Here is a 57671-nt window from a genome sequence, read left to right on the forward strand (position 1 = left end):
GGCTGATAGCTAACTCGGTGGCATCAGTAATCTCATTGCCATCTAGGCCAACCAGTTTCAACGCGCCTGCATCTCCCGTTACCGTAGCTGCACTCACTAGCTGGACTAACGTTTTAGTCTGCTGGTCCAGTAGACCCTGAGTTTGGTCAACTATCGGAGCGACCCCGTTATCAAAGCCGTCGCTATCAATTTGTACTTTACCGGTACCGCTGGCATCCAGCGTATTGGCCTGAATAAAGTTGTTAGACACCACCGAGTTTGGAATTGAAGTACCAAAATTCACGGTTCCGCCACTCAATACCAGACCGCCAATAGCTTGTGAACCCTGCCCTACCGTAGTGATATTGTTTGCCATAACCGACAGGGTGGCATTGGTCAGCGCAGTCGTGTTGAGGTTTTGCAACGTAAAGCGGTCGCTGTTCATCTTAACCAGGCCGGTGAACTGACTACCTGCATCTGAGCCAAAATCAAATGCTGTACCGGACTGAACGTCGATCAGGCCGTTACCGCTCAGGCCGTGGTTAAGGGTATAGGCACCCGCAGGCGTGAAGACCAGAGACGAAGTGCTATCAATAGCGATACGCCCGGATGTCAGCGCCGAATCACCCATCTGAATAAGCCGATCGGTAGTAAATGCCGAGTCATTCGTCAGGTTCAGCAGGTCAAAATGTTGAATATCATTGGTGTTGCTTAAGGTGTAATTGGTATTGTCGAAGGTCAGGCGGTCATTGCTTCCGCCAGTACCTGCATCAAGTGAATCAAAGGTGGCACTATTTTTTACCAGTACGCTGTTCTCACCGTTATTACCGGCAATAAAGTGGCCGATATGGGCGAGGTCTTTTAGCGTCAGGCTATTGTTGCCAGTACCGACAGTAATATCACCCGTAGTGGCATTATCCGTCACATCAACCTGATGATTACCGGTTCCTGACATCACCAGATTGCCAAGAGCCGTATTCTCACCGCTGACATCAACGGTATTGGCCTGATTGCCGGCCAATGTAACAGTGCCGATCTGTTTAGCCCCGCCTGACAGGGTCAGGGTATTAGCCCCCCCATTGGCTAAAATATTCCCATCGACTTTACCACCGGTTAGGGTGATTAAATTATCGCCGCTGGAAAAGTCTAAGAAGCCGGTAATATCACCGCTGTTAGTGAAGGTTTTATCGCCGGTATTAGACATCCCAATGGCCGCCATATTGGCGGATGAAGCCTGAATAGTACCGCTGTTGGTAATGACCTCGGCATCATCCACATTCAGCACGTTACCCGTTGCAGCCGTTGAGGCTGACGTCAGTATGCCGGAGTTAGTTACCGTTTTCGCTCCGCTGACATTAATAGCCGAGCCACCGGTAGCACTAGTAACATCAACGCGAACATTGGTGTTCACTTCGCGGTCATTACCGTCTAATAACGCGGTTATTCCACTCCCGCTACCCGTGACTTTAATGGTCAGTTCTTCTGATTCGGATAAGTCCAAATTAGCCGCAACATCGCTACCGTTTTCATTCTGATACAGAATGCCGGTACCGTTGGTGACAGCTATGGTGCCGGAGTTCTCTTTCGATAGTGCGGCACCGGTCTTAATCCCGATCCCGCTACCGCCCATTTTTATATCGGTGTTATCTAATCTAATACCGCTAACGCCGGCAACGTTATGAATACCAATACCACGGGCTGATGGGTCACTCATATCGATAATGGTGTCAGCCACGTTGAGGTGCGTTGCGCCGGCATCTAATAAAATTCCGTCAGCAGTGCCTTTGGCTACAATGGTACCGACGGTTGAAACTGCGCTTAAATCCAGACCGGCTCCGGCGCCGACCCGAATAGCCGCCAGCCCGTCTACAGCGGTAATGGTGCCTGAGTTTGCCAGAGAGCTATCGGCTCCTCTGATGTAGATAGCCGTGCCGTTAGCCAGAATATTACCCTGATTAATGACGTGGCCGTTATTCAGATCGATAGCGGTATGGTTAGCACCAAGTGAAAGATCTATATTGCCAGAGTTAGTCAGTAAGCCCCCGTTCTCGGCAACAAAAGCCGTTGAACTGTCACTTCCTGCCAGCGAGCTTACCGAGGCACCGTTATTAATAGTGCTACTGTCTCCGGTAACTTGACCGACAATCGACTGATTATCTTTAATCACGAAGGCTGAGCCTTGCTTAACGTCTACACCGCCTGCGTTTTCCGCCAGAATACCTATCGCGTTTTCACCGATGGTTAATAGGCTGCCTGCCGTTAGTGTCGCTAAAGAGCCCGTACCGTTAACACGAATAGCCGACGTCTCTTTACTACTGTTGGTTAGGCCGGAGAGCTCCATAGTCAGGCCGCCTTCCATTGTCGCCCCGTCGGTCACGTAGAATAGGGTAATGCCATCGCCGTTAACCTGATTGGAGGTGCTGGCCTGACTTATAATTTTAGAACCGGTGCCTTCAGCCCAGAATGCAATCTGGTCCGATTTGGCGCTGTTAAAATTGATTGAGGTATTGTCGGTAAAGGTAATCTGGCTACCGGCGCTGGCATGTACGCCAATGCTACCGCTACCGTTAAGATTAATGGCCGACGGCGTTGTGCCATCACCCATGGTAACTAATACCTTGCTACCGCTGGCCCTGACTCCGGTAGAGCGGGTGCTATCGTTAGTATTCACCCAGTCACCGTTAAGGGTGATATTTCCGGTAGAACTTAAGCGGGTTTCGGTGTTATTGGCGGAGGCCTGCAAACCGACGCTGCCCACACCGCCCAGCGTAATATTTCCGCTATTGACGCCGGTCGCACCTTCGCCAACCTGAATACCGGTGCTGCTTTCGCCGCTAAAGGTAATATTACCGGTGTTGGTTAAGATAGCCATATTACGGGCAATGTACCCAACGACGCTGGCCAGGCTGGAGTTGAGGTTAGCTTTGGTGGTTAACGATGTGAGCTTTCTCTCTACATCGGTCATATCACTGTCTGCTCCGGTCAGGTCATGGCCTTGTCCGTCAGCGATACCTGCAGTGGTGCCTTCAGCCAGCAAATGGATATTAGCCGTATCACTGATCGTGCCATTAGCGCCGCCTTCAATTAAGAATCCGGTGGCATCTTTACCCTTCACATTGACGGTCATTCCGCCTGAATTGACGGTAGTACCGAGGCCCGTGGCCGTAATCACGGTAGACTTCTCACCGGATGCTGACATCGTTGAGGTGGCGGCAGAGGAGCCGGTAAAGCTTGCTCCGCCGTCCAGACGCATTAGGGTTGAATTTTTAGTCGTAACATCCTGACTGCCGGAACTGGTATTATTAATCGCCGATCCGGAGCCATAAATAAAGTAACCGATTTGGTTTTCACCGTCGGCAAAGGTGACCTGACCGGTACCGGATAGGTTAATGGTGCCTTTATCTCTGGCATGAACGCCAATCGCGCCCTGTCCCTTGAGGTTTACCGTGTTGGCAATGTCTACCAAAGAATTGACGCCTTCAGACCATGCGCCGTAGTTACGCAGCCCGGTTGACGGGTCAGCACCGCCGGTAATATTAATCGTGCCGCTGGAGATAACCTGACCGCCCGAAAGGGTTTTGATACCAATGGCATTAACACCGGTAATATCAATAGTTCCGGTGTTGTAAACCCCCCGAGAGTTGTCAACCGCCAGTATTCCCGTATTAGTCTGAGGTGTAAAATTACCCTTGTCGCCGTCACCGGCAATAATAATGCTGCCACTGTTAACAACCTGACCGCCGTTGGTAATGTTCGCGGTGTAGATGGCGGATGAACCCTCAACCTTACTGCCCAGAGTAATGGTTCCTTGATTATCAACCTGAGAAGCTCCGTATGCATATATGCCGTAAGAGCCGGGCTTAACATAGGTCAGATCGCCATTCTCAGCAAAACCAATATTAATATGGCCACCGCTAGCATTAGTAAACGTGGAGTTAGCCCCGTTTACCCGCACTGCCTGAACATTACCCACTGCGTTACGGCCTTTATTGCCCTCGGTTATTCCGGCATTAATCACACGGTTGTTGACCCCTTCGGCTCCGTCGGTCAGGGTTAATCCGTAGTTTGTACCGTTTGCTACGCCGGACCAGTAGGCCGGATTAATATTTAATACACCATCATTAATAAACTTGCTGCCAGAACCGTGAACGTCGATACCATTTGCCGGAATTCCGCTTGCCAACACCCCCGCCGTTATACGGTTTTTATTGGTAAATGTTGACCCGGTCTGAATTTTTGCGGCGAAGAAGCCGACCTCGATTTCACCATTATTAATACCAATAGCACGGTCTTCAAGGCGGAATATGCTCGAGTTGCCTGACACACCCCGAGGATCGCCAGTGATTCTCCCCGTTGAAGTCAACTCAACGGTTGCATTTGGACCTTTGCCATACAGTAATGCCACCATGCCCGGTGCGGTATTCAGTATGGCGTCATCCGCATTAGTGGGGATGTTACTAATCACATAATTTGTGGTTTGAGAGGTATAGGCTTTAGCTAACTCAGATTTATAATCGTCATAATCCAGTTTATTATCACCTAACTGAGCGATTAGCCAGTTGTTATAGTTTTGAAACTCAGCCAGCGAATTGACGGTATAGCTACTGCTGTTAAAGGTGGTAAACGTGCCGTTGTAGGTGTCTTTCTGCGCCGCATAATTCTGAGTCGGAGCCGCTAAAAAATCGACTTCTGACTGAAATCTAACCTCATTTTTCGATACCCAATTTGCCTGAGCGGTACCGGCTCCTGTTCCGTCAGCAAATACGAACTGGGTATCCCTGACTCCGCCACCGATAACTTGTGTACCTGCATCAATATTAGCCACACCACTGGTTACCGTAACAAAACGGCTTTTAGCATACACATCCGCAAAGCCGCCGCGCATCACGGCAAAGCCAGCATTGTCATAGCCGGAATTCCACTCACTCATCACCGTTGAGTCATACACGGCGACCGTTTTGCTGCTGCCGGTTATCTTGTCAGTAACCGTAATGATCTTACTTAATGTTCCATGATTTATTTTTTTGTCAGAGTCTGAAATTAATGGAGTATTGCCCGGCAGGTAGCCTGCATTAGCATTGATAAGATCATTAATTGAACTATAGGATGCCTGAGAGCCGCTGGCGATCTTAAAGAGATCCGGGCCTTTAACGTCATAGGTTTTACCATCACTGATGGTGACGCTACCGTTACCAAAATTATTCGCTGTCGAGGTCCATGATGAACCGAGGTCGCAGGTGAATGCAACATCGTCACACGCATTAGCCCCTAATGCTGAGCCAGAAACTATCGCTGCTAATGCTATACCGGACAACGCCTTAGAGGAGGCGCTTTTTACTTTTCCACGACCTAGCTCAGATGTTACAACCCACTGCATTAACGTACTGTTCCAGATGATTCTATATATCTTATTCATGTTTATTTTCCATCTAATAAGTTAGTAGATTAAGCCGAGCGTAAAAGAGGCTGAAGGTCTGATTTTTAACGTGGTCACTTTAAATTAATGAGTGATAGAGTGATGAATCATCGGGAATGTGAAGGCGTGATTTAGTCTTAGCTTGCTATAACTAAATATGGAAATAGATATTGATTTCATGGTGTGAAGTTCCTTTTCATTGGGGTGTATAATGAATATTCATCCATCTATATTATTGTGATGAATGAGTTACCCCTATTGCGTACAATTCCAGAAAATTATTTTTTCTTTATATTTCAAGCAAATACAGTCAAATATTGTTGAGTCTCTCTATATAAAACAGAAACAACTCATTAAGTGTATAATTTAACCAAGCCAATATCAACGCATTTGATATGTACAAAATTTGGTTTAAATCAATATTATTTTTTTAGAATAAAACGCCTATACGATTAAATAAAAATTGAAACAATCTTTATTTGAAAAATTTACAACAATATTTAATTGTAAATTAAAAACAGAAAATTGTTAATGAAATGTTTTATTGATTACGCTTTTAAATAACAAGTAACGTTAAAAATCCTGATTATATTAACGATATAAATATATTAAAATCAGCATTTCACTCAAGAGCAGGGAAGTGTATTTTTCAGAACACAGCATGAAAAACTATTTTTACCTTAATAATAGCGACCATTAATAATAAGCAAGGTAATCTTTTGTATTGTAAGGTATAGAGGAGGGAGCTAATTTCTTCATTGTAAAAGTTTTATTATCATAAGGGGGTAATAGATTCCGGAGTCATATTTAACGGGTAACCGGTTTCAGTACTAAAATCAAAATCGACAGCATAGGTGCTCACCAAACGGCGTCACCGTATAGGTAAACCCAGTCACGTAACAGATATACCAACGGCTATCTTATATACTCGCCCGACGTGAGTTGATAACGATACACTTGCGCCGTGACCCGCTGTTGAAGTAGCGGTTCTAACAGGCTCAGCTCCCGAGTGATGTCATGATACCGAACCGGATATACCATCGGGCTCTCTGTCAGGCGGTTTATCTCGGTACTCACTCAGCCGATAACTCAAACAGCTGTTATCGGGTTTCACACTGTCGCAGGATGCCTTCTATCATCGCTGACAGCTTTAATATCCTTATTCATCCGTAAACCTTACCTACAAACTTTCTTTCAACTGGCCGAGAAAAACCTCGATCTGGTGGTCAATACCATCATCTTTTATATGAATCATATCGCCGACAAGCAGATTATTATCCATTATCACCTGATATTGGCCATCGCCTGGCTGTACGGTTATTTGATATTGGCTGCTGCCTTGTTGATAGGTCATTGAAACCTTCGGCCAACTGGCGGGAAGGCGCGTATGAATAGTGATAAATTCACCATGACGCTGCAACCCTAACAATGATTCAGTAATTAATCGATAGGTCCAGCCAGCCGAGCCGGTATACCAACTCCAGCCACCGCGCCCGGAGTGAGGATCTACTGCGTAGATATCAGCAGACATGACGTAAGGCTCGACTTTATAACGTTCAACCCCAGCACCATCGAGGCTGTGATTGATCGGGTTAATCATCGACATCAGTTGCCATGCGCGTTCGACTTCCCCCATTTCAGCAAATGCCATAACGGCCCAAATCGCGCCGTGGGTATATTGACCGCCATTTTCCCGCACGCCGGGTAAGTACCCGCCGATATAACCGGGATTAGGGCCGTTGCCGTTAAACGGAGGCATAAGCAATTTGATTAGGCCTGCATCGCTATCAACCAACCGTTGATCCAACTGCTGCATTCCCTGCTGGCTGCGCTCAGGGTCTCCTGCACCGGATAATACCGACCAGCTTTGGGCGATAGCATCTATTTGGCACTCCTTGGCAGTATGAGAACCGAGTGGTTCTCCGTTATCGAAATAGCCGCGGAGATACCATTGGCCATCCCAGCCGTGGTCATGCAAATTTTGTTTAAGCGTGGCGGCCTGTTTCAAACATAAGGTTTCGGTCTCAATATCATTGAGCTGCTGTGCTAATGTGCCGTAGCGTTGCAACACGGTATAGAGGAAAAAGCCTAGCCAAATACTTTCTCCGCGCCCTTCTAAACCAACCATGTTCATGCCGTCATTCCAGTCACCACCGCCAATTAACGGTAACCCATGCTTGCCAAAGGTTAAGCCGTATGTAATTGCCTTAACCCCATGCTGCCAAAGCGTTTCTTCAATCGAACTTATCGTCGGGTGTTCATAGCTGGACTCTTCGCCAGGATTGAGCCTGCGGGCTTCAAGGTAACCGACCTTCTGTTGGAGAATAGTGGTATCACCGGTCACTTTAACGTAGTGGCAGATAGCCAAAGGCAACCACAGGTAGTCATCAGAGCAGCGAGTGCGGACACCATTACCCAACGGCGGATGCCACCAGTGCTGGACATCTCCCTCAATAAATTGGCGTGAGGCGCATAATAAAATTTGCTCGCGCATCTTTTCTGGTGCGGTATGGGTGAGAGCCAGACTGTCTTGCAACTGATCGCGAAATCCATAGGCTCCGCCGGACTGGTAATATCCGCTGCGCGCTAACATACGGCAGGCTAGCGTCTGATACATAAGCCAGCCATTGGTTAGCAGATTAAGTGCCGGGTCGGGGGTGGATATTTGAATTTTATCTAATATTTGGTGCCAGTGATGGTGAATATGGCTTAATTCTGCGTTAGCAGCCTTCTCACCCAGAAACTGATGAATTAGCGCCTGCGCATCTTGAACATTCTGGCCTAACCCTAAGGTAAAGATAAAGGTACGCTGATCGCCGTTAATCAAGGTCGTTGCCGACTGGACGGCAGCGCACGGATCTAATCCGGCGCCCGTTTTATTAGATAATCGCCGTAGTTTCAGCGCTGCCGGATCGGCCGGTGAGCCATTACGCCCTAAAAACTCACGTCGGTCGCCGCTGACTGAACAATGGGCTCCGGTAACGGCAAAGAATGCCGTTCTGTCTGCACTATCACTACTGTAATAGTTGGTTGCCAGTACGCCACAGCCGTTAGGGACTTGGGCGCTAGATGTCACCACATGCATTGATGATTTTGAGCGTAAGCTCCCGAGCACCCACTCAACGTAGCCGGTTACTGACAATGACCGGCTGCGGCCAGAGTTGTTGGTCAGGGTAAGAATAAATAATTTAACCGGGGCATGTTCAGCGACCATCACCGTAAACTCACTGTTAATACCCGTTTCTTGGTGCTCAAATACGCTATAGCCAAAGCCATGACGGGTCAGGTAGCTACCCTGGCCGCGTATAGGCAGAGGCATTGGAGACCACAGGTCTCCGCTCTCTTCATCTCTCAGGTAGAAAGCTTCGCCGGAACTGTCACACACCGGATCATTTTCCCATGGCGTTAGTCGATATTCATGTGCATTTTCATACCAAGTATAGGCTTGGCCACTTTCAGACAGAACGGTACCAAATTCCGCATTGGCGATAACGTTAGACCAAGGTGCCGGCGTATTTTTACCGTCCTCCAGTATGATGTGGTATTCACGCCCGTCGGTTGAAAATCCGCCGAATCCATTAAAGTAGGTTAGGTTTTTAGCATCAAACTGGCGGATAGGCTGCTGATTATGAAGTATGTTAACCTTAGGGATCAGCGGCTGCTGAATGGATAAGGTTGCCTGCATACGCAGGTTGATTTGTTCAAGAATCCCTCCGCTTTGGTCATCAAATACAATGCAGGCGACGCTCATCAGTAAGATTCGGTCTTCCTGAGAAATCTGTTCTCCGTTACGCACCAGTATCCTGCCGAATTTATTGTTCCGATCGCTTTGGGCATCTGCGGCAATCAGATCAACAATTTGATTTTGCAGGTCCTGACGGTAGCCGCCCATATTTTCGTTAATAATCACCAGATCGGCGCATAATCCCTTCTGGCGCCAGTAGTTATGCGCGCGAATTAGCGTAGTGACTATATTCATATTTTGGCTATCCGTGATGGTGAGCAGAACAATAGGTAAGTCACCAGAAATGGAGTGCCCCCAGAGGGACGATTGCCCGCGTCGGTTTTGCGCAATCACGCGTGGATCGGCCCGCAGTTCACGTGATGGAAATAGCACGGCGCTCGCAAGGCGATTAAACAGATTGACATCGTCTTCGTTAGCATTGATCTGACGCAGTACCACCTGACTGTGGGATTTCACCATTTCAAAAGCGCGGTCAGCCAGATGGCTATCACGGTATTTTTCCATCAAAGCTAAAATTGTATGGCGATCTTGGGTTACGCCATAAATTGCATCAATAATAATCGCGACCCCGGGTTCAAGCCTGATACGCTGACGTATTGCCACAATAGGATCGAGCACAGGTCCTGAACTATTACTGAGTGCCCCTGCATTTTTCAACGCCTGTGGGCTGGCGGGCGTATGCCCGCGCCCGATAAACTTCGCCCGATCGGTTTCAAATGAGGTTTCCCGATTGATATCACCATGTATCACCATCATATGAAGCAGCCACGGGCACTGTTCATCAGGTTCCCTTTGGCGTCGATGGCATAAAATAGCTTCGTGCTCGGGTATCAATTCGGTTTGAATAAACAGATTATTAAATGCCGGATGAGCTAATTCATTGGCGGCGGGAGCCAGTACCACTTCGGCATAGGTGGTAATTTCAATTACGCGGGCATTGCGCCCTCGGTGGATTAACGTCATACGGCGTAGTTCAACGTCGTCTTCCGGTGATACCACAATTTTAGTTTTTACGCTGAGGCTGCCCTCAGTACGTTTAAACTCCGCGCCGGCATCAGTAAGCTCAACGTGATAGTGCGTTGATTTTTTACCGACCGGCTGCCAAGTACTGCTCCACATCTCACCGGTTTTAGGGTCGCTGAGATAACAGAATGTTCCCCTGCTATCTTTGGTAGAGTCTTCACGCCATCGGGTCAATGCGATGTCTTTCCAGCGGCTATATCCTCCTCCGGCCTGTGTGACCATCAGGTGATAGTTGGCATTAGAAAGTAGCTGAACTTCCGGGATCGCGCTGTCAACGTTATTAAATTCACGAATATCATAAGTTGCCGATTTAAGCCGACCTTCATAAGATTCAAACTGGCGTCGCGGGCTATAAAGCTCAACGGCATCGGGCACCCTCTCCTGTAAGAGGAGCCGAGCTGATTGAAATGATGGATTGGCCGCAAAGCGATCGACCATCGGTGCATCGAGCAGCAAATGGGACAGTGCGAGAAACCCCATTCCCTGATGGTGAGCCATATATGACTGGACTATCGCATAGACCTGACCACGAGCCATGCGAGAGGCGGTGTAATCCAGCGCTTCATAAAATCCAAACTGGCCTCTGGCGCCATTTTTTTCCAGTACCAGCAAGTTATCGTAGGCCTGCTGAGGCGCAATAATCAGCGCCATAAGAGTGGCATAAGGCGCGATAACAACGTCATCCCCCAGCCCGCGCCTCAACCCTAGCCCCGGAACGCCAAACGCGTGATACTGATAATTCTGCAGTGGATCAAAAGAGTCATAGCCGGACTCTGAAATACCCCAAGGTACCCCGCACTCTTTGCCCCAATCAATCTGGCGATCGACCGCTGACTGGCACATACGGGTTAGTAAGGTGTCAGGATAGGCGGGCATAATCAGCTGTGGCATCAAATATTCAAACATTGAACCACTCCACGACATAAGAGCGGGTTGATTATTAATCAGGGTAAACAGCCGGCCTAAAGCAAACCAGCTTTTCATCGGTAATTGGTTTACGGCAATAGCATAGAAGTTGGTGAGGCGAATTTCAGAAGGCAGGAGATCGTACTTACCGCTATCCATTTTGGTGATGTCACAGTTATAGCCCACGCTAAGCTGTTTGCTGGCTTTGTGGTACAAAAATTGGAAATCCATAATCGCGTGGTTATTCAGCCGTTCTTCCAACTCGGCCAAAATGGCTAGCCGCTGGTGGGCAAGCCTGATGGCTTGTTGCATATTGGTCAGTTGCTGTGAGGTGATAGTCGCTGTTTGCTTATCTGCCACGGCGAGCCAACAAATAGACGGCAGGACTTTTAAGTCAGTGCTGAGGTCAATCCAACTTAATAATAGAGACCATTCTTGGCAGATCAGGCTGAGCTGTTTATGGAGTTTTTCCAACCAGTCATTTAAAACGCTGTCTTTATTGATGTCTAAGCGTTGCAGGCTGGACACTAACGTAATCAGGCTACTTAGCCGTTCAAATATGGCATGGGTTGGAAGAGACGCGATTTCAGACAGGCCTTTACGCATCTGTTTTAGTTCACCGGGTGCAGCCTTGCCCCAACGATTTTCAATAATCGATAATGTGTCATTCAGTCCGGCCACTATGCGCGGAATATCGAGTATCGGCTGATTTTTTAGCTCGCGTAAGCCAGAGCTGAGCGTTAACAAATGCCCGGCAAGATTGCCGCTGTCGACGCTGGAAATATAACGAGGGCTTAGCGGTGCCAATGTCCGAGTGTCGTACCAGTTATACAAATGGCCGCGGTAATGCTCCATTTTGTCCATGGTATCCAGCGTTAGCGTGATGCGCTGTAATACCTCACCTTGGGGAATATAGCCAAAGTCCCATGCTGTCAGGTTAGCCAATAACGACAGGCCGATATTGGTAGGTGAAGTACGGTGAGCAATAGTCGGTATCGGTACTTCCTGATAATTATCCGGCGGTAACCAGTTTTCTTGCTGATTGGCAAAGGTTTCAAAGAATGACCAGGTTTCTCGGCTAATCTGGCGCAGAAAATGGCGCTGCCGATCGTTGATCTCAATCGATGAACGGATAGGTTTCCTGCTTAGCCAACTGAGCAGGAGGGGCGCAGTAAGCCATAAGAGTGCAAAGGGTAAGGCACCAATGAGCATGATTGGATTATATTGCGCGGTCAGTAATACCAGTAAGATAGCAGCGACCGGACTTATCCACATGGTGCGATAAAAATCTATCGGCCGCGGTGAAAAACCCGTTTTGCCCTGCTCAAAGCTGGTCCATTCCTGAAGGTCACGTTTGCTGATCGTTAGCCGCCATAGCGTCACTAAAATAGCCTGTACCGAGTATGCACTTTCATGCGCCAGGGTTACCAGATGCAAACTAATGTGAGACAGGCGTTTTAGCGTGCCGTTGAGCACAATATTAACGTGCTGTACCAGCGGGCGACGGCGTGGCTTGCTGATTAATCCTTGTAATAACACCAATAAGGTTGGAAACAGTAACATAACGGCTAAGGTCAATAGCCAGAACAGCGAATTAGCGCCCATGCTAAAGCTACTGAACAGTAGTACCAACAAAGCCGGAGCGACCAGACTACGGCGCAAGTTATCGGCAATTTTCCATCTTGAAAGGAGGCTGAGAGGGTTAGCGATACGGCTACCGTCGGCCGTTCGGACCCGTAAGCGTAGCCAGTTAATTAACTGCCAGTCTCCGCGGATCCACCGGGTACGTCGGGTAACGTCAACCAGATAGTTAGCCGGATACTGCTCATAAAGTAATACGTTACTCAAGAGTCCGGAGCGCCCGTAGCATCCCTCTAACAGATCGTGGCTGAGTACCAGATTGTCCGGGCACACGCAGTCGGTCGCACGGATAAACATATCGACATCATAGATACCTTTACCAACAAACGAACCTTCCTGAAACAGATCCTGATAAATGTCGGAAGACATTAACGAGTATGGATCATTACCGGGAATACTACTGGACATTGCCGCATAACGGCTCTGCCCATAGCGTGGAATTTCTTCCGCTAAACGAGGTTGTAAAATGGTATAGCCACTCACAATGCGCTTATTTTTGGGGTTATATACAGGATAGTTGAGTGGGTGCGCCATGGTCGCCACTAGCTGGTGGGCAGTTTCGCGCGGCAGTATTGTATCGGTATCGAGAGTAATCACATACTTTACGTTACTGAGTATTTCGTGATGGTTACCGGCAATAGTCGAAAATTGATCTTTCGAATGGCGCAACCACAGGTTTAACGCTAATAGCTTACCGCGCTTACGCTCATAGCCCATCCATACATTTTGCTGTTCGTTCCATTCACGTTCCCGATGCAACAAAAAAAATGAGGTTCCATAATTATTAGGATAGCGCTGGTTAAGCTGTTCTATCCGTTGTATTGCATAGTTTAGTAATTCTGCATCACCGGGCAGGCTCTGTGCCGGTGCATCAGTAAAGTCGGTGAGTAACGCAAAATGTAGATTTTGCATCGCGTTACCCAGATAGCAGACTTCCAGACTGTTGATCAACTTATCAGTACCTTCCCTGTCGATCAGCAGGCAGGGCATAACGATTAGCGATCGAAACTGGGATGGAATTTCACAGGAGAAATCCATTCGAGGTAAAAGTTTCGGCTTTTTGAGCCGATTGGCGATTTCACTCTGTAAGTTAATGGCGAACTGACTAACGACAATCACAGTTGGGATGATAAGTAACCAGAATAGCCAATTAGAGCGACTGAAATCAGTATTGGATAACAGATAGCTGCTACCGATAATCGTCACTAAGCTCAGGCTACCCAGCCATATTAATAGGGATGATTTGCTGAGGCTTGCACGCAGCCTGGCCAGCGGTGAAAAACGAACGTTAAGACGTTTCTCCAGTTCTGTACGGCCTTTATCAATTAAGTAGTAGCCAACGTGACGCCTGCATCCTTGGTCTGTGGTAGCCAACGCCATTGATAATACATGTTGGGCGACTTCCGTTTCACTGTACTGGCAGTGGCGAGACAGTATTTCAATAATATGCCGGTAGCGATCGCGGGTATCGAAATGCATCTTGGAATAAATTTCAGCGGGATCTTGGCTTAGGGTTTGCTCAACCAAGCTGATCGTTTCGGCAAACTCAGCCCAGTTCATATCACTTAGCTGACGAAGGCTGGTAATGCTGTTACTGACTGAAAGCTGGCTGTTAGCCAACTGTTGGTTAAAGGTAAGAATGATCTGATCGCTGGTTAATCCCACTTCAGACAGTCGTTGTTCGACCCACGTCAGTGGGAGGGCCAGCATTTTACCATGGCCTTTTAAACAACGAACCAGTTCGGCGACGAAGGCGCTAGCTCTGGGAGGATTTGAGCTTGCCATGTTGGCGATAACAATGATCAAATTGGCCGGGTCGTTTTCGGCACTATCGAGCATTTTAGTTACCCAGCTATCGGCTAAATTTCGCTCTTGCTGAGTGACCGCAATTTCGATACTGACCCGCCTTAGGTTTTCAATCAGTGCCAGACGGAGCATAGCAGGAAAGGCCCATAGTTCACCCAAGGTCAAAATTGATACTTTTTGGTATGCTGCAATATAGCGGGTCAGGCTGGCGGTGTCCCAGCGCCCGTCGCTGTGAGCAATGGCCTCAGTGGCAATATCATAAATACGCGGACAGTTATGGGGGGAAGACAGTTGAGGCAGCCCTTTACCGAAGTTCTTCGGCAAGTGATGGCGTACCAGACGGATCTGTTCTTCAACCAAATAGTAGTTATCCAGCAGCCACTCCGCAGCAGGGGCAATACTGGCGTTTCCCGCAGTACTAAGAATATGGCAACTGCGAGTCAATACCGCTTCATTGTCATCAAGGCGTTTTAATAGGTAGTAGGGAACTTTTTTGCTGGTCAACTGATGTGAATGGGCCAACTTTTGCCCGTAGTGTTCCATCTGGTCGATAGAAAATAACTCAGATTCTATTATTGTCTCGACCCTGTGCGTCTCCATTGAACTCTGACGTCCTTTTGCGGCACGATCCAGAGTGGACTTCGGCTTAAACCAATTAATAAAATTCATTTTCACTCAAACACTCCGTAGCGTAACAGACACCAATAGGCAGTCGCTGAAACGGAAAAAATAGTGCGAAAATCGTGAAGCAGGATGGGTAGAAAACTTCACAGCAGGATGGGAATTTGGGAAGGGTATATTCTGACTATAGCAAAAATTAGCGAAAGAAGCTTATTTATTAGTCAATAAAATGCCAGATACCCATACGAATGGAATTTTATATTGGATTAAGCGGAGGCTATCGTCTGAGGCGCTGGCTAAAGAGCGCAGTAAAATCAGTGATGAGGGGGAAAGGCAACGTTGAATGTAGTCAGGGCTGAGTATTTTCTTACTGCGCAAGCTTATCTTATGAAGGAATAACATATTTAATTGTCCGGTCAGTAACGTATTAATTCCTCTCGTCCTATCACCGCACGCTTTCAAATTACTTTACCTGGAAGCAGGTACCAAAAAACTCACATTCGACAGCCCTAACCTGACTCAATAAAAATCTTGCGAGCCCTGCTTCAAGCTATATTCTCCGGACTTGTCGTAGGGGCTGCGTTTCTCAATGAATATCCTCGAACGTTATCCGGTATTTTTGTAACACACCCTCTTAGTTCGATAAAGATCGTGTTTTACACCAACGATATTTGGCCCCATTTAGCGTGGAATTGAAAGTCAAGATAGAACATACGTGGGTAGAGTCCTAACCGGTTTAATATCTCTTTTAGGCCCAATTAATTCCGTTCCATCGATGGCGGTTAGCCAAGGATGTTCGTTGACCGCCCCATTTATAAGTGACAAACCTTCAATTTTAAAGTATATAAAACTAAATAATATACCTACACAGTACTTTAGTGTGATTAATCAATATTTTTTAATCAATTACACTAAAACTGACTGATGATATTTTAAATGCCACTTATTTTTATGTTTATTATCTATTCGTTCTATACAACTATCTCATATAGATATATATATCGACAATTCATATTTACATGAAATTTAATTTCAATTATTTTTAATATTTCGATCTATATTGTCGATAACTGTTGATTTATGTATCATAAACACAACAAAATATAGGCGAGAGGACATTATTCCTTTTATTTTTAAAATAATTTTATTTGTTATTTATTCGGTAATACCAAATAAATAAATTAAGAGCAATCTTGCGTTTTTAGAAATCGAGCGCCAAGCATTGAACATTATTAACTACTCATTAAAGTGATTGGTAGGGCATTTTCTTGCTCTCGATATAGGAATGTTTTATTTATGGATAATGATTACTTCTCTATATTTTTAATAGATTGCCACCACTTTATTGGATTAAAGTATAAGGCATAATATTTGTGAATAAAATATATAGAGTTATCTGGAATAACGCTTTAGGATTATGGGTGGTAGCTTCTGAACTTACTTGTGGCAAAAAAAAATCCAGTAAACTGACCTCTGATGCCCCAGAAAGAATATCAGTCAAAACACGTTCATTAACTACAGTAACTCTGGCTATCCTACTAAGTATATACGGTACGGCATCGGCTGTAAGCTTAGCCCCAGACTGGATACCAACCACGAATAATAGTGGTAATGGTACCTATACCGTTGGTGGAGGTTCCGTTGTTAATATTGATGGACCAACGTTTATTCAGGGTAATTCATCTGGTTACGTTCAACTAATGATCGAAGATGCAATTGCTCAAGGGTATGCATCGGGTGATTCCTTAGTTGGTAAAGTATTTATTAATACTGGTACTCAAACTAAAGCGGTCAAGGTTTTTGACAGTATCACCAACTCCTACAAAGATGTTTTTGTTTTTGATTCTAATACATTCTCTCAACGGGCTGCAGGCTCGTCTGCGAATGAAATCATTCTCGGTTTAAACCGAACCTCCGACTTTTTTTATCAAACTCGATTAGTCCATGTGGATAGTACCGGTGGCATGGTTGAACTTGACGTTGCCGCTAAGAACATTGGTTCTTACTTTAAAGACTCTCAATTAGCCTATGCCGACGGGACAGGAAGCGCCACCAGCGTGATTAATTGGAACTCCCAGAACAATTTTTATATGTCCCGCGGCGCGGTTGTCACACCCGCTGATTTAACCGCTTCCCAAGATATTAAAAGTATGGAATATGCAGGTTTAGTCACCGCATTTGATGGCTCTATTCATCATGTCAACAATGTTGACGAGCTTCGAGACTATAACAACTGGTTGATTATGCAAATGCAGCAGACCAATACGACTTTGACTGCTGCACAATATGCTGATGAGTTCAATAAAGCCTTTGATATAACCGTTCATACTTATGATGTAGACCGTACCTCGGGCGGAACGATAGATACAGCACCCTATATTGCACCAAATGGTACGACCACTATTATGACTGCAAATGGTCCTAATGCGACAGTCAGAGTGTCAAATACTGGCCAGTTAAGTGGTGTTGCGCCAAGTAACGGTGCCATATTGGCAATTGGCGGCGGAAAAGGTATCAATGATGGTGTTATTGATATGAGTAATGTATCAATGACGGCTAGAAATAATTCAAGTGTAGTGAACAACGGCAATATTTATGTATGGTTCACTACAACAGCAGCACAACGCGCTACGGGCTTGGGCATGTATGCTACCGGTAGTGGTGCAACGGCAATCAATAATGGCTCTCTTTCTGTACGTCCTTATAACAACGCTTCAGTCAATCCACTAGATAGAAATATTGGCATGAGAAGTGCCGATGGCGGTTATGCAGAAAATAATAATCTGATTGACCTCAGTCCATCTGCGATATTGAACGATACTGTTTCAGCAGTAACCGGAGTACTCGTGAGTTCCGGTGGCTCTTTCACCAATACTGAAACGGCAGAGATTAGGTTGGGCAATGGCTTCACTACCGCTAATAATACCATTGCGGTTGATGTGGTAAGCGGTGCCGGTACGGTGATTAACAACGGCACTATTTCATTTGGGGATATGGCAAAAGGTGCTGTTGGCCTTAATGCCGAGAATGCCGGTACAGTCAATGTACAGAATAACGGTGAAATCATTATTGGTGGTACCTCAGGTGACTCTCAGAATGTAGGTATATATGCAAAAGCGTCTAAAGGTCTTCTCAACAAAGGTCTAATCGATATCACGGGCATTAATGCTATCGGTATTAAAGCTGTCAATGGTGGTTCTATTGACTCCGTTGGTAGTAGCCTTATTAGAGTTGGCGGGACAACCGAGGGATTACGTAACTACGGAGGGTGGATTGAAGGTGTTGGGAGTACCGTTAATTTATCCGGCACCATCAATCTATTGGGCGAAAACGCGATCGGACTTCATGCTCGTGATGGCGGTCAGGTCAATTTGTCAGGCGATGGAGCTGTTAACTTCGGTGCTGCAAATCAGATCGGATTCTACGTTTACGGTACGGACAGTAATATCAAGAACACCAGTACCCATGGCATGAATGTATCAACAATGGGGTCAACATTATTCCGTATTGCAAGCGGTGCAAAGTTTGTTGGTGGCGTAGATATCGCTAAGGTCACTGCTTCAGGTGAAAACGCTTATGCGTTATTTGTCACCGGCAAAGACGGTGGGAACACCAGTAAATTCACCTCTGGGTCAATGACTATTGAGCTAACAGGAAGCGGTTCAACGGGTGTATTAATTGAAGGTGGAGCCGAGGGATTAATTGAAAATTCTGCAATTATTCATCTGAATCAGACCAACGCTATTGCTGGTATTGCCGATGGTAATGGTCACGATTTGGCCGGTAATATAATAAACAGTAGCGACCCTAGCACGCTCCTTACTGCGGCCCAACGCTTATCTTCATCTCAGGATAAAGTAACGGGCTATATTGCACGTAACAAGGCTAAGCTAATCAATACGGGGAATATTGAATTTACCGGAGCAAATACTATCGGTATTCAGGTTCTGGATGGTTCTATTGGTGAGAATGGCGGAAGTATCACTGTTCAGGATGGTGGCATAGGCTTAATCGCAAACTCCAGTAACTTAACCACTGAGATCAATAACTCAGGAAATCTGATTCTAAGAGGGGGCTCTAACAGCAATAGAACTAAAGGAATCTTGGGATCCGGTAATTCAGTAACGGTTAACATGACCGACGGTGTGATTGACCTACAGGGACAAGGTGCGATTGGTGTTGAGGTCTCTAATGGCGGTACCGTTAATTTAAGCGGAACAGCCGTTCCAAAATTTGCAGACAATGATTCCGGTATTACTGACCAAATTGCTTTTCGTATTATTGGTGATGATGCATCAATTACCACTAATGTTGGTACAGGTACTTTATTGGATGCCTCCGGTACAAACTCTACGCTATTTCGTATTGAGCAGTCAGCCCAACAAACCGGCATATTACAGATGAAAACATCAGGTACCGGTAGTCGAGGAATTTGGGCAACCGATGCAGGAACCAGCGTTGTTGCAGATGCAGGCAGTGACTTTCAGGTTTTAGGCGCTAGAGCACAGGGTGTTTACATTACTGGCGGGGCAACCGGGCTAATGAATTCAGGCGTTAGCGTCAACTTAGTCGGTTTTGGTGCAGTTGTCGGGGAAGTAGACGGTAATGAGTATGCTTTGGATGGTTCAGTTACAAACGTCGATACAGGATCTAAACTGACTAATAAAGCTGATATTACTACTCCGCTGAGGGATGCGATTGGATTTATTACCCGTAACAAAGGCTTAATGGTCAATACGGGTAATATTAACTTTACTGCAGGCAACAATAACATTGGGGTGTGGGTTGATAACGGTAAGTTTGATAACCAAGGTAACGAAATCAAAGTTAACGGCGTTGTACTGTACGTTGAAGGTACTGATTCCGTAATTACCAGCAGCGGAGGTAAATTGTTAGCCACTGATGGTGAAGCTGCGATTAAGTTAGGTAACGGAGCATCATTAGATTTAGCCGGTAGTGGTTTTGGTATCATCGAAGGACAGGGGTTAGCTCACGGTGTTTTACTTGATGTTGGTGCAGTAGGCCTGATCGTTGACGGTGCTCGTATTGATGTTAATGCAGCTGGTGCGACAGGATATGGCATTGAGAACCGGGCTGAAATTTCAGGTATTCAATTGATGGGTACGACGGTTATTAATGTTGCCAACGGGATTGGCGTCAGAACTTCAGCAAGCTTAGCGCAAGAGAATAGTGGCACCGTAAATGTTGATGGTAGTGGTATTGGTCTGGCGTTCCAGACTACTACCGGTGACCAAATAGAAAACGATTTGGATATGTCACAGTCATCAGGATTGGTCGTTAATCTGAATGGAACCGGTGGGACGGGGATTTTAGCCAATACGCGTGATGGTGCGACGGTAAAATCCGGTGCTAGCGTTAATATTAACAAAGCTGACGGCGGTTCTGCGTTAGTGGTAAATAACTTCGCTAAAGAGGTGATCCAGAGCGGAAATCTGATTTCATCATCAATGACTGCTGCAGTGGTACTGGCGGAGAAGGCAAATAGTTTTACCAATACAGGTAAAATTATTGCTAATTCGATCACTGCTGGAGCCATGTCCTTTGACGGAACAATCAATACCGTAGTGCTCAATGATACGGGTGCTGAAATTCAGGGCGTTGTGGCGCTAAACGGCGGAAAAAATAATTTCACAAACAAAGGGCTAATTACCGGCACCATCAGCGCTGCTGACAATGATAATACGATGCTATTTGATACCGGCAGTACGCTAACCGGTAAAGTGACACTGGGCCAGGGTAATAATCAGGTTACGCTGAACGGCACCGCTCATACGGATGAAGTCACCGCTGGCAGCGGCGTGAATACCTTTATCATTAAAGGCACTGGCGCTACTTATAATCTTCTGGATGGTGGATTAGGAGTGGAAGACTCACTGGTTTTTGATGCGGCGACTCACACTATTGCTCAGGCTGTAAAATTGCAGAACTTTGAACATTTGAAGCTGAAGAACCAGTCAACAGTGATACTTAACGAAGCATTAATATTGACTGATGGCGGTACGGGTACTGGTGCAGTCGATATTGAATCTGGCAGTGAAATGGCAATTAAGCCAACGCTGGCCGGTGACTTCGTATTTAACCCATTACTGACCGGCGCTGGTATTTTATCGGCTGAACTTGATGCTGATACCTCTGCGTTTAATCTGAGCACTCATGTTGGTTCAGGCTTTAAAGGTACCTTGCGTCTGTCAACAAGCAGCTTCAATTTAGCAAACGTTAATGCTTCTGTTTTAAGTCAGGCAACCTTGCAGTCTGATTCCGGCAACACCACCACTGTCGGCACCGGAGTGCAGAATATTGGCGGTCTGACTATCAATGGCGGCAAGTTGCTTTTTGGCTCTGTTATGCCTGGCGACAAAGTGTCTGAAAACAGTATTGTCACCTCTGCGACAGGAACGCTGGACATTCGGGGTACCGGAATCGTTCAGGTCACGATGCCGATAGAAGTGATTAACGATGTGCCTGCACTTGATACCCGTAAGAGCCTGTTTGAGCAGGATGATGAAACCACGCTGGTTAAACTAGTTACAGCGGAAGGTAATGTTCTAGGTAACGGTAGCGCCATTTTGTTGAACGATGAAAATGGTAACGTTATCAGTAATGCTCAAACCTTCGATATTAATCAAAATGGTACCCTTGTCGCTGAGGGGACTTACGATTACAAACTAATGAATGGCGATGGTAACACCGTAGATGGTTTGTATATTGGTTATGGCCTGACTCAGCTTGACCTACAAGGTACGGCGGATGACGCATTAATCCTGACATCGAACGCAGGCGCTACTGGTAAGGCGTCCGATTTAAGTGCCAAAGTCACCGGCACCGGTGACCTAGCTATTGAGTCGGGTACACAAACCGTCTCCCTGTCTAACAAGTTAAATGACTACACCGGTGACACCACCGTGCGTAACGGTACGCTGGTGATGGCTAACGATAATGTATTGGGTAAAACGGCCAACTTAACGGTAGAAAATGGTGCGACCTTTAAAACCAACGATCGTGTAGGCAGTTACAGCCAGACCGTAGGTGCGTTAAATACAGTTAATGGTGCATCCGTAGTGATTGCCGAAGGCAGTGCGCTGACCATTAGTGATGTACAACGGGCTGCTGGCATTGTTGAAGGCGGCACTATTGCCAACGGTACGCTATCAGGCGCAGGTGAACTGAATATAGCTAGCAGCGAACTGGTGGTTAACGGCGCAAACGCGGGTTATATCGGTGACGTTAACCTGTCCGGTACATCGTTGGCCACCTTAAACGGTGCCCAAGGTTTAGGTACTCAGGGTACCATTCACTTTGCCGCGGCTGGCGACCGTTTAGATATTAATATCAATCCCTTGTCTGGTAATAGCACCAACCTGAGCAAGTCGCTGTCTGGTGAAGGTTTAGTTACCACTCAAAATGTGACAGACCTGACCGTGACCGGCGATAACACTGATTTCACTGGCATATTCAGCGTTGAAACCGATGCCGTATTACGCGCAGCTGAGCAGAAACATTTAGGAAGCTCAGTGATTGAAAATCAAGGTATTACTTATTTAATCGCTGATGCTAAGTGGGATTTGGAAAATACCATTACCGGTAGCGGTGCGCTGGTTAAGCAAGGTGCAGATATTCTGGTCATCAACCACGAACTGGCCTATACCGGTGAAACTACGGTTGAGTCTGGTGGGTTAATTATTGGTGATTCTGCGTCGGATGTTGGTGCATTTGCTCTCGGTAATGATGGTATGTTGTCAGGTAGTTCGAAAGTCAACGTGCTGTCAGGTGCGGTATTAAGCGGACTGGGTAACATTACCGGCGAAGTTGACAACCAGGGCACGATTGCTGCGCTGAATGCCTTAGCCGGTTATGAGAGTGCAACGGCTAGTAACCTGAATGTCGGTTCACTGACTAACGGCGGCGTGATTCAGTTGGCGGGTAAAAATATCGGTAATACCTTAACGGTCAACGGTGACTATACTGGCGGCGGAACCTTAGTGATTAATGCCGTATTAAATGACGACAGCTCTGCCACCGATAAACTGATTGTGACCGGCAATACTTCCGGTGAAACTGGAGTTATCGTCAATAATATCCGAGGAAAAGGTCAGCAAACCGTTAACGGTATTGAGGTGGTTAATGTCGGCGGTCTGTCTGACGGAACGTTTAAGCTCAATAACCGTGCGGTGGCTGGTGCTTACGAGTACTTCCTACATAAAGATGGTGTAGAAACTGCAGATGGTAACTGGTACCTGCGCTCTCAATTGCCGAGCACAGTTGATCCAGTTGATCCGGTTAACCCAACGCCAACGGACAATATTATCCGCCCTGAAGCGGGCAGCTACATGGCCAATATGGCCGCTGCTAGCAAGATGTTTAATTTACGTCTGGAAGACCGTGAAGGCCGGGCTGAAAACTCCAGCATGTGGCTACGTCAGGTGGGGTCAAGAACCAAGTTTCGTGATACCACCGGTCAGTCACGCACGGTCACCAATACCTATGTGGTTCAAGGGGGCGCTGAAGTATGGGGTAGCCACTTTAATGACAATGACCGTTTAGGCATTGGCCTGATGGCGGCCTATGGCAATGCCAGCAGTAAAACGGGCTCTAACCGCACCGGGTATAGCGCAAAAGGTACCGTTGATGGCTACAGTACCGGCGTTTATGCTACCTGGTATCAGGACGCAGCCAGTCTAAATGGTGTCTATGTGGACAGCTGGATGCAATACAGCTGGCTGAACGGGGAGGTAAAAGGCGATCAACTGTCTAGTGAAAGCTACAACATTGATGGCCTAAGTGCCTCGGTTGAGACTGGCTACCGTATGCCTGTGTATCAGGGTAAGAATAGCGATGTCTATGTTACACCTCAGGCTCAGGTCACCTGGAGCGGTATTAAGGCCGACGATCACCGTGAAATTAACGGTACCCGAGTCACGTCATCCGGAGACAATAACATTCAGACCCGTCTGGGCGTGAAAGTCTCCCGTGATGGCGTGAGTGATGGTGATATGGGTAAAGATAAACTCTTTACCGTATATGCTGAAGCAAACTGGCTGAATAACAGTCAGCAAGCCGGTGCTGTCCTAAACGGTGTTGAAGTTAAGCAATCAGGTGGGCGTAATCTGGCTGAGCTGAAACTGGGTACTGAAGGCCAACTGAATAAGAATGTCAATCTATGGACCAACGTGGCTCAGCAGTTGGGTGATGATGGCTACAGCGATACGACGTTAACCGTCGGGTTTAAATATAAGTTCTGATAATTCGTCAATCAAAAGCCCGCACTTATTATTGCGGGCTTTTTTATCACCCTAATCAATTGAATTAAATTCAAAAATATAGATAAAAGGCCTTTCTATCATTATTGTGAAAACACAAAAAATGTACGAAAGCACGGACAATCTCGGGCACAAATTCAACTTTCGAGTTCTAGCGCTTTAATCTGGTCACGATCTTGGGTAGATACGACAGAACGTTGGCCAAAAGCCTGTCGTGCTGTATTAGCCAGCGCATAAGGCTCTCAGGCGCACATGGCAATAGCCACAATAGCAGCCCATAAGGATGGGTGATCCTGTTGATGTCCCAGAACCAGACGAACTGAGCGTTCACGAACTTCGGGTGAAAACTGTCTTGATGTCATATTCAATACCTTTCAGAGAGTTTAGTCTCCGATAAACCCGGTTCGGTTCAGTTATATGACAGTAGCGAGGAGCTGTAGTGATGGGTTGCCAGAAGAGGGTACAGATCGGTGTTGTTGACCACCGACCTGCACCATAAGTATACCTATAGCCTAAATAATTGGCGTTGCATCGAGGCGGTAAGCGCTGGCCCGCAGGATAAACCTCAAGGATGAGATTCATAGTCCCGACGAGCTTACTCAGGTGAGTGGGCTTAGCAAACAAAGATGCGGCTTCAAGTATACGGGGATATTACCAAGTATATTTGATCCCTACACGATAGCGCGTCTGGCGCTCGTCGGTATAGCGGGACTCTTTGATATTGCCGACCTCAACAAATGGTCGCCAGTTTTTATTAAGAGAATAGGTGACTACCACGTTATGTTGGTAATCCCATTTTTTATCATCATATAGTGGCAAACCATTACTTTCCATTTCACGGAAAATATCGAACTGATATTGGAAATTCCAATCGTGATAGCGATAACCGACAAAGGTGTCAAACTGCTGGATCTTAGAGCGATAGGGCGTACCATCAACGCCATTCACATCGTAGTCCCACACTTTCCACTTATAGCGCCCTTGTAGCCGAATACCATTATCGAATTGATAGTTGAGACGAACGAACGGGATATAAACCAGGCCCTCTTTGGTAAAGTCTAATGAGGTTCCTGCCAGCCAATTGGTGTTGGCGTTAATTTTATCGTAATAAAAAGCAGTAAATTCCGAGCCGTTCATGGTCATGTGATTATACATGCCATCATCTTCGTTATTATAGCGGGCATCGAGTTCGAAGCCGATATTCTGCCCGGTATCCAGAAATACTTTTACTCTATCACCATGTTTTTTAACACCATCACGATAGTCGTGACGATATTCTATCGTGGTTTTATGATCATTAGCCATTGCTGATGTCGCAGAAAAAAGGCATGCGGAAGCAATAATATATTTTATTGAGGTATTCATCATAATCCTTGGAGTCATTTAATTATTATTAAAATAGGGCCCAGAGGGATAGACCCTAGACAATATATTTATGTATAGGCTTTTGCCGAATTAGCGGGGACTTCCGTTGCCCGCCAAGGGTCACCGGTATGCTCCAGCCAAGGTATCAGCTCTTCTTCGATCAGTTGGTTTACCAGTGCCATATTGCCTTCGGCAATATTCACCATCTGATAAGGGTCCTGCTTATTGTCATGCAGAACATAGTTCAGCGGCTTACCGATCTTGCGATCGATAGACAGCGTATAGCGCTCAGTTCTCACTCCGCGCTTACCGTAGGACTGGCCGCCATAAGGCATAAAGGTGTAAAACTGCGAGGTAGGCCGCGTGTCACCCTTCCCTGTCGCCACTGTCTTGGCGAAATTACTGCCCTCAACGGTATCGGGGATCAGGCTTTCCAGCCCCATCAAGCCCAGTAACGTGGGGTAAATATCCGGGGCAGAGAACAGAATATCGTCATGGCGTGGCGCTAGCTTACCCGGCCAGCGGAAGATCATCGGTACCCGCATCGACTCTTCATAGTGCACGTTCTTGGTCGGATGACCATTGGAGCCCATGCAACATCCATGGTCGGAGAAAAACACCACCAGCGTGTCTTCCGCCAGATTCAACCGATCCAGTTCATCGACGATCCGGCCAAACTGCTCGTCGACACCATTTACCATTGCCATATACTCTTTGAAGTATTTTGGCCCGTATCCCTCCTGATACTCCTTATCCCAATGCACGTTAGGCCGAGTATTCAACGACTCTGACGTCTCGCCCTTATAGCGATCGAGGTATTTCTGCGGCACCTGGTCATAAGGAGAATGCGGAGGGTTCATCGACACCACCAGCGTAAAGGGCTTGCTGTTATCACGATATTTGCCGTTTTCGTTGCGCAGATATTTAATCGCGATATCCGCCTCGTGCTCGGGGCTCCACTGATTGATCTTCAGTGGTTTGTCACGCGGGGTGTCGTTGGTCCAGTACATCGGCGTCATATGCAGGTCGTAGGTACCGTAGCTGTACCAGAAATCGAAACCGTGGCGGCGGTCGGGTGCCGTCCAGTCATTCCAGTGGCGCCCTTCCATCGGGTTGTTATAGCTGGTGATAAATGGCTCTTCCGGTACATCGAGGTGCCACTTGCCGATATAGCCCATGCTGTATCCCTGCTTCTTCAGGATATCAGACCAGGTCACCGCGCTCTTTTTCAATTCAATACCAAAGTCCCGGCCACCAAAATTACCGGCGGTTCCGGTATGGCTATTGCCCTGCAGGCCGTTGCGATAGGGATACTGCCCGGTCATCAACATGCCGCGAAACGGGGTACAGAGTGGGTAGTTGGACACCGCCTGGCGCAATACCACCCCCTGGCTGGCGAACTTATTGAGATGAGGCGTCATTGAGGGGTCTTGCCCCATGAATCCCTGCGCTTGCGCGCGCATCTCATCAGGGAAAATAATCAGTAGGTTAGGCTTTTTTCCATTCAGCCCTGCAGCAGCGGCAACCTGATCTGCCGCCAAGCTGGTTGAGAGACCCCCGGTGGCAGCGACTGTTGCCGCAGCGGCACTGGAAGCTGCGATCCCTTTCAGCAGATTTCGACGAGTTAACGACATTGCTATACTCCTAGAAAAAGTGATTGAATTTGAAACAATTAATCAATACGACATCAAAAAATTGTTTCTCTTTTTACTTCTTTTGTTTTCGAAACACTATTTTTTAGCCTAAATCGTAAGCCATCGAAACCGTCGCAGCTGTGTTAAAGATCACAAAAAAGCAAACGAAAGTTTAAAAATGAAGCGATTCGCAAATTAACAAACCACATAACCGAAACATACCACCCAAAAAAGCACCGGTAAGTGGTTATTATTTGGCAAAATCTCTTTCAAGCTATATGATAAACAACATATGCGTAAGTGTGCGTAAGATAAAAGTCCTAATTTGAAAATTTATGAAAGAGATCAAAACTTTTGAAGTTTCATATTGAGGCCTTTTTTTTTTGATGTAACCTAAAATCGAAATCAAATGAAAGAAAATCATTGATTTCACATAAGGAGACTAGACAAGTGAAAAGCGCTGTCGAAAGGCGTATGGAAATCGTCAACGTGGTTAACCAAGAAGGGAAAGCCCGTGTCGAAGACCTTGCCGCCAGGTTTGGTGTCTCTAGTGTCACTATTCGAAGCGACCTCAGCTTCCTGGAAAAAAATGGCTACGTCGTGCGTTCTCACGGCGCTGCGATTCCAAATGTTGGGATGATTGCCGAGTTGACCGTCCACGAAAAACGGCGTCAGAACGCCGGGATAAAATCGTTGATCGGCAACGAGGCCGCCAAGCTGATAGAGAGTGGTGACACCGTTATTCTAGATTCAGGTACGACTACCTTCGAAATCGCCAGCAGTCTGAAATCTCGTACGCTGGAGAATGTAGTCGTGATGTCCAACGGTCTGGATGTAGCGATGGAGTTAGCCTCAGTCCCCGGCGTAGAAGTGTTGATGTCGGGTGGTGTGCTTCGTAAGAATGCACTCTCTTTTTCTGGCTCTCAGGCCGAGAACAGTTTAAAAAACTACCGTTTCGATAAGGTGTTCTTGGGCGTTGATGGCATCGATTTACGCGTTGGTATCACCACACACAGCGAGCAGGAAGCCAGCCTTAACCGCTTGATGTGTGAAATTTCCGGGCAGGTTATCGCCGTTGCTGACTCCAGTAAGTTTGGTCTTCGCAGCTGCCATATGATCCGCGAATTTGGCGATATCGATATTCTGGTCACCGATTCCAACATTCCTGAAGACTACCTACAGGGTTTCAAGGATATGAAGGTCGAAGTGATCATCGTAGACGTAGATAAAGAGAAATAACCCACTGACTCCATAGCAACAGACAAGACAGATGTTGTTTATGGAGTTGAGTCATGGGTACCCTTTTAAATCTCGTCAAACGCCACAAAGCGGGTGAAAACAACGGTATCTACGCCGTCTGTTCCGCACACCCACTGGTTATCGAAGCCGCGCTTGCTCAGGCATCCAATGATCATTCGATCCTGTTGATCGAAGCAACCTCTAACCAGGTCGATCAATTTGGCGGCTACACCGGTATGACCCCCGCAGACTTCCGTCATTTCGTTCTCGAGATGGCGGCGTCGCTGCACTTCCCTGCAGAGCAACTGATTCTGGGTGGCGATCATCTCGGACCTAATCGCTGGCAGAATCTCCCCGCCAGCGAGGCGATGCAACATGCTGACGATCTGATCGCGGCCTATGTGACTGCCGGCTTCAAAAAAATCCATCTGGACTGCAGCATGTCATGTGCCGATGACCCGGTACCGCTGACCGATGAGGTGGTAGCTGAACGCGCCGCTCGCCTGACGGCAATCGCCGAAAAAACCGCCATCACCCACTGGGGCAGCAGCGATATCGTCTATATCGTCGGCACCGAGGTACCGGTACCCGGGGGGGCTGCCGAGGCACTAGAAGGGCTGGTGGTGACCGCCCCGGATGCCGCACGCAAGACGCTGGAATGTCATCGCCAGGCCTTTGATCGGGCAGGCGTCGCCACCTGCTGGCCGCGCGTGATTGGCCTGGTGGTTCAGCCCGGCGTGGAGTTCGACCATACCCACGTCATCGACTATCACCCCAAGCAGGCGCAAGCACTCAGCAAAGTGGTCGAGGCTTACCCTAACCTGGTGTTTGAGGCTCACTCCACCGATTACCAAACCCCCTCTGCCTATCAGGCTTTAGTCACCGATCACTTCGCTATTTTGAAAGTCGGCCCGGCACTCACCTTTGCCCTGCGCGAAGCGCTGTTTAGCCTCTGTGCCATCGAGCAGGCAATCATGCCAGCAGACCAGCGTTCAAACCTGGTGCAAGAGATAGAACAACAGATGTGCGATGCCCCCGAATATTGGCAGAAATATTATCACGGCGATGCACAGCAGCAGCGCTTCGCCCGTCTCTACAGCTTCAGCGACCGTATCCGCTATTACTGGCCCAACCCGGCAATCCACCGTGCGCAGGAAACTCTGTTCAGCAACCTGTCACGCGTAGAGATCCCACTGCCACTGCTGAGCCAGTATCTGCCGGAACAGTTTAGTGCCGTGCGTGATGGTCAGCTAGAGCCCACACCCAATGCTCTGGTTTTACACAAGATCCGCCAGGTACTTCGCCATTACGCCAGCGCCTGCCAACTCAATTAATTTTTAAGGGAAACATGATATGCACCACTATCTCGGTCACGCAACCGATGAACTGACTCGCCTGAAAGCACTGATGACGGCAAAAGAAATTTGCCAGCAGCCCAACGCCTGGCGGAAAACCAGTGCCAGCATCGTGGCATGCCAGACAGCACTGCAGGCCTTTATGGCCCCGCTGCTCGCCAAGCGCGATCTGCGCATTATCATGACCGGTGCAGGCACCTCCGCCTTTATCGGCGACGCACTCGCCCCAACGCTGAACCAGATCAGCGGTAAACGCATCGATAGTGTCGCCACCACCGACCTAGTGTCCAACCCCTACCAGTATCTCAGCGAAAATGTGCCGACGCTGCTCGTCTCGTTTGGCCGCTCCGGTAACAGCCCGGAAAGCCTGGCCGCCGTTGCACTGGCCAACCAATGCCTCAGCGAGTGCTATCACCTGGTACTCACCTGCAACGCGGCGGGACAGCTGTATCAGCAGAGTATCGACAATCCGCGCGCTTTCGCTTTGCTCATGCCGGAAGAGACCCACGATAAAAGCTTCGCCATGACCTCCAGCTTCTCCTCCATGATGCTGTCCGCGCTATTGATACTTTCAGCAGATTACAACTCAACACAACGTGCTGAAAGAATTTGTAGGAGTTCTGAGGATCTAATCCCAGAATTTAATTCCAAAATTAGTAAAATAGCGGTTCAAAAATTTGATAGGGTTATCTACTTGGGCAGTGGTGGCTTGCAAGGTCTGGCCCAGGAATCTGCATTAAAATTGCTCGAGCTCACCGCTGGGCAGGTTGTCGCCAGTTACGACTCACCTCTGGGTTTCCGCCACGGGCCGAAATCCATAGTGAATAGTAGCACTTTGATTATTGTGTATATTTCCAACCATCCCTACACCCGTAAATTTGATCTGGACCTCCTGCAGGAACTCCGCCGCGATAATGTAGCAGCTAAGATTATCGCTATCACGGCACAGCAGGATGAGATCGTCGCGGAAGGTGATTTCTGGCTGGTCGATGATATGGCTACAGCAACGGATGCAGAGCTGTTATTCCCTTACGCCTTATTCGCCCAGATGTACGCCTTCCACCGCTCGCTAGCCCTGAGCAAAACTCCCGATAACCCTTGTCCGACCGGTGAGGTTAACCGCGTCGTTCAGGGTGTCACTCTCCATGAATTCAATAAATAATAGGTAGAGAACATGAGCGCACCAAATATTGTCTGGACCCGCATTGATGAACGTTTACTTCACGGTCAGATCCGCATCACTTGGGGAAAACACACTGAAGCCAACCTGATTCTGGTTGCCAATGATGAAGCAGCGGAGGGCCCGAATGCGGCCTTTATGCAGGCAGGGATGAAGGCCTCCGCGGGCGGCGAGTATGCCGTGCGCTTTTTCTCCATCCAGAAAACCATCGAGGTGATCCACAAAGCTTCGCCAAAACAGCGGGTGTTTATCCTGTGCAACACACCGACCGACGTTGCCCGCCTGGTCGAAGGGGGCGTGCCTATTACCCATTGTAATGTCGGCAATATGCACTTCCACGAAGGCCGACGCCAAATCGCAAAGACCGTCTCTGTCAACCAACAGGACATCGACGCCTTTGAACGGATGGTAAAGCTCGGCGTGAGCTGCACCGTGCAGAACACACCGGAGCAGACACCGGTTAATGTACTCGAACTCGCCCAGGTGGGCGCATAAGGAGTCGCTATGATTTTCGAAGCTTCGATCGTCGCTATCTGGGCCTTTTTCTGCGGTATAGATAAGTATGATGTCGCACTTAATATTCACCGGCCGTTGATCACCGGGCCGGTGGTCGGCCTGATCATGGGCGATATGAAAGTCGGGCTGATTGCGGGCGCCACGCTGGAGCTGGCCTGGCTTGGGCTGGTACCTAACGCGGGCGCCCAGCCGCCGGATGTTACACTCGGCACTATCGCCGCAGTGGCCTTTGCCATCATGACCGGACAGCCCGCAGCCGTTGCCATGGGTATCGGTATGCCTATCGCGGTGCTGATGCAGATGCTGGTGATCGGCTTCTTCGCCGTCACCTCTTTCACCATGGGGAAAGCCGATCAATATGCCGAACGGGCAGAGCCCAATGGCATCGACCGACTCCTGCTCGGCACGCTCGGGCTACGCGCGTTACTGTACGCCGTCGTGGCCTTTGTGACGGTCTACTTCGGTGAACATGCCGCTTCCTGGATCGATGAGAATGCCCCGAAAGCCCTGCTGGTCGGCCTGGGGATCGGCGCGAAGATGGTGCCAGCCATCGGTTTCGCCATGTTGCTGAAGATCATGTGGTCGAAAGAGGTAGCCGGCGTGTTCTTTATCGGCTTCGTCACCACCACCTATCTGAAACTGCCGATCATGGCGGTCGCCATCATCGGTGCCTCCGCTGCAGCTCTGTACTTCTTCTTCAGCGGTAACGGTAATAACGGCAATAACCACAACCAACCCGAGGACTTCGAAGATGGCATCTGATATGGCTAAGAACACCGGCGTCACCACGTCTCAGGCTTCCACCAGCCTGATCGACAACATTGATGCCTATGAGGACAGTACGCCCCGCAAGGTAATTACCAAGGGCGATCTCTGGAAGTGCGCCTTCCGTGGGCTGTTTATGGAGGGCAACTTTAACTTCGAACGTATGCAGGGCGGCGGGTTTGCCTACTCCATCATCCCCGCGCTGAAGAAAATTCACGGTAACAACCCGCGCGATCTGGCCAAGTCACTGAAAAATCATCTTCAGTTCTTTAACGCCAGCCCTAAGCTGTTCACCTTTTTGCTCGGCACCGCCGTGGCAATGGAGGAGAACAAGGAAAAGCCGTCCACCGTTAACGTGATGAAGGTGGCAGGTATGGGGCCGACCGGTGGTATCGGCGATGCTATCGACCATATGACGCTGATGCCACTGACGCTGGCGCTCGGCGCCTCCATCGCCATGGAGGGCTCGATCGCCGGTCCGTTCGTGTTCTTTATCCTGTACCAGCTGGTCCATTTCTTTGTCTATTTCGGCCTGATGTTTATGGGCTACCGCGCAGGTACCGCTGCCGTGGTCAATATGGGCGATGCGACCGAGAAGCTGGCCAAGGCCGCCAATATCATGGGGATCTTTGTTATCGGTGCGCTGTCTGCCACCTTTATCAAGGTACAAACCACGGCATCGTTGGAGCTGGGGGGCAAAGTTGTCGAACTGCAAAGCGCGCTGTTCGACAAGATCATGCCAAATCTGCTGCCATTGGCGCTGGTGTTTTTCATGTTCAAGATGGTGAAAGGTACCGGCTTCTGGGCAAAACCACCGGTGTTAATCTTCTCCACGCTGGCTGGTGGCGTGATCTTTCATCTGCTGGGGATCCTCTGATCCCTAACACAGGGGGGAGCCACGCTCCCCCAGGTACAGGAGCAATAGTTATGATTGGAATTGTGGTATCTGGACATATTCATTTCGCCTCAGGCATGCAGTCTGCGGTAGTGGCGATCACCGGCCAACAGACACAGATGGCCTTTGTCGACTTTACCGAGTCGATGTCTACCGATGCGCTTGAGCTCGCGCTGCGTCAGGCTGCCAGCGCAGTTGATAGCGGTGAGGGCGTACTGTTTCTTACCGATATCCCCGGTGGTTCCCCCGCCAACCGCGCGCTGAATATCCTGCAGGATACACCCGCCATCGAGGCGATCAGCGGCGCGAATCTGCCGATGATCGCCAACGCCGCCTTCGAGCGGGAGGGGACAACGCTGCAGGCACTGGTTACCACGCTATTGGAGATAGGTACCTCCAGCATGCAGGATATGCGTGCACAGCTCGAAATGGCGATGCAGTCTGCACCGGAAATACCTAGCGAAGACGGACTCTAGATGATGCGCTACGCCCTGTTACCCGACCGCGTCTTTACCCCCGAGGGTATTGTCGAAAATGGTGTTGTGACCATCGCTGCGGGCAAGATTGCCGCTATCGGTCAGGAGCCACCCGCCGACTGCGAACTGGTGCGGCTTGCTGGCTGCTCGCTGATGCCGGGGTTTATCGATATCCATATGCACGGCAGAGCCGGTGCGGATGTCATGGATGGCGAGGCCCGGGCGCTGCAGACTATCGCTAACTCACTGCCTCAGACTGGTGTTGTCGCCTGGGTCGGCACCACGGTAACCGCGCCCTGGGACAGTATTTTCACCGCGCTGGAGGCTATCCGTCAATTTACCGAGCAACCGCAGTACCAAGGTGCCGAATTGCTCGGCAGCTTTCTCGAAGGCCCCTACTTTACCGCACTGCACCGTGGCTCACACCCCACGGAATACCTGACGGCTCCCACCCTCGACCAGTTGGCAAAGCTGCACGACTGTGCAGGAGACAGCCTGCTGCGTGTCGCTGTAGCACCGGAGATAACCGGTGCCATGGACAGCATTGACTGGTTGGTTCGCCAGGGTATCAAGGTCGCCGTAGCCCACACCGATGCTTCGTTCCAACAGGTTACCGAAGCCTACCAACGCGGCGCAGATTGCGGTGTGCATCTGTTTAATGGCATGCGGGGTCTGCACCACCGTGAGCCGGGCTGCTGCGGTGCGGTGCTGTATCACGACATGCTGGCCGAGCTGATCGCCGACGGTATTCACGTCCATCCCGCCGTGATGCAGCTCGCCTATCGTATCAAGGGCTACCGTAAGATAGCGCTGATCACCGATTGCATGCGTGCCGGTGGCTTAGGCGATGGCGAGTATCAGTTCGGCGTACAGACGATCCGGGTCACCCACGGTGAGGCGCGTACCGCCAGCGGTTCTCTGGCAGGCAGCACCTGTAGCCTGGATCTGGCGCTACGTACTCTGGTACAGCAGTCTGCGGTGCCGTTGTGGGAAGCTGTACAGATGGTGACCTCGGTACCGGCGCACTATCTTGGCCTTGAGCACCGCCTCGGCCATATCGCGCTGGGTAGAGATGCCAATCTGACACTGATGAACGACGATCTCCAGGTGCAAGGCACGCTGCTCAAGGGCGAGTGGGCCTATCGCCATCCCGCCCTCACGGCAGTCCTTAATGACTCAGCCAGCTAAGGCTGCGCCCATAATCATACCCGCCGCCATTTGGCGGCTAACGATGAGAATCAATCAATGACAACCCATTCGCTTTTAGGGACGCAACAGCAGGCGCTGGACCTGATGAAACGGGTCTACCGCTGGCAAGCAGCTAATCAGACCCGCTCCGTGCTCCGTCGCACAGGCAAAACCCGTTTTATCAAAGATACCGACTGGGAGCGCGGTGTCTTCTGGTCCTGCGTCGCTGCCGCCTGGCAGTCCACGCAAGATGACGACTATCTACAGGGCGTAATGAACTACACCCTGCATACCGGATTCAGAACTGGCCCCAACCCGCGTTTTGCCGACGATATGGTCTGTTGTCAGGCCTATCTCGACGTGTATCCGCTGTTCGGCAAAACCGAGGCGCTGGAGCCAACTCTGGCCGCGCTGGATCTGATGGTTAATGCCCCCGAGCCGGGCAGAAAAGATTGGTGGTGGTGCGATGCGCTGTTTATGGCTCCCCCTGCGTTTGCCGCGCTGACGCAGCAGACCGGCGATCAGCGCTATCTCGACTATATGAACACCGCCTGGTGGGATGCTATCGACTACCTGCAAGATAGCGAAACCGGGCTGTTCTACCGCGATCACCGCTATATTCCCGATGGTCAGGGCACTGAACTGCGCGAAGCCAATGGCCACAAGGTGTTCTGGAGTCGGGGTAACGGCTGGGTGCTCGCCGCCCTTCCACGCCTGCTGGCCCGGATGCCGGAGCAGTTTGCCGATCGAGTACGCTACCTGGCACTGTTTCAGCAGCTCGCGGCCTCCATTACGCCTTATCAGCAACCCGATGGCTTCTGGCGTACCAGCCTGCTCGATCCCGATCGCTTCCCCGCACCGGAGAGCAGTGCCACCGCGCTGTTCTGCTACGGTCTGGCTTGGGGGATCAATCAGGGGGTGCTGGATGCCGATATTTATCTGCCGGTGGTTGAGCGGGCCTGGCGGGCGCTACAGACCGCCGTCCACGACAACGGTATGATCGGCTGGGTACAGCTTCCCGCCTTCAATCCACGCGACGTAAGCCGCGACCACAATATGGACTATGGCGCCGGCGCTTTTCTGTTGGCGGCAATGGAAGTGGCGACACTGACCGCCCGTTAATCTTATACCCGTCATACTTGAAGCTGCCTCTTTGTTGGCTACGCTCACTTGCCGCCGCGATGCAACGCCAATTATTTTGGGTATATACTGCGATATCAGAGAGCAGATAATCCTATCTGCTCTCTGTTGCTTACTAGCACAGCTAGATTTTCACCAATCGCTAAATTTTCAACAATCGAATGTATTCGGGCCGTGCATCCCGCGTCTCTATCGTCAGCAGCGAGTTATTCTGCTGCCTTACCAAGGTAACGGCGCTGTATGGCTCAGCCAGTGACCAGCTCCCTGCGATAAGGATCTGCGTTACCTGAATCTTGGAGAGATTGCTACCCCAGGGGCGGCTGTAGATACTAACCTCAACCTGATCGCCGTTGGCATCGATTTGATCGGGATCCTGGCCGCGATACAGCGCCAGATCGGGATTGACGATACTCAGATGCATTTCCTGTGCGTTGAGCTGATTTGCCAGCACCATCGCCGGGCTGTCGCTCCCGATGATCAGGGTTTCCGTCAGCCCCGCCACCGGTGAAAAGAACGCATAACCCTCGGTTCCTGTCACGCCATCACGCACAATATGTGCGGAAACATCTTGCCTGAGCACCTGATAGTCCGGCTTGCTTGAGCCGCTCGCCTCGATAACCACCGCATACTCATAGCTCTGTTGCTGCGGAGCCTTACCGTGATCGATCACCGCGGTCGCGAAGAGCCCCTGAGTTGGCGTCCCATCGTCTTCATGGTTGGATGCCTGATTATCGTAAGAGAAGCGGACCTGCTGGCCTGCGGGAATAAAATAACGGTTGCCTGCCGGATCTTTAAATCGGGTCTCCCCCTGCAGCGACAGATGGGTTCCTATGCTATTGATCGCCTCACCGTTCACCTCAACCACCTCTCCCGCGGGTACCTTATGCTGGAACAGGGTTGTCTCGGTGTGGTGTTCAGTATCTCGATTGTCGATCGCCGAACCCAGCGCAATGATGCGATTGGCGAAAATAAAACAGGATTTGCGCGCCCGGAAGCTCTGCTGCTGATACTTGGCGTGGCCGTGCAACTTAACGGCAAACAGGCTGCTTTCATCCCCCAGCGTAGTCGCTCCTGAATAGGTCTCTGTGGAGAGCAACATCTCCTCGATACCCGCGCCCGGTAACTGATGTAGTGTGGCGATAAGTTGATCATTCGGTAGCTGGATCGCCGTCGTCCCCGGATAGCGGCTCCAGTTCCAGCCATCATGGCTGAAGGCACGCAGGCTATAGTCGGCAGGCTCGATGGCCACATGCCCATATTGCAGATAACGACCATACAGATTGTTGGCCTCGTAGGTTTCATTGCCGACGAGATAGCGGCTGAAACCTCTGGCGATCACCAGCCATGACTTGTCGGCCAGCACCGCACTGCGGCCCCGCTGTACGGCCATTGACGCATAGTTCATCGCCCAGGCACCGACCGGTTCACTCTCTGCAGGAATACCTTCGAAATCGGGCTTATTGGCCAGATAGGCATAGGCAGCGGCCAGTTCCCTATCGACAGTCTGCGTCCCATCGGGAGAGCCCGCCCGCGCCATCCATTGATAGGGCGCTGCGGAGATCACTTGTTTATCATCGGGATGACGTCCGCTTAGCGGCAGCGGGATATGCGTCTCTTTGGTGTAGATGCGCATTTTCAGCAACACCTCTTTGGCGCGCTGATGCGCCGCTTGGCTGAGTCTGAACGGACTGCCGCTGAGGCCGTAGATCGCAACGCCCAAGCCATTAAAGGCATCTTTACCGTAGGCGGGGTAGTGCTGACAGTGGTGGAATACCGACCCCTCCGGCTTGAATCCCCCACCAACACCGTCCGATGCCAGCAGCGTTTTACTCAGCCAGGACTGAAGCTGTGTCAGCAACGCTTCACGTACCGTGATTTCGGGTAGCAACAGGAAGCTCTTGATCATCCACTGCAATTGGGTATTCAAGATGTCGACATTGGAATCGATAATCGTCTCATCGGCTTCGTAAATACGCCCGGTGGCACTGAACCACATCATGGCCTGCTGTGCCGACGCCAACCATCCCCGTTGAGCCAGTACCCGTCGGCCGATAAACCAGGCATCGAACAGTTCACGCGTCTGGTAGCCCACATGGCTGACGATCTGATAGCCAGACCCTCCTTGCCAACCTTGCTCAAAGGCATAGCGGCTGCCATCGATAAAGCGGGCTTCCAACTGACGGCGATTCTCTGCGGAGAGCGAATCAGTACGCAAGAATTTGGCGGTCTCCAGCAGCGCTTTCCCCAGCACGCTGATATTGATGGTATCGGTCAATAACGCCAGGCTCTCCGGCGACAGGATCCCATCAACCCGCATAAAATTCTGACGCTTGGGATGATCCAGTGGCTTGCCGGTAATCGAGCCATCCGGGTTATCACGGAGCATAAACTGAGTATATTTCGCCAGGTTGGCGTCGATCTTTTCCTGTGAAATGGTACTGCTGCTGTTGACCGCCAGATGGCGATCGAAATTTTTATACAAGATCGCCGTATCGCCACTGGTATCGTCAAACGGCAGCGTGAAGTTAAAATCATCGTAATGCTCACGCAGCATCTGATCGTACATTAATACCGCCATCCAGTTTTTGTTGGGGCCGGTATTGACCGCTGGATTGATAAAGGGCACCACATAGTCTGGCGTCGGCCAGCGATGATCGACGGGAATAGACAGAATTATCTGATCAAACAAGAGTTGCCCCGCGCTCTCCGGAGCAATAATGGTCAGACGATCCATCCCCTCGATGGCCTCCCCTTGCATATCGCGAAAGGGAACGGCGATCCCACGCCAGCCCGAAAACGCCAGGCTGATACTGAAACTGGCGTTAACCGCCTCTCCTTGGCCAAAATGGAATGTCAGTTGCTCATCGAGCGGCTCTGCATGGTATAGCCAGGTGAGAAAAGTATGTGGTGTTGCCTCATCGGCTTGTGGCTGGAAGCCCACTTCCTGGTTCAAGATCAGCCGTGAACCCTGGGTAAATAACCATTGCAGCGATTGTTGGCCGTCGCGGGCATGCTGCGAGCTGATAGTCAGAGTAGAACCGCCATCGGTCGTTATGGTTGCCGGTACCTGATTCTCAAAAAAGTACATGTAACCGCCCGGTTCCAGATTCTCCACATATTGCGTTTTGCTACTGTTATTCATATTCATTACCTTTCAATTTAGAGGATCGATTTTTCACTTATTCATAATTAATGTTAATATAACAATCATCAATAAACCGAATTACACAGGAAATATAGCCTTTTACGTAACAACATCCATTAATTTACCGAATATTTTAGAGAATAACCACCACTTACAAAACCTTTCGATAGTTGTGATAAAAATCACTAAAACCTTCGTTTACTTACGTATAATCGATGGATATATCAAGATCTGCCGAGGAAAGCGATCAACAAAATGGCGAAGTCACATTCTCAATCCACCCGATTTCACATGATGGCGAAGCCCGTCAGTTACCGCTGTAACCTGAAGTGTGACTACTGTTTTTACCTCGAAAAAGAAGACATGATGGCGACACATCCGTCGGAGCGCATGAACGACGGCCTGCTGAAACGCTATGTGCGCGACTATATTCGCGCACAAGACGACGAAGAGATCGATTTCGCCTGGCAGGGAGGGGAGCCGACACTCGCCGGGTTGGATTTCTACCGCCAGGTAGTGAAATATCAGCAGCGTTATGCCGATGGCAAGCGTATTACCAACAGCTTTCAGACCAACGCAGTGGCGATCAACCATCAGTGGGCCGAGTTTTTCGCCGAACATGGCTTCCTGATCGGTGTCTCCATCGATGGTATGCCGGAGATCCACGATCGCTACCGGATTTCGGTTAACGGGCGCCCCACATTCGAGCGGGTCAAACGCGCCATCGAGCTACTGAAAACACATCAGGTCGATTTCAATACCCTGACGGTGATCAACGATCAAAACTGGCAGCGGGGCAAGGAAACTTATCAGGCACTGAAAGCGCTGGGGTCGCAGTTTATGCAGTTTATCCCTATCGTGGAGATCGACGGGCGCCAACAGGAGGAGCGCTATTCGCCCGGCAAAACCGCCAAGCTCGCGCCCTTCTCCGTCCCTCCCCATGGCTACGGCCAGTTTATGACCGATGTCTTCGACCAATGGGTGCAACAGGATGTAGGCCAGATCTTCATACGCGAGTTTGATAGCCTGCTGGCAAGTTGGCTCGGCTATCCCGCCTCGGTTTGTGTGCTCGCCCGCGAGTGTGGTCAGGCGCTGGTGATCGAGACCAATGGCGATGTCTACTCCTGCGATCACTATGTCTATCCCGCGAATAAGCTGGGTAATATGCAGGTGACTCCCCTCGGCACACTGGCGGGCAGCAAGCAGCAGCGGCGCTTCGGCAGTGCCAAACACGATAAACTGACCGGACAGTGCCTGCGCTGCGAGTTTCGGCCACTCTGCCACGGCGGCTGCCCTAAACACCGGATCACCCCCCTCGAAGGTGAGAAGCACCCGCATAACTATCTGTGTACTTCCTACCAGCAGATCTTCAACCACCTGGCGCCTGCGCTCAATATGATGGCGCAAGAGATCCAACGCGGCGGTGTTGCCGCCAACGTGATGCCCCGACTCGCACGATAAGGCTCCTGCTCTGGATAACCCTGATGACCGTAAAACAAATCAATGCCGAACCACGCCCGAAGATCCCCTACGAACATCCCGATGCACGCCGCTATCTGGCGTTATTCAAGGAGAACCTGATCCGCACCGTGGTGAAAAAAGCGCGTTACCCGCGCCATGACGCCGATATTCAGGCACAGTTCAATCAGCACAATGGCGATCTCCGCCAACAGTGCGAACAGCTGGTACGCTATGTTGCGGAAGCCTTTAATCATTATGCAGTATGGGATTACAGCCACGCCTATTACCCTGGCCGACCCAGCCAGCAGAATGCCCGTATGGATGCGATGGAAGGGGTTAGCAGAGTGCTGCCCACACTGGCTGCCTGGCTGAATGCCAACGGCGATAGCCCATTACTGGGGTTGAACGGCACAAGTCTCGATGTAGCCGAGATCCTGCGCAAAAGCTTTCTGGCGGGTACCCAACCACAGCACAAAGGTTACTGGGGTGAGATACAGGATTACGATCAGCGCATCTGCGAGAGCGCCGATCTGGCGCTGGCATTATGGCTCAGTAGAGCCTGGGTCTGGGATCGCTTTACCGCTGAGCAGCAACAGCAAGTTCAGCGCTGGTTTCAGCAGGTCAATCACTGCAAAACCGTCGATAACAACTGGCACCTGTTCCCATTGACCGTACAGATCGTGTTCAAGGCGCTGACCGGCGAAGACCAGGTCGAGCACGCCCGTTACCAGCGTATCAAGGCCTTCTATGTCGGAGACGGGTGGTTTCGCGACGGAGCGAAGGGAAACTATGACTACTACAATGCCTGGGGTTTCTTCTACTCTCTCTACTGGTTGGATCGCATCGACCCCACCTTCGACCCAGAGTTTATCTCACCGTCACTGGCCGCTTTTGTCGCCAACTACCGCTATCTCTTTACCCCTCAGGGGCTGCCTTTCTTTGGTCGCAGCCTGTGTTACCGGCTTGCCGCCGCAGCCCCTTTGCTCGCCGCTATCGATCAAGAGGATCCACTCCTGGCCCCCGGCGAAGCCAAACGAGCCTTCAGCACCAGCCTGCGTTACTTTATCGGCCAGGGCGCCCTGCGCAACGGCGCACCGACACCGGGGCTGTTTGCCGATGATTTCCGCCTGGTGGATAACTACAGTGGGCCTGCCAGCAGCTTCTGGTCGTTACGGGCGCTGAATATTGCGCTGTTCAGCGGCGAACGTTCGGGGTTATGGCAGGCCGAAGAGCTGCCACTGGCTGTCGAACAAGGCGATTTCGACCTGATGATCCCCGCCATCGACGCACGGTTTATTGGCGTTTTCGCAACGAAAGAGGTGATCGTCACCTTTCGATCGGAATACACCACCGAACAGACGCCACTAACCCGCCGCTTATTGACCCAATCCACCACTGATCGCCTGCTGGAAAGGGTCTCTGGGCGAGCAAGAAGGCCGAAAAACAACCTGTTAAGGAAAGGTATTACCTGTTACACATCGAAAATGTCTCATTTTTTTTAATTTCATAACCTTTCGATTAAACGATTTTATGTGATCAAAGTCTTTCCATTTTCTTTTTATTTCGCATAATATGAAATTCGAAAGCAAATGAAAATCAAAGAGGCCCTATCATGTTTCTTGTATCAACCAGGGAAATGCTGTTGCAAGCACAGGCGGGGGGTTACGCCGTTCCCGCCTTTAATATCCATAACCTAGAGACTCTGCAGGTGGTGGTCGAAACCGCTGCCGAAATGGCTTCACCGGTGATCCTGGCGGGTACGCCAGGTACCTTCAGCTATGCTGGCACGGCGTATCTGGTCAGCATGTGCCAAGAGGCCGCTCGGCGCTACAGTATCCCGATCGCGCTGCATCTGGATCATCATGAGTCCTTCAACGATATCCGCCAGAAAGTTGAGGCCGGTGTAAAATCTGCCATGATCGATGCCTCGCATTTCAGTTTCGAAAAAAATATCAGTCTGGTGCGGGAAGTGGTGCAACTCTGTCACCGCTGGGACTGCTCTGTCGAAGCAGAGCTCGGCCGCCTCGGCGGGCAAGAAGACGATCTGGTGGTTGAAGCACAAGATGCACGCTATACCGATCCCGACGCGGCGGTCGCTTTTATTGAGGCTACCGGCATCGATTCTCTGGCGATCGCCATAGGCACCGCACACGGCATGTATAAAGAGCAACCCAACCTCGACTTTGAACGCCTGGCACTGATCCGTAGCAAAACCGATACACCGCTGGTACTGCACGGTGCATCCGGTATTCCCGCCGCCGATGTACAACGTTGCATCGCACTGGGGATAACCAAGGTCAACGTCGCAACCGAGCTCAAGATCGCCTTCTCCGCCGCCATCAAACAGTATTTCGAGCAGCACCCTACCGCCAACGATCCCCGTCACTACCTTATCCCCGCCAAAGAGGCGATGAAGCAGGTCGTTCAAGCGAAAATTGCCGTATGTGGCAGCGAAGGCAAGCTATAAAGGAATATGAAAATGGCAAAACGGGTAGCCGTGCTATTGGCCGATGGCTTTGAGGAAGGTGAAGCCGTTATCTTTATCGATATTATGCGCAGGCTGGATATTCAGGTCGATGTCCTCGCCTGTCAGGATCGCCTCGAACTGAGCAGCGCCTACGCCACCCGCATATCTGCGGAGGATCGGCTGAGTAACCGAATCGATGCTATCTACGATGCCGTCATGCTGCCTGGCGGCCCCAAAGGGACGGATAATCTATCGGCCAACCCGCAGGCGATCGCTTTTATTCGCCAGCATATCGCCGCCGATAAATATATCTGTGCCCTCTGCTCCTCTGCGGCCAAGGTATTGGCCGCACACGGGCTATTGGCCGGCCGTCGCTATACCACCGGTGGCGGGCTGGAGAAAAAATTTCAGGATGGCCAGTTTGTCGATCGCAAAGTGGTGGTTGATGGTCGCTTTATCAGCGGCAAGGGATTTGGCGTCAGCTTTGAGTTCGCCTTTACCGTTGGCAAAATGCTACTGACCGAGCAGGTCGAGAAGGTCGATCGTCAGGCAGCACATATCTATTTCGATCACTGGCCGCTGCAGGAGGGATGAAATGCACATCGCCCGCAAAGAGAACTTAGCGGGCGATGTGTGTTTACGTCGTTGAGATTATTCTACCGTCACTGACTTCGCCAGGTTAGTAGACAAGAAAGGTTTTATAACTATTTGATATAGTTTTAATTTATTGAGTTCTATTGAGATGGTGTAGCCAAAGTGGCGGAAAGTCACAGGAGTCGAACCTGCCAGGGACCGCTGGCGGCCCCATCTGGATTTGAAGTCCAGCCGCCCCACCGGGAGCGATGACCTTCCATTTAGTCGGATAGGTACTATAAGCTAGGCCGATGATTATACATCTAAACCCCTAAGATTCGTATCCCTTATTTTGTGCTCAAGCGCTAATAACACCCCATTAAATGACCAAAACTGTTGTATTGTCATTGCTTACTAGCCGATCCTCTTCTGATTCTATCTTTCTGTTTTTAAAAAATAATTTCACCGTACTTCTCACGATACTCTTTAGGCGTGATGCCATGCTCTTTCTTAAAAACTGAATAGAAGTACTGCAACGACGGGTAGCCGCACATCTGCGAAATCTCATTGATTGCCAGCGTACTGGCAGCCAAAAACTCGCTGGCCCGATTGAGTTTTTCCTGATGAATCAGCCCATGAATCGTATTGCCGGTTTCATCTTTAAAGCGCTTTTCCAGATTGGAACGGGAAATTCCCACCGCATCCAGTACCTGTTCCACCTTAATCCCTTTACAGGCGTGATAACGAATAAAGTGCATGGCCTGAATAACCGCGGGATCGTGCAATGAACGGTAATCGGTTGAGCGCCGCTCGACCACTTTAATCGGCGGGACCAGAATCTTCTGAACCGGCATATCGGCCTGCCGCAGCATTTTATGCAGTAACTTAGCGGCCTGATACCCCATCTGGCGAGACCCCTGAGCCACGGATGAAAGGGCAACCCGCGACAGGTAACGGGTGAGCTCTTCATTATCAATACCTATAACGCATAGCTTTTCCGGCACTGCAATATCCAGGTGTTCACACACCTGCAGCAAATGGCGGGCACGGGCATCGGTTACGGCAATAATACCGGTATGGGCCGGCAGGTTTTGTAGCCAGTCGGCCAGCCGATTTTGAGCATGCTTCCAGTTCTCCGGAGCGGTCTCCATCCCCTGATACACCGAACTGCGGTAGCTTCCTTCGCTAACTAGCTGCCGGAAGGCATGTTCCCGTTCAGAGGCCCAGCGGCGGTTCGGATCGGGGGGAATGCTATAAAAAGCAAAGTGGTTCAGCCCTTTCTCTTTCAGGTGCATAAACGCAGCGCTAACCAGTGCATAGTTGTCAGTCGCAATATAGTTAACCGGCGGATAATCTTGCGCCCGATGATAAGAACCACCGACGCCAACCACCGGCACCGTAACGTGGCTCAGCGCCAGCTCAATTTGAGGATCGTCAAAGTCAGCAATAACCCCGTCACCCAGCCAGTCTTTAACATTGTCGATCCGGCAGCGGAAGTCTTCATCAATGAAAATATCCCAGTCACACTGAGATGCCTGTAAGTACTCACCAACACCTTCAACAACCTGTCGGTCATACACTTTGTTGGCGTTAAATAACAAGGTAATACGAAAGCGTTTTTCAAACATGGCGCGGGAATTCCTGATGAATAACCTAAGGTCAATGACGGGTTCTCATTGTCCAACGGGATAGCGATATAAGCACCATAGCCGGGAACAATACGGTTAAATAGCTAACCGCAACTTCTGTACCACAGCCTCTGATAAAATGTTAGATAACCATCCCAAAACTACAACGCTCCGCACATTCTTAACAAAGATTTATACAACCTTTCCTAAAAATATACGGAGCTGTAGAAAAACCTAATCTATAGCCTAAATAATTCAAGTTGCAGCCAATGCACCTGTAACTTGAAGTATGACGGATATATCAGGCTCTCTTTTTAGTTGCAGAATCCATCCATACTGCCAGTAATAAAATCGCGCCTTTGACGATATACTGCCAGAAGGTCGGCACGTCCAGCATGCTCATGCCGTTATCCAGTGATGCCATAATAAAGGCCCCCATCACTGCCCCGCCGACGCTACCAATACCACCGGCCAGGCTGGTACCGCCAATCACACAGGCGGCGATGGCATCAAGTTCAGCGATATTACCGGCAGAAGGCGAACCGGCCCCCAAGCGGGAGCTTAAAATCAAACCGGCAATGGCAACCATCAGGCCGTTGATGGCAAATACCGCCAGCTTGGTACGCTCAACGTTAATCCCCGATAGCCGCGCGGCATCAATATTGCCGCCAATAGCATAAATCCGGCGGCCAAACGCGGTTCGGGTCGCCATAAAAATACCGACTAACATCAGGGCTGCCAGCAGCAGAACCGGCGTTGGTACGCCCCGGTAATCATTGAGTAGATAAATCGCCCCCAGTAGAACGATGGCCATCATAGTTTGGCGCCCGACGTCGCTGCTCTTTGAGGTGACCGGTAGCCCCAGCGACTGGCGATGGGTTCTCTGCCGCCACTGCCAGATAACAAACAGCACCATAACGGCAAAGCCAATGCCAAAGCCCAGACCGTCTGAAAGATAGCTCTGCCCAATCTGAGACATCGCGTTGCTGGTCGGAGACACCGTGGTTCCGTTAGTGATCCCGACTAAAATACCGCGGAAGGCCAGCATACCGGCCAGAGTTACAATAAAAGAAGGTACCTTACGGTAGGCAACCCACCAGCCATTCCAAGCCCCGAGTAGTAGCCCCATCACCAGAGTGACCACAATCGTTAACGGTAATGGCCAGCCAAACCAGACGTCAAAAATAGCCGCTGCACCGCCTAAAAGCCCCATCATTGAACCAACAGACAGATCGATCTCGGCAGAAATAATCACAAAGACCATACCGACGGCCAGAATCCCGGTGATTGCCGTTTGTCTGAGCAGGTTGGAGATATTTCTCGGGCTGATATAGGCTCCGTCAGTCGCTACGCTAAAAAAGATGATAATCGCCACAATAGCGGCCAGCATGACAAAAACCTGAAGGTTGATCTTCTTAGCACCGTCTGCGGGTGATAACGCTTTTTTAAACATGATGTTCACTCCTGAGTGCTGCTTCCATAATTTTTTCCTGAGTCAGAGACTGATTGACTAAATCGGCTTTGATACAACCTTCATGCATCACCAATACCCGATCGCTTAAACCCAGTACCTCCGGTAATTCAGATGAGATCACGATTAACGCAATCCCCTGTTCTACCAGTTGATTAATCAGCTTATAAATTTCATATTTGGCGCCAATATCAATACCGCGCGTTGGCTCATCAAGAATCAAAATTTTAGGATTAAGCAGCAGGCATTTAGCCAAAATTGCTTTTTGTTGATTACCGCCACTCAGGCGGGCAATGGCCAGCTCCGGTGAAGATGTTTTAACTTTTAAGCGCTGAATGGATTGCTGAATGGTTGACTGCTCTTTGGCATCATCCAATATGCTTAACCAGCCGCTGAAGTCATCCAAGGCGGCCAAGGTCATATTGGCACCGACGCCCATCACCGGAATAATGCCGTCTTTCTTACGATCCTCCGGCACCATCGCTATGCCATGTTTAATTGCGTCCTGACAGCTGCGAATTTTTACCGGCTGACCGTCAATTTTAATCTCCCCCTGCCAGCGCCCCCGATAGGCCCCGAACAGACACTGGACGGTTTCAGTACGACCGGCGCCCACCAAACCGGCAATGCCCAGAATCTCGCCGCGATGCAGAGAAAAGGAGACATCATTCACCCGTTTGATATGGCGGTTAATCGGGTGCCAGGCCGTCAGGTTATCAACCCGCAGAATCTCTTCGCCGATAGTGTGTTCAGACTGAGGATAAAGCTCTTTCAGCTCTCGTCCGACCATCATGGCAATAATGGCATCTTCATCCATTTCGCTGGCCTGACGGGTACCGATATGCTTGCCATCGCGAATAACACAGATCAGATCTGAAATGGCTTTTACTTCATTAAGCTTGTGGGAAATATAGATACAGGCGATATCGTGGCTTTGCAGGTCGCGGATAATATTCAACAGGATTTCAGTTTCGCTTTCCGTCAGGGAAGCCGTCGGCTCATCCAGCACCAATAAACGAACCTGTTTATTCAGCGCTTTGGCAATCTCTACCAGCTGTTGCTGCCCTAAACCTAACTCACCCACCTTAGTATTCGGGCTGACCGCTAACTTGACCTGCTGTAACAGACGCTGGCAGCGCAGATACATTGAGTCATAGTCCATAATGCCGAAGCGCCCGCGTTCCGAGCCGAGAAAAATATTCTCAAGCACCGTCATCTCTTTTACCAATGCCAGTTCCTGATGAATGATCGCAATGCCTTTTTGTTCGGTATCGCGAATATTTTTGGCCTGAATCAGGTCACCGGAGAACAAAATATCTCCTTGATACTGACCATGAGGGTAGATCCCGCACAGTACTTTCATTAACGTTGACTTGCCTGAACCGTTCTCTCCACAGAGAGAAAGCACCTGACCGGCATTCAGCGTTAAAGAAATATCATCAACCGCTTTAACATCACCAAAGGCCTTGGTGATGTTTTTCATTTCTAACAGGTGTGGCATTACGATGTACTCCACCAAGACATAACACAGGCTAACGTCATCCGGAATGCCGCCGTTAGCGCGGCACCCGTGATGTCGCCTTTAATCAGTTATAAATACTTTCTTTTGAGTGGAAGCCATCGGCCACAACGGTCGCGTCGATATTGGATTTATCAACTTGAACCGGCGTCAGCAGGAATGACGGAACCTCTTTCTTACCGTTATTCAGGGTTGCATTGGACGCCGGAGTTTCACCTTTACCCAGCGTAACGGCTATTTCAGCGGCATCATTCGCTAACTTGCTGATAGGCTTATATACCGTCATGGTTTGGGTGCCGGCAACGATACGTTTAATACCGGCAAGGTCTGCATCCTGACCGGAAATCGCCACTTTGCCTGCTAATCCCTGAGCCACTAATGCCTGAACGGCACCGCCGGCAGTCGCATCGTTTGAAGCCACCACGGCATCAATTTTATTGTTGTTAGCCGTCAGCGCATTTTCCATAATCTTCAGCGCATTCTCCGGTAACCAGGCATCAACCCATTGGTCACCGACAATCTTAATTTTTCCTTCTTTGATCAGCGGATTAAGTACGTTCATTTGCCCCTGACGGAACAATTTAGCGTTGTTATCTACCGGCGATCCGCCCATCAGAAAATAATTACCTTCCGGTACCCTTTCGATCAGGCTTTGAGCCTGTAACTCACCCACTTTTTCATTGTTGAAGGAGATATAAAAATCAATGTCTGCATCGTTAATCATGCGGTCATAGGCCAGCACCTTGATGCCCTCGCGTTTGGCTTCGGCGATCACGTTACTCAGAACCTGCCCGTTATAGGGAATGATAACCAACACATCAACACCGCGGTTGATCATATTCTCAATTTGAGACATTTGGGTCTCTTCGTTGCCGTTAGCCGACTGGACAAATACTTTGGCCCCGAGTGATTCAGCCTTGCTCACAAAGATATCGCGGTCTTTCTGCCAGCGCTCTAGCCGCAGGTCGTCAATCGCCATGCCTATCTTTATTTCTTTGGCATTGACCATATGTCCTGATAGCGCCAGTGATGCACAAACGGCAAGTAAGATATGCTTTAAATTCATTTGATAACATCCTATTTTGGTTTAGCTATTTCAGTTAAGAGGGTGTTTTTATTTCCGTTCTACTCATTACAGATAAATATTAACCGTCTACAGTGTTATCAGATATAACTCAAGGATCAATTACAGATTCTTACCCTGTTATTACGTTTTTTAGTTTCTTTTCATTTTTTTGAGAGAGGTCATACTTTACGAAAATAAAATCAAGATAAACACATTCATTCAATAACGCTTACAACACTAGGGTGAATAAATATTGGCGCTAATTTACCTCCCTATATTAATGTGACTCTAATCACACTAGTTAAATTTCATAATTCATATCTCAAATCTAGGAATAACCATTATAGATTTAAGGTTCTATTATCATCCTACCCTGTCCATAAATATAAATAGAAACGCGGAATATAAAATGGATAATCAGCATGATGACTTTGATAAAACCAGCGTTCGTGCCGGTACTCATAGCGCTAAGTGGAATAGCCGAATAACTGAATCTGGCATCATTCCGCTATCCGTTGCTGATATGGATATCCCTGCTCCGCCCCAAGTTATCAAGAAACTGGCCGAACTAAATCAAAAAGATATTTACGGTTATACCAGCCCGAGTACAAATTGGAATAAAATCGTAACTAATTGGATAAAAAGGCAGTATCAGTGGAAAATCAAATCTGATTGGGTTATCTTTTTCTCGCGGGTTATTCAGGCTGTTTCCCTGCCTATTCAAAAAGCCACTCAATATCAGGACAAAACTGTCGTTTCCCCGCTCTTTTACCGCCCTGTTAGCAATATCGTTTCAGCTAACGACAGGCAGGGTTCTGAGAGCCAATTACGCTGTCAAAATAGCCGCCATTCTATTGGTTTTGACGATCCTGATAGTCAATCAAAAAATGCCAGTGAATTTATTTCACTCCCCTCTGGTAATTTAATCGGAATAACATCGACCAATAGTGGATTAACTGAATTATTTAATCAAAAAATTGGTCACAACGCATTTATCATTGCAGATGGCGTACATACCGGCTTTATCATCAATAAAAACAAAAATACGTCAATAAATATAATTGATAATGATGTGAAGAATAAATTGCCTATCCGTAAATTGCCCACTAAACCGTTTAATTTAGCTGGACTAGAAATGGCTAATACCATTATTGGCCATGCCAACAGCGGCAATAAATTTAAAAAGCCTATTAATTTCTCCGGTATTCATCATCCGGACCATTTTTCTATGTCCACCTTAAATGTTGCTTATAACGGAATTCAACTCCCTGAAAACCTTTACCCAAAATATTTCGAATTGCATTACGGCGGCAAGAGAACGAGTCCCGATGAGCTTACTCAAGTAAGTGATTCGGGCAAGTGAGCACAGCCAACAAAAATGCAGCTTGAAGGATGACGGGTATAAATCAAATAGCGTAAAGGAAATCATCATGACTCAGTATTTCGATAAACTCGACCGCGTGCGCTACGAAGGCACAGACAGCAATAATCCTCTGGCTTTTCGTCATTACAACCCGGACGAGCTTATTTTAGGGAAGCGGATGGAGGATCATTTACGCTTTGCCGCCTGTTACTGGCATACCTTCTGCTGGAACGGTGCCGATATGTTTGGCATAGGTTCATTCCAGCGCCCGTGGCAGGAAGCCGGTGATGCACTGACCCGCGCCAAAGCCAAAGCGGACGTGGCATTTGAGTTTTATCATAAGCTCAACGTTCCTTTTTACTGCTTCCACGACATCGACGTTTCACCTGAAGGCGCATCAATTAAAGAGTATCTGAACAACTTAGCGGTAATGACCGATGTGCTGGCTGAAAAGCAAAAATCGTCTGGCGTTAAGCTACTGTGGGGCACGGCTAACTGCTTTACTCACCCGCGCTATGGCGCAGGTGCGGCAACGAACCCGGATCCGGAAATTTTTGCCTATGCGGCAACACAGGTCTTCAGTGCTATGAAAGCGACACAAACCCTGGGCGGTGAGAACTACGTTTTATGGGGCGGGCGCGAAGGCTATGAAACCCTGCTCAATACCGATCTGCGTCAGGAACGCGAGCAACTAGGCCGCTTTATGCAGATGGTAGTAGAACATAAACACAAAATTGGCTTTAAAGGCACGCTGCTGATTGAGCCAAAACCGCAGGAGCCCACCAAGCATCAATATGATTATGATGTAGCAACCGTTTATGGCTTCCTTAAGCAGTTCGGTCTGGAAAAAGAGGTGAAGGTTAATATCGAAGCCAACCACGCCACTCTGGCCGGTCATAGCTTCCATCACGAAATTGCATCGGCCATTGCGCTGGGTATTTTAGGCTCTGTGGATGCCAACCGGGGTGACCCGCAACTGGGTTGGGATACCGACCAGTTCCCGATTAGCGTAGAAGAAAACGCACTGGTGATGTACGAAATTCTCAAAGCCGGGGGATTCACCACCGGAGGACTGAACTTTGATGCTAAGGTTCGTCGCCAAAGCACCGATAAATACGATCTGTTCTACGGCCATATCGGCGCAATGGATACTATGGCGCTGTCGTTGAAAGTGGCGGCCAAAATGATTGAAGACGGCCAGCTAAACCAAAAAGTTGCAGAGCGCTACGCGGGCTGGAACGGTAAACTGGGCCAGCAAATTTTGCAGGGCGAAAGCTCACTGGAATCACTGGCTAAATATGTTGAAAGTCATGACATTAAGCCACAGCATCAGAGCGGACGTCAGGAGCTGTTAGAGAATCTGGTTAATCGCTATTTATTTGGTTAATGGCAATTTGGTAAAAGCCAATTCGATATATCCAAAATAATTCGAGTTGCACTGCGGCGGCAAGAGAGTCGGCCCCGGTGAGCTTACTCAAGTCAGTGGTTCGGGTAAACGAACGTCGCTAACCAAGATGCAACTTGAAGTATAACGGATATAAAAACCCAGCGGGCGAACTCGGTATCATATTGATCGGCAGCCGCCCGCTGTTTTATCCACAAAAGTCTCGCCATATCAACGATCGGCACTGGCCTGACAAGGAGGATTTCGTCCATGTATATCGGTATCGACCTCGGTACTTCCGGTGTAAAAGCCATCCTGCTCAGTGAACAGCAGCAGGTCATTGCTACCCATACTCAGCCGCTATCTATTTCTCGCCCTCATCCTCTCTGGTCAGAACAAAACCCACAGGAATGGTGGCAGGCAACGGATTCCGCCATGCAGTCGCTGGCAGCACAGCATAATTTGTCTCAGGTTAAAGCCATGGGGCTGACCGGGCAAATGCACGGTGCTACGCTGTTGGATAAACACCATCAGGTTTTACGCCCGGCTATTTTATGGAACGACGGACGAAGCGGCGCCCAGTGCTCAGAGCTGGAAAAACAGGTTCCTCAGTCGAGAAATATCACCGGTAACCTGATGATGCCGGGCTTTACCGCACCGAAACTGAAGTGGCTGGCTGAATATGAACCAGACACCTTCCGTGCTATCGACAAAGTATTACTCCCTAAAGACTACCTGCGCCTGCTGATTACCGGCGAACTTGCCAGCGATATGTCTGATGCTGCCGGAACAATGTGGATGGACGTGGCCCGCCGCGACTGGAGCGATGAAATGCTCGCCGCCTGTCAGCTAAGCCGGGACAATATGCCGGCCCTATTCGAAGGCTCGCAAATTACCGGCAACGTACGGGCAGACATCGCCCAGCGCTGGGGCATTGGCCAAATTCCGGTTGCTGCCGGCGGCGGTGATAATGCTGCCGGTGCAGTGGGGATTGGCTTATATCGCGCCGGCCAGGCAATGCTGTCACTGGGAACCTCCGGTGTCTATTTTGCCGTTAGCGACGGTTTTCTCAGTAATCCGGAGAGCGCGGTTCACAGCTTCTGCCATGCTTTACCCAACACTTGGCATTTGATGTCGGTGATGTTGAGCGCCGCATCCTGCCTCGACTGGGCCTGCAAGCTGACCAACGTCGCCAGCGTTCCGGCACTGCTAGCCGATATTGAACGCACACCGCCGTCAGACAGCCCGGTCTGGTTCCTGCCTTACCTTTCCGGAGAGCGGACGCCTCATAATAATCCTGACGCGAAAGGCGCATTCTGGGGATTCACTCATCAACATAATGCAACCGATCTGGCCAGAGCAGTACTGGAAGGCGTCAGCTTTGCGTTGGCTGACGGCATGGACGTTCTTCATGCTACGGGTTTACAGCCGGAACAAATTGCCCTGATCGGTGGCGGAGCCCGCAGCCCGTACTGGCGCCAAATGCTGGCTGATATTAGCGGACAAACTTTGGAATACCGCACCGGCGGCGACGTTGGCCCTGCATTAGGTGCTGCAAGGCTGGCTCAGATTGCCACTAATCCGACCGTCGATCTTGCCGATCTCTGTCCTGAGCTGTTGCTTGAGCAATTACACACTCCTGTTGCCGAGCGTCATCAGTATTACCAGCAGAGGCGAGAGATTTTTAAGCAGCTTTATCAACAATTACTCCCGCTGTGTTAAATCAGTATTCACCTACCGGCCATGCTCAAATGGCCGGTACTTCTGCAATCGGCTGATAAATAGATTTTTTCTCCTCTGATAATTTGAACTGATAACAATATTCCCCTTTTCATTGCATGTTTCTTTAAACCGATCGGGTCTATGCTTATAGCGTTATCCATCCATTTAAAGGAATTAGCTATGCGTATAATGACCGCTTTACCAATACTATTCAGTTTGTGTTTTGCCAGTGGTGTCATCGCCGCTGAAACCACCAAAGCCCCGTCAGAAGCTCAGACAGCGCAGCGAGATAAAATGGCCAGCTGTAATAAGCAGGCAACAGATAAATCATTGAAAGGTGATGAGCGTAAAACCTTTATGGCCGACTGCCTGAAAGCTAAACCGGCGGCAGAAGAAGCGAAGAAAATGACTCCGCAGCAGCAAAAAATGGGCACCTGTAATACCGAAGCCGCCGGCAAAGGTCTGAAAGGGGATGAGCGCAAAACCTTTATGAGCAACTGCCTGAAGGCTGAACCTGCTGCCACAGATAAGAAAGATCTGACCCCACAGCAAAAGAAAATGGCCGACTGCAGTACTGAAGCCGCCGGTAAAGAGCTAAAAGGCGAAGACCGCAAAACCTTTATGGCAACTTGTCTGAAAAAAGCCGCCTAATTCATAGTGCTTGTCAGTTAAGTATTTCTACATCATATAAACCGACTACAACATATAAGCTGACTGCATCATATAAACCGACTACATCATATAGACCTACGATATCGTCGTCCCCACACCCCGTCATCCCCACACTCCCGTCATCCCCGTGAAAACGGGGATCCGGCCCTTAGGCTAAATGTGGTTGATTCGCTAAAATCCAGACGATTAACAAAGCCCTTTCACACCGCTCCGTTAGTTTATTGTCTTTATTCTTCAATTAATTAATTCCTTTCTGGCTTCAGCCATAAAATTCCCGGTTGAAACCTGGCGTAGATAGGCGCATATTATTGTTATATTATAACATATCAATTAAGAAGGTATTTATGCAGGTTTTAAGCTCTTTACGCTCCGCTAAGCAGCGCCACCCCGACTGTAAAATTGTTCGCCGTAACGGCAAGATATATGTGATATGTAAGTCAAACCCGCGGTTTAAAGCGGTGCAGGGCGGTAAGAAGAAGAAGGGTTGATGGTATTAGTTTTTGGTACTTGGTACTTGCAGTAGGATCGTCATCCCGTTGAAAAACGGGATCCAGCAGTTGACCTGCTCTTAAAGGGCAAATCAACGACCAGTTCACGGTCAAATTCAAGGACTGTAGCCCGTTTTTCAACGGGATGACGACATTAGGGAACAAGGTCAGGGACAAGGGCTGAAATAAAGGTCAAGAACAACGGCAACGGCAAAATACCCCTCTCCCTGTAAGCACTCACTAACATGATTAACCTGCCACGATCTCCTCGGCAAAAAATTCGCTAACATGCCACTACGCATCAATATAGATAAAATCATTATTTATTAAATAGATAGGCACTTCATTCATTTTTATGTTAGTAACCACTAACATCAATATCCCTTTCTTGTGTTTTATTTCTTATCGTAAAAGCTAATTAAACACGATTCGTACTCAATCCGTTCACATAACGTCCTATTGTGTCAGAAAATAACCGCTCTACACTGTCAGAGAACATCGGTTCGCAAGAGGAAGCTGCAATGTTAGCTGGATTAAAACAACAAAAACGTAAAGTTAATCAGATTGATATTAGTTTTCGTACTACCGGTCAGGGACCTGCCCTGTTGATGCTGCACGGCCATCCGCAAAATCATATGATGTGGCATAAGGTGGTTCCCGCCCTGTCTCAACATTTCACCTTGGTCACGGCCGATCTGCGCGGCTATGGTGACAGCGACAAGCCCGTTTCTCCGCCATCTCAGAGCCTCTACTCTAAACGTATTATGGCGCAGGATATGCGTGAGCTGATGGCTTCGCTCGGGTTCAATAAGTTCGCGGTATTAGCCCATGACCGCGGTGCTCGGGTCGCCCATCGTTTGGGTTTAGATCACCCCGATGCGGTTCTCGGTATGATGCTATTAGATATCGCCCCGACGCTGGCAATGTACCGGCAGACCAACGAAGCCTTTGCCCGGGCATATTGGCACTGGTTTACCCTTATCCGCCCGACGCCTTTCCCTGAAACCCTAATCGAGAGCGATCCTGAACTCTATTTACGTAGCGTAATGGGTGCGCGCAGCGCAGGCATGAAACCCTTCACCCCTGAAGTACTGGCCGAATATCAGCGTTGCCTGAGCCTGCCGGGCACCGCCTATGGCATTTGTGAAGACTATCGGGCCAGCGCGGGTATCGACCTTGAACATGATGAAGAAGATATCAGACAGGGCAATCACCTGACCTGTCCGTTAATGGCCCTTTGGGGTAAAAACGGTGCCATTGAACAATGTTTTGAACCATTAAACGAGTGGAAAAAAGTCGCGGCTCAGGTCGAGGGTAAAGCCATGCCGTCGGGCCACTATATTGCTGAAGAAGTCCCTGAGCTGCTGATTGCCGAAGCGCTGAGCTTTTTCTCATCCATCAATGACCTATAAGAGACAACACCATGGCCTCAGCAAAAACGCTGTATCAGAAGTTTATCGATTCCCATACGGTACGCGAACTGGATAATCAGGGTAACGTGCTGCTCTATATTGACCGCTCAATTCTGAATGAATACACCAGCCCGCAGGCCTTTAGCGGCCTTAGAGACAATAAACGTAAAGCATGGCGCCCTGAAAGCACGCTGCTGAACGTTGATCACGTTAATCCGACCCGCCCGCTGCGCGATGCCAATATGACCGACCCCGGCGGGCAGCTACAGGTCGATTACTTCCGTGAAAACAGTCGTGACTTCGGTATCGAACTGTTTGACGTATTGGACGTGCGCCAGGGCATTGAGCACGTCGTTGCGCCGGAGCAGGGATTTGTTCTGCCCGGCATGGTGATTGCCGCCGGTGACAGCCATACCACCACTTACGGCGCGCTGGGTGCATTCGGGTTCGGAATCGGTACGTCAGAAATTGAACATTATCTGGCAACCCAAACGTTGGTTTATAAACGACTTAAAACTATGCGGGTCACGGTCACCGGCCGCTTAGGCATCGCAGTGACGGCCAAAGACATTATTATGGCGCTGATTCAAAAAATTGGCGCATCGGGCGCGACCGGATTTGCCATTGAATTCGCCGGGCCGGCTATCGATGAGCTGAGCGTTGAAGGACGAATGACCATCTGCAATATGGCGGTTGAAGCCGGAGCTCGCGGCGCCTTTATGGCCCCGGATGAAAAAGTTTATCAATATCTGCAGAACAAACCGCGCGCGCCAAAAGGCGAGCTATGGCAGCAGGCGGTGCAGTCATGGCGCCAGCTACGTTCCGACCCCGGTGCCGTATTCGATCTTGAAGTCGCCCTGGACTGCAATATGCTGGAACCTATGGTGACATGGGGGATCAGTCCCGATCAGGCCGATAATATCAATGGAAGCCTGCCCGATCCGTCTGATGAAAAAGATCCACACAAGCGTTTGGCACAGGAAAAAGCCCTTGCCTATATGGAACTTGCGCCCAAAACCCGCCTGACGGATATCCGCATTTCCCATGCCTTTATTGGCTCATGCACCAACGGTCGGATTGAAGATCTGCGCTTAGCGGCAGAGGTACTCAAAGGCCGTAAAGTCGCTGCCCA

Annotated in this window: 30 protein-coding genes, 1 tRNA gene and 1 pseudogene (2 of these 32 running past the window's edge); 22 read left to right on the forward strand and 10 right to left on the reverse strand. The window is 49.4% G+C overall.

Translation table 11 applies throughout. From position 1 onward, the window contains the following. Together YWE_RS0103995 and YWE_RS0104000 are read right to left on the reverse strand one after the other, a co-directional pair. A protein-coding gene (locus YWE_RS0103995; protein ID WP_029093351.1) for an autotransporter outer membrane beta-barrel domain-containing protein crosses the window boundary here: on the reverse strand, positions 1-5395 show its 5' portion. 4328 nt of this gene lie to the left of the window's left edge; 5395 of the gene's 9723 nt are visible here — the first part of the coding sequence; its start codon is at positions 5393-5395; its stop codon lies beyond the left edge, outside the window. 1180 nt (positions 5396-6575) lie between these two features. Next, on the reverse strand, positions 6576-15191 hold the full coding sequence (locus YWE_RS0104000; protein ID WP_029093352.1) for a glycoside hydrolase family 94 protein: 8616 nt from the start codon (positions 15189-15191) through the stop codon (positions 6576-6578). A 1319-nt stretch (positions 15192-16510) separates the two neighbouring features. On the opposite strand from YWE_RS0104000, the gene YWE_RS0104005 reads away from it, so the two are divergent. Further along, positions 16511-24397, forward strand: a complete 7887-nt coding sequence (locus YWE_RS0104005) for an autotransporter outer membrane beta-barrel domain-containing protein (protein WP_029093353.1) — start codon at positions 16511-16513, stop codon at positions 24395-24397. A 669-nt stretch (positions 24398-25066) separates the two neighbouring features. Here the strand turns inward: YWE_RS0104005 and YWE_RS0104010 are convergent. Beyond that, positions 25067-25780: an oligogalacturonate-specific porin KdgM family protein gene (locus tag YWE_RS0104010; RefSeq protein WP_029093354.1), complete on the reverse strand. Its 714-nt coding sequence runs from the start codon at positions 25778-25780 to the stop codon at positions 25067-25069. 68 nt (positions 25781-25848) lie between these two features. Continuing rightward, positions 25849-27414 carry a sulfatase family protein gene (locus YWE_RS0104015; protein ID WP_029093355.1) on the reverse strand — a complete coding sequence of 522 codons (1566 nt, stop codon included), beginning with the start codon at positions 27412-27414 and terminating at the stop codon, positions 25849-25851. Between the two features lie 450 nt (positions 27415-27864). Between YWE_RS0104015 and agaR the strand changes: the two genes are divergently transcribed. The 9 genes from agaR to YWE_RS0104060 are packed head-to-tail and all read left to right on the forward strand — an operon-like array spanning position 27865 to position 36150. Continuing rightward, on the forward strand, positions 27865-28653 hold the full coding sequence (gene agaR, locus YWE_RS0104020; RefSeq protein WP_029093356.1) for a transcriptional repressor AgaR: 789 nt from the start codon (positions 27865-27867) through the stop codon (positions 28651-28653). 53 nt (positions 28654-28706) lie between these two features. Continuing rightward, positions 28707-29987: a tagatose-bisphosphate aldolase subunit KbaZ gene (gene kbaZ / locus YWE_RS0104025; protein ID WP_029093357.1), complete on the forward strand. Its 1281-nt coding sequence runs from the start codon at positions 28707-28709 to the stop codon at positions 29985-29987. 19 nt (positions 29988-30006) lie between these two features. Continuing rightward, positions 30007-31170, forward strand: a complete 1164-nt coding sequence (locus YWE_RS0104030; protein ID WP_029093358.1) for an SIS domain-containing protein — start codon at positions 30007-30009, stop codon at positions 31168-31170. A 12-nt stretch (positions 31171-31182) separates the two neighbouring features. After that, positions 31183-31683 carry a PTS N-acetylgalactosamine transporter subunit IIB gene (gene agaV / locus YWE_RS0104035; RefSeq protein WP_029093359.1) on the forward strand — a complete coding sequence of 167 codons (501 nt, stop codon included), beginning with the start codon at positions 31183-31185 and terminating at the stop codon, positions 31681-31683. A gap of 9 nt (positions 31684-31692) precedes the next feature. Next, positions 31693-32466, forward strand: coding sequence for a PTS N-acetylgalactosamine transporter subunit IIC (gene agaW / locus YWE_RS0104040; RefSeq protein ID WP_029093360.1), 774 nt, complete (start codon positions 31693-31695; stop codon positions 32464-32466). A 1-nt stretch (position 32467) separates the two neighbouring features. Continuing rightward, positions 32468-33346 carry a PTS system mannose/fructose/sorbose family transporter subunit IID gene (locus YWE_RS0104045; protein WP_248595841.1) on the forward strand — a complete coding sequence of 293 codons (879 nt, stop codon included), beginning with the start codon at positions 32468-32470 and terminating at the stop codon, positions 33344-33346. A 50-nt stretch (positions 33347-33396) separates the two neighbouring features. Further along, positions 33397-33840: a PTS galactosamine/N-acetylgalactosamine transporter subunit IIA gene (agaF, locus tag YWE_RS0104050; RefSeq protein ID WP_029093362.1), complete on the forward strand. Its 444-nt coding sequence runs from the start codon at positions 33397-33399 to the stop codon at positions 33838-33840. Positions 33841-33843: 3 nt separating this feature from the next. Then, positions 33844-35028, forward strand: a complete 1185-nt coding sequence (gene nagA, locus YWE_RS0104055) for an N-acetylglucosamine-6-phosphate deacetylase (RefSeq protein WP_029093363.1) — start codon at positions 33844-33846, stop codon at positions 35026-35028. Between the two features lie 57 nt (positions 35029-35085). Next, positions 35086-36150 carry a glycoside hydrolase family 88/105 protein gene (locus tag YWE_RS0104060; RefSeq protein ID WP_029093364.1) on the forward strand — a complete coding sequence of 355 codons (1065 nt, stop codon included), beginning with the start codon at positions 35086-35088 and terminating at the stop codon, positions 36148-36150. A gap of 160 nt (positions 36151-36310) precedes the next feature. Here YWE_RS0104060 and YWE_RS26570 read toward each other — a convergent pair whose 3' ends face one another. After that, positions 36311-39310, reverse strand: coding sequence for a chondroitinase family polysaccharide lyase (locus YWE_RS26570; RefSeq protein ID WP_051323181.1), 3000 nt, complete (start codon positions 39308-39310; stop codon positions 36311-36313). A gap of 258 nt (positions 39311-39568) precedes the next feature. On the opposite strand from YWE_RS26570, the gene YWE_RS0104070 reads away from it, so the two are divergent. The 4 genes from YWE_RS0104070 (at position 39569) to YWE_RS0104085 (ending at position 43835) form a co-directional block, all read left to right on the forward strand. Next, positions 39569-40774, forward strand: coding sequence for an anaerobic sulfatase maturase (locus YWE_RS0104070; RefSeq protein WP_029093365.1), 1206 nt, complete (start codon positions 39569-39571; stop codon positions 40772-40774). A gap of 23 nt (positions 40775-40797) precedes the next feature. After that, positions 40798-42276 (forward strand): DUF2264 domain-containing protein, encoded by a 1479-nt coding sequence (locus YWE_RS0104075; protein WP_029093366.1) that lies wholly within the window; start codon positions 40798-40800, stop codon positions 42274-42276. Positions 42277-42386: 110 nt separating this feature from the next. After that, positions 42387-43241, forward strand: coding sequence for a tagatose bisphosphate family class II aldolase (locus tag YWE_RS0104080; protein WP_029093367.1), 855 nt, complete (start codon positions 42387-42389; stop codon positions 43239-43241). A 12-nt stretch (positions 43242-43253) separates the two neighbouring features. Continuing rightward, positions 43254-43835 (forward strand): DJ-1/PfpI family protein, encoded by a 582-nt coding sequence (locus YWE_RS0104085; RefSeq protein ID WP_029093368.1) that lies wholly within the window; start codon positions 43254-43256, stop codon positions 43833-43835. 163 nt (positions 43836-43998) lie between these two features. Here YWE_RS0104085 and YWE_RS30320 read toward each other — a convergent pair. The 5 genes from YWE_RS30320 to xylF form a co-directional block, all read right to left on the reverse strand. Further along, positions 43999-44093 (reverse strand) — tRNA-Sec (locus tag YWE_RS30320). A 170-nt stretch (positions 44094-44263) separates the two neighbouring features. After that, entirely contained in the window at positions 44264-45442 is a 1179-nt protein-coding gene (xylR, locus tag YWE_RS0104090) for a D-xylose utilization transcriptional activator XylR (RefSeq protein WP_029093369.1), read from the reverse strand. 301 nt (positions 45443-45743) lie between these two features. Then, positions 45744-46895, reverse strand: a complete 1152-nt coding sequence (gene xylH / locus YWE_RS0104095) for a xylose ABC transporter permease XylH (RefSeq protein ID WP_036014985.1) — start codon at positions 46893-46895, stop codon at positions 45744-45746. Continuing rightward, positions 46888-48414 (reverse strand): xylose ABC transporter ATP-binding protein, encoded by a 1527-nt coding sequence (locus tag YWE_RS0104100; protein ID WP_029093371.1) that lies wholly within the window; start codon positions 48412-48414, stop codon positions 46888-46890. Before YWE_RS0104100 ends, xylH begins: the two co-directional genes overlap by 8 nt. An 85-nt stretch (positions 48415-48499) precedes the next feature. Further along, positions 48500-49498, reverse strand: a complete 999-nt coding sequence (gene xylF, locus YWE_RS0104105) for a D-xylose ABC transporter substrate-binding protein (protein WP_029093372.1) — start codon at positions 49496-49498, stop codon at positions 48500-48502. A 409-nt stretch (positions 49499-49907) separates the two neighbouring features. On the opposite strand from xylF, the gene YWE_RS30325 reads away from it, so the two are divergent. From YWE_RS30325 to leuC, 8 genes and pseudogenes are all read left to right on the forward strand, one after another. Continuing rightward, complete coding sequence (locus YWE_RS30325) at positions 49908-50861, forward strand: beta C-S lyase family protein (RefSeq protein WP_051323182.1); 954 nt, start codon at positions 49908-49910, stop codon at positions 50859-50861. Between the two features lie 67 nt (positions 50862-50928). Continuing rightward, on the forward strand, positions 50929-52248 hold the full coding sequence (xylA, locus tag YWE_RS0104115; protein WP_029093373.1) for a xylose isomerase: 1320 nt from the start codon (positions 50929-50931) through the stop codon (positions 52246-52248). A 267-nt stretch (positions 52249-52515) separates the two neighbouring features. Continuing rightward, positions 52516-53967, forward strand: coding sequence for a xylulokinase (gene xylB / locus YWE_RS0104125; RefSeq protein WP_029093374.1), 1452 nt, complete (start codon positions 52516-52518; stop codon positions 53965-53967). 180 nt (positions 53968-54147) lie between these two features. After that, positions 54148-54474: pseudogene (locus tag YWE_RS26580) on the forward strand (PsiF family protein); the annotation flags it as partial. Further along, positions 54457-54618, forward strand: a complete 162-nt coding sequence (locus tag YWE_RS31640) for a PsiF family protein (protein WP_134530951.1) — start codon at positions 54457-54459, stop codon at positions 54616-54618. The pseudogene YWE_RS26580 and the gene YWE_RS31640, both read left to right, overlap by 18 nt. Before the next feature lie 365 nt (positions 54619-54983). Further along, a complete protein-coding gene (ykgO, locus tag YWE_RS29465; RefSeq protein ID WP_071605822.1) occupies positions 54984-55127 on the forward strand; it encodes a type B 50S ribosomal protein L36 in 144 nt (47 codons plus the stop codon). Positions 55128-55648: 521 nt separating this feature from the next. Further along, positions 55649-56539 carry an alpha/beta fold hydrolase gene (locus tag YWE_RS0104140; RefSeq protein WP_029093376.1) on the forward strand — a complete coding sequence of 297 codons (891 nt, stop codon included), beginning with the start codon at positions 55649-55651 and terminating at the stop codon, positions 56537-56539. 11 nt (positions 56540-56550) lie between these two features. Continuing rightward, a protein-coding gene (gene leuC / locus YWE_RS0104145) for a 3-isopropylmalate dehydratase large subunit (protein WP_029093377.1) crosses the window boundary here: on the forward strand, positions 56551-57671 show its 5' portion. It continues 304 nt past the right edge of the window; only the first 1121 of its 1425 coding nucleotides appear in the window; it begins with the start codon at positions 56551-56553; its stop codon lies off the right edge, out of view.

The organism is Budvicia aquatica DSM 5075 = ATCC 35567, from assembly GCF_000427805.1.
GTDB classification, from domain to species: Bacteria; Pseudomonadota; Gammaproteobacteria; order Enterobacterales; family Enterobacteriaceae; genus Budvicia; species Budvicia aquatica.

Coding starts and splice junctions, on each gene's coding strand:
- YWE_RS0104015 (WP_029093355.1), bottom strand. CDS start 27,414: ATGTCGTTAACTCGTCGAAATCTGCTGAAAGGGATCGCAGCTTCCAGT.
- YWE_RS0104085 (WP_029093368.1), top strand. CDS start 43,254: ATGGCAAAACGGGTAGCCGTGCTATTGGCCGATGGCTTTGAGGAAGGT.
- YWE_RS0104075 (WP_029093366.1), top strand. CDS start 40,798: ATGACCGTAAAACAAATCAATGCCGAACCACGCCCGAAGATCCCCTAC.
- YWE_RS31640 (WP_134530951.1), top strand. CDS start 54,457: ATGAGCAACTGCCTGAAGGCTGAACCTGCTGCCACAGATAAGAAAGAT.
- YWE_RS26570 (WP_051323181.1), bottom strand. CDS start 39,310: ATGAATAACAGTAGCAAAACGCAATATGTGGAGAATCTGGAACCGGGC.
- YWE_RS0104080 (WP_029093367.1), top strand. CDS start 42,387: ATGTTTCTTGTATCAACCAGGGAAATGCTGTTGCAAGCACAGGCGGGG.
- YWE_RS0104140 (WP_029093376.1), top strand. CDS start 55,649: ATGTTAGCTGGATTAAAACAACAAAAACGTAAAGTTAATCAGATTGAT.
- xylR (WP_029093369.1), bottom strand. CDS start 45,442: ATGTTTGAAAAACGCTTTCGTATTACCTTGTTATTTAACGCCAACAAA.
- YWE_RS0104070 (WP_029093365.1), top strand. CDS start 39,569: ATGGCGAAGTCACATTCTCAATCCACCCGATTTCACATGATGGCGAAG.
- YWE_RS0104100 (WP_029093371.1), bottom strand. CDS start 48,414: ATGCCACACCTGTTAGAAATGAAAAACATCACCAAGGCCTTTGGTGAT.
- YWE_RS0104060 (WP_029093364.1), top strand. CDS start 35,086: ATGACAACCCATTCGCTTTTAGGGACGCAACAGCAGGCGCTGGACCTG.
- xylB (WP_029093374.1), top strand. CDS start 52,516: ATGTATATCGGTATCGACCTCGGTACTTCCGGTGTAAAAGCCATCCTG.
- kbaZ (WP_029093357.1), top strand. CDS start 28,707: ATGGGTACCCTTTTAAATCTCGTCAAACGCCACAAAGCGGGTGAAAAC.
- YWE_RS0104010 (WP_029093354.1), bottom strand. CDS start 25,780: ATGAATACCTCAATAAAATATATTATTGCTTCCGCATGCCTTTTTTCT.
- YWE_RS30325 (WP_051323182.1), top strand. CDS start 49,908: ATGGATAATCAGCATGATGACTTTGATAAAACCAGCGTTCGTGCCGGT.
- xylF (WP_029093372.1), bottom strand. CDS start 49,498: ATGAATTTAAAGCATATCTTACTTGCCGTTTGTGCATCACTGGCGCTA.
- YWE_RS0104045 (WP_248595841.1), top strand. CDS start 32,468: ATGGCTAAGAACACCGGCGTCACCACGTCTCAGGCTTCCACCAGCCTG.
- agaF (WP_029093362.1), top strand. CDS start 33,397: ATGATTGGAATTGTGGTATCTGGACATATTCATTTCGCCTCAGGCATG.
- YWE_RS0104030 (WP_029093358.1), top strand. CDS start 30,007: ATGCACCACTATCTCGGTCACGCAACCGATGAACTGACTCGCCTGAAA.
- agaW (WP_029093360.1), top strand. CDS start 31,693: ATGATTTTCGAAGCTTCGATCGTCGCTATCTGGGCCTTTTTCTGCGGT.
- ykgO (WP_071605822.1), top strand. CDS start 54,984: ATGCAGGTTTTAAGCTCTTTACGCTCCGCTAAGCAGCGCCACCCCGAC.
- xylA (WP_029093373.1), top strand. CDS start 50,929: ATGACTCAGTATTTCGATAAACTCGACCGCGTGCGCTACGAAGGCACA.
- xylH (WP_036014985.1), bottom strand. CDS start 46,895: ATGTTTAAAAAAGCGTTATCACCCGCAGACGGTGCTAAGAAGATCAAC.
- agaV (WP_029093359.1), top strand. CDS start 31,183: ATGAGCGCACCAAATATTGTCTGGACCCGCATTGATGAACGTTTACTT.
- nagA (WP_029093363.1), top strand. CDS start 33,844: ATGCGCTACGCCCTGTTACCCGACCGCGTCTTTACCCCCGAGGGTATT.